Annotated in this window: 52 protein-coding genes and 1 tRNA gene (1 of these 53 only partly in view); 21 read left to right on the forward strand and 32 right to left on the reverse strand. The window is 64.9% G+C overall.

The genetic code is table 11. The features are described from left to right. Together AB4118_RS12545 and AB4118_RS12550 are read right to left on the reverse strand one after the other, a co-directional pair. The coding region (locus tag AB4118_RS12545) for an aldehyde dehydrogenase family protein (RefSeq protein ID WP_441490043.1) at nt 1-368 on the reverse strand (368 nt) is incomplete at its 3' end. Between the two features lie 208 nt (nt 369-576). Continuing rightward, nucleotides 577-729: a hypothetical protein gene (locus AB4118_RS12550; protein WP_441490044.1), complete on the reverse strand. Its 153-nt coding sequence runs from the start codon at nt 727-729 to the stop codon at nt 577-579. Nucleotides 730-942: 213 nt separating this feature from the next. On the opposite strand from AB4118_RS12550, the gene AB4118_RS12555 reads away from it, so the two are divergent. Then, complete coding sequence (locus tag AB4118_RS12555; RefSeq protein WP_441490045.1) at nt 943-1,431, forward strand: pyridoxamine 5'-phosphate oxidase family protein; 489 nt, start codon at nt 943-945, stop codon at nt 1,429-1,431. A 9-nt stretch (nt 1,432-1,440) separates the two neighbouring features. On the opposite strand, the gene AB4118_RS12560 is transcribed toward AB4118_RS12555, so the two are convergent. The 4 genes from AB4118_RS12560 to AB4118_RS12575 all read right to left on the reverse strand — a co-directional run bounded on the left by AB4118_RS12560 (nt 1,441) and on the right by AB4118_RS12575 (nt 4,609). Next, the gene (locus AB4118_RS12560; protein WP_441490046.1) at nt 1,441-2,109 is read right to left on the reverse strand and encodes a phosphatase PAP2 family protein; all 669 of its coding nucleotides are present in this window, start codon (nt 2,107-2,109) and stop codon (nt 1,441-1,443) included. A 41-nt stretch (nt 2,110-2,150) separates the two neighbouring features. Further along, nucleotides 2,151-3,062 (reverse strand): diacylglycerol/lipid kinase family protein, encoded by a 912-nt coding sequence (locus tag AB4118_RS12565; protein ID WP_441490047.1) that lies wholly within the window; start codon nt 3,060-3,062, stop codon nt 2,151-2,153. Nucleotides 3,063-3,110: 48 nt separating this feature from the next. After that, the gene (locus AB4118_RS12570; protein WP_441490048.1) at nt 3,111-4,004 is read right to left on the reverse strand and encodes a transglutaminase-like domain-containing protein; all 894 of its coding nucleotides are present in this window, start codon (nt 4,002-4,004) and stop codon (nt 3,111-3,113) included. Between the two features lie 233 nt (nt 4,005-4,237). Next, entirely contained in the window at nt 4,238-4,609 is a 372-nt protein-coding gene (locus AB4118_RS12575) for a PRC-barrel domain-containing protein (RefSeq protein ID WP_441479701.1), read from the reverse strand. Between the two features lie 313 nt (nt 4,610-4,922). On the opposite strand from AB4118_RS12575, the gene AB4118_RS12580 reads away from it, so the two are divergent. Continuing rightward, nucleotides 4,923-5,186: a glycine zipper domain-containing protein gene (locus AB4118_RS12580; RefSeq protein ID WP_069877583.1), complete on the forward strand. Its 264-nt coding sequence runs from the start codon at nt 4,923-4,925 to the stop codon at nt 5,184-5,186. 59 nt (nt 5,187-5,245) lie between these two features. On the opposite strand, the gene AB4118_RS12585 is transcribed toward AB4118_RS12580, so the two are convergent. Both AB4118_RS12585 and AB4118_RS12590 read right to left on the reverse strand, forming a co-directional pair. Further along, on the reverse strand, nt 5,246-5,995 hold the full coding sequence (locus AB4118_RS12585; protein ID WP_441490049.1) for a UTRA domain-containing protein: 750 nt from the start codon (nt 5,993-5,995) through the stop codon (nt 5,246-5,248). A gap of 17 nt (nt 5,996-6,012) precedes the next feature. After that, complete coding sequence (locus AB4118_RS12590; RefSeq protein WP_441490050.1) at nt 6,013-7,380, reverse strand: formimidoylglutamate deiminase; 1,368 nt, start codon at nt 7,378-7,380, stop codon at nt 6,013-6,015. A 100-nt stretch (nt 7,381-7,480) separates the two neighbouring features. On the opposite strand from AB4118_RS12590, the gene hutI reads away from it, so the two are divergent. The 5 genes from hutI to AB4118_RS12615 all read left to right on the forward strand — a co-directional run bounded on the left by hutI (nt 7,481) and on the right by AB4118_RS12615 (nt 13,365). Beyond that, complete coding sequence (gene hutI, locus AB4118_RS12595) at nt 7,481-8,704, forward strand: imidazolonepropionase (protein WP_441490051.1); 1,224 nt, start codon at nt 7,481-7,483, stop codon at nt 8,702-8,704. Then, nucleotides 8,701-10,236, forward strand: coding sequence for a histidine ammonia-lyase (hutH, locus tag AB4118_RS12600; RefSeq protein WP_441490052.1), 1,536 nt, complete (start codon nt 8,701-8,703; stop codon nt 10,234-10,236). The genes hutI and hutH overlap by 4 nt, the downstream gene beginning before the upstream one ends. Then, nucleotides 10,236-11,045 (forward strand): N-formylglutamate deformylase, encoded by an 810-nt coding sequence (gene hutG / locus AB4118_RS12605; RefSeq protein ID WP_441490053.1) that lies wholly within the window; start codon nt 10,236-10,238, stop codon nt 11,043-11,045. The genes hutH and hutG overlap by 1 nt, the downstream gene beginning before the upstream one ends. Nucleotides 11,046-11,107: 62 nt before the next feature. Beyond that, nucleotides 11,108-12,775, forward strand: coding sequence for a urocanate hydratase (gene hutU, locus AB4118_RS12610; protein ID WP_441490054.1), 1,668 nt, complete (start codon nt 11,108-11,110; stop codon nt 12,773-12,775). Between the two features lie 2 nt (nt 12,776-12,777). Next, nucleotides 12,778-13,365: a HutD/Ves family protein gene (locus tag AB4118_RS12615; RefSeq protein ID WP_441490055.1), complete on the forward strand. Its 588-nt coding sequence runs from the start codon at nt 12,778-12,780 to the stop codon at nt 13,363-13,365. 19 nt (nt 13,366-13,384) lie between these two features. Here AB4118_RS12615 and AB4118_RS12620 read toward each other — a convergent pair whose 3' ends face one another. The 5 genes from AB4118_RS12620 to AB4118_RS12640 all read right to left on the reverse strand — a co-directional run bounded on the left by AB4118_RS12620 (nt 13,385) and on the right by AB4118_RS12640 (nt 18,546). Further along, nucleotides 13,385-14,455 carry a class I SAM-dependent methyltransferase gene (locus AB4118_RS12620; protein WP_441490056.1) on the reverse strand — a complete coding sequence of 357 codons (1,071 nt, stop codon included), beginning with the start codon at nt 14,453-14,455 and terminating at the stop codon, nt 13,385-13,387. Nucleotides 14,456-14,712: 257 nt separating this feature from the next. Next, nucleotides 14,713-16,119, reverse strand: coding sequence for a TRAP transporter large permease (locus AB4118_RS12625; protein WP_441490057.1), 1,407 nt, complete (start codon nt 16,117-16,119; stop codon nt 14,713-14,715). Nucleotides 16,120-16,122: 3 nt separating this feature from the next. Continuing rightward, nucleotides 16,123-16,707, reverse strand: a complete 585-nt coding sequence (locus AB4118_RS12630) for a TRAP transporter small permease (RefSeq protein WP_441490058.1) — start codon at nt 16,705-16,707, stop codon at nt 16,123-16,125. A gap of 69 nt (nt 16,708-16,776) precedes the next feature. Continuing rightward, nucleotides 16,777-17,751, reverse strand: coding sequence for a sialic acid TRAP transporter substrate-binding protein SiaP (locus AB4118_RS12635; RefSeq protein ID WP_441490059.1), 975 nt, complete (start codon nt 17,749-17,751; stop codon nt 16,777-16,779). Nucleotides 17,752-17,790: 39 nt separating this feature from the next. Further along, the gene (locus tag AB4118_RS12640) at nt 17,791-18,546 is read right to left on the reverse strand and encodes a FadR/GntR family transcriptional regulator (protein ID WP_441490060.1); all 756 of its coding nucleotides are present in this window, start codon (nt 18,544-18,546) and stop codon (nt 17,791-17,793) included. A 344-nt stretch (nt 18,547-18,890) separates the two neighbouring features. On the opposite strand from AB4118_RS12640, the gene AB4118_RS12645 reads away from it, so the two are divergent. Continuing rightward, nucleotides 18,891-21,293, forward strand: a complete 2,403-nt coding sequence (locus tag AB4118_RS12645) for a multicopper oxidase family protein (protein WP_441490061.1) — start codon at nt 18,891-18,893, stop codon at nt 21,291-21,293. 49 nt (nt 21,294-21,342) lie between these two features. Here the strand turns inward: AB4118_RS12645 and AB4118_RS12650 are convergent, their stop codons facing one another. The 4 genes from AB4118_RS12650 to AB4118_RS12665 are packed head-to-tail and all read right to left on the reverse strand — an operon-like array spanning nt 21,343 to nt 24,366. Further along, entirely contained in the window at nt 21,343-22,122 is a 780-nt protein-coding gene (locus tag AB4118_RS12650) for an ABC transporter ATP-binding protein (RefSeq protein ID WP_441490062.1), read from the reverse strand. Next, nucleotides 22,119-22,892 (reverse strand): ABC transporter permease, encoded by a 774-nt coding sequence (locus tag AB4118_RS12655; RefSeq protein ID WP_069877596.1) that lies wholly within the window; start codon nt 22,890-22,892, stop codon nt 22,119-22,121. The genes AB4118_RS12650 and AB4118_RS12655 overlap by 4 nt, the downstream gene beginning before the upstream one ends. Before the next feature lie 2 nt (nt 22,893-22,894). Beyond that, nucleotides 22,895-23,401, reverse strand: coding sequence for a mismatch-specific DNA-glycosylase (locus AB4118_RS12660; protein WP_441490063.1), 507 nt, complete (start codon nt 23,399-23,401; stop codon nt 22,895-22,897). Then, the gene (locus AB4118_RS12665; RefSeq protein WP_441490064.1) at nt 23,398-24,366 is read right to left on the reverse strand and encodes an ABC transporter substrate-binding protein; all 969 of its coding nucleotides are present in this window, start codon (nt 24,364-24,366) and stop codon (nt 23,398-23,400) included. The genes AB4118_RS12660 and AB4118_RS12665 overlap by 4 nt, the downstream gene beginning before the upstream one ends. Before the next feature lie 240 nt (nt 24,367-24,606). On the opposite strand from AB4118_RS12665, the gene AB4118_RS12670 reads away from it, so the two are divergent. Continuing rightward, nucleotides 24,607-26,163: an acetolactate synthase large subunit gene (locus AB4118_RS12670; protein WP_441490065.1), complete on the forward strand. Its 1,557-nt coding sequence runs from the start codon at nt 24,607-24,609 to the stop codon at nt 26,161-26,163. Between the two features lie 126 nt (nt 26,164-26,289). Here AB4118_RS12670 and AB4118_RS12675 read toward each other — a convergent pair whose 3' ends face one another. The 5 genes from AB4118_RS12675 to AB4118_RS12695 all read right to left on the reverse strand — a co-directional run bounded on the left by AB4118_RS12675 (nt 26,290) and on the right by AB4118_RS12695 (nt 32,034). Then, complete coding sequence (locus AB4118_RS12675; protein ID WP_441490066.1) at nt 26,290-26,700, reverse strand: VOC family protein; 411 nt, start codon at nt 26,698-26,700, stop codon at nt 26,290-26,292. Continuing rightward, complete coding sequence (locus AB4118_RS12680; RefSeq protein ID WP_441490067.1) at nt 26,693-27,736, reverse strand: histone deacetylase family protein; 1,044 nt, start codon at nt 27,734-27,736, stop codon at nt 26,693-26,695. Before AB4118_RS12680 ends, AB4118_RS12675 begins: the two co-directional genes overlap by 8 nt. A 91-nt stretch (nt 27,737-27,827) precedes the next feature. Further along, complete coding sequence (locus AB4118_RS12685; protein WP_441490068.1) at nt 27,828-30,164, reverse strand: putative bifunctional diguanylate cyclase/phosphodiesterase; 2,337 nt, start codon at nt 30,162-30,164, stop codon at nt 27,828-27,830. A 68-nt stretch (nt 30,165-30,232) separates the two neighbouring features. Then, complete coding sequence (locus AB4118_RS12690; protein WP_441490069.1) at nt 30,233-30,850, reverse strand: TetR/AcrR family transcriptional regulator; 618 nt, start codon at nt 30,848-30,850, stop codon at nt 30,233-30,235. Continuing rightward, a complete protein-coding gene (locus AB4118_RS12695; protein ID WP_441490070.1) occupies nt 30,847-32,034 on the reverse strand; it encodes an acyl-CoA dehydrogenase family protein in 1,188 nt (395 codons plus the stop codon). Before AB4118_RS12695 ends, AB4118_RS12690 begins: the two co-directional genes overlap by 4 nt. A 106-nt stretch (nt 32,035-32,140) precedes the next feature. Here AB4118_RS12695 and AB4118_RS12700 point away from each other — a divergent pair, with 106 nt between their 5' ends. Both AB4118_RS12700 and AB4118_RS12705 read left to right on the forward strand, forming a co-directional pair. Next, nucleotides 32,141-33,724, forward strand: coding sequence for an acyl-CoA carboxylase subunit beta (locus AB4118_RS12700; RefSeq protein ID WP_441490071.1), 1,584 nt, complete (start codon nt 32,141-32,143; stop codon nt 33,722-33,724). Nucleotides 33,725-33,732: 8 nt separating this feature from the next. Beyond that, nucleotides 33,733-35,724 (forward strand): acetyl/propionyl/methylcrotonyl-CoA carboxylase subunit alpha, encoded by a 1,992-nt coding sequence (locus AB4118_RS12705; protein ID WP_441490072.1) that lies wholly within the window; start codon nt 33,733-33,735, stop codon nt 35,722-35,724. Between the two features lie 183 nt (nt 35,725-35,907). Here AB4118_RS12705 and AB4118_RS12710 read toward each other — a convergent pair whose 3' ends face one another. Continuing rightward, entirely contained in the window at nt 35,908-36,417 is a 510-nt protein-coding gene (locus tag AB4118_RS12710; protein WP_441490073.1) for a hypothetical protein, read from the reverse strand. Nucleotides 36,418-36,753: 336 nt separating this feature from the next. Here AB4118_RS12710 and AB4118_RS12715 point away from each other — a divergent pair, with 336 nt between their 5' ends. From AB4118_RS12715 to fabI, 7 genes are all read left to right on the forward strand, one after another. After that, on the forward strand, nt 36,754-39,054 hold the full coding sequence (locus tag AB4118_RS12715) for a DUF3141 domain-containing protein (RefSeq protein ID WP_441490074.1): 2,301 nt from the start codon (nt 36,754-36,756) through the stop codon (nt 39,052-39,054). Between the two features lie 8 nt (nt 39,055-39,062). Next, nucleotides 39,063-40,037 carry a phosphate acetyltransferase gene (locus AB4118_RS12720; protein ID WP_441490075.1) on the forward strand — a complete coding sequence of 325 codons (975 nt, stop codon included), beginning with the start codon at nt 39,063-39,065 and terminating at the stop codon, nt 40,035-40,037. Nucleotides 40,038-40,040: 3 nt separating this feature from the next. Beyond that, entirely contained in the window at nt 40,041-41,255 is a 1,215-nt protein-coding gene (locus tag AB4118_RS12725) for an acetate/propionate family kinase (protein ID WP_441490076.1), read from the forward strand. 62 nt (nt 41,256-41,317) lie between these two features. After that, a complete protein-coding gene (locus tag AB4118_RS12730) occupies nt 41,318-42,364 on the forward strand; it encodes an HlyD family secretion protein (RefSeq protein WP_441490077.1) in 1,047 nt (348 codons plus the stop codon). Further along, nucleotides 42,364-45,102, forward strand: coding sequence for a ribosome-associated ATPase/putative transporter RbbA (gene rbbA / locus AB4118_RS12735; protein WP_441490078.1), 2,739 nt, complete (start codon nt 42,364-42,366; stop codon nt 45,100-45,102). Before AB4118_RS12730 ends, rbbA begins: the two co-directional genes overlap by 1 nt. 1 nt (nt 45,103) lies before the next feature. Further along, a complete protein-coding gene (locus AB4118_RS12740; RefSeq protein WP_441490079.1) occupies nt 45,104-46,288 on the forward strand; it encodes an ABC transporter permease in 1,185 nt (394 codons plus the stop codon). Between the two features lie 4 nt (nt 46,289-46,292). Next, on the forward strand, nt 46,293-47,069 hold the full coding sequence (gene fabI, locus AB4118_RS12745) for an enoyl-ACP reductase FabI (protein WP_441490080.1): 777 nt from the start codon (nt 46,293-46,295) through the stop codon (nt 47,067-47,069). A 227-nt stretch (nt 47,070-47,296) separates the two neighbouring features. On the opposite strand, the gene AB4118_RS12750 is transcribed toward fabI, so the two are convergent. Together AB4118_RS12750 and AB4118_RS12755 are read right to left on the reverse strand one after the other, a co-directional pair. Further along, entirely contained in the window at nt 47,297-48,535 is a 1,239-nt protein-coding gene (locus AB4118_RS12750) for an MFS transporter (RefSeq protein ID WP_441490081.1), read from the reverse strand. 197 nt (nt 48,536-48,732) lie between these two features. Beyond that, complete coding sequence (locus AB4118_RS12755; RefSeq protein WP_441490082.1) at nt 48,733-48,891, reverse strand: hypothetical protein; 159 nt, start codon at nt 48,889-48,891, stop codon at nt 48,733-48,735. 193 nt (nt 48,892-49,084) lie between these two features. Between AB4118_RS12755 and AB4118_RS12760 the strand changes: the two genes are divergently transcribed. Then, complete coding sequence (locus AB4118_RS12760) at nt 49,085-50,335, forward strand: MgtC/SapB family protein (protein WP_441490083.1); 1,251 nt, start codon at nt 49,085-49,087, stop codon at nt 50,333-50,335. 76 nt (nt 50,336-50,411) lie between these two features. Here the strand turns inward: AB4118_RS12760 and AB4118_RS12765 are convergent, their stop codons facing one another. Continuing rightward, nucleotides 50,412-50,825: a hypothetical protein gene (locus AB4118_RS12765; RefSeq protein ID WP_441490084.1), complete on the reverse strand. Its 414-nt coding sequence runs from the start codon at nt 50,823-50,825 to the stop codon at nt 50,412-50,414. Between the two features lie 295 nt (nt 50,826-51,120). Continuing rightward, nucleotides 51,121-51,318: a hypothetical protein gene (locus AB4118_RS12770; RefSeq protein WP_441490085.1), complete on the reverse strand. Its 198-nt coding sequence runs from the start codon at nt 51,316-51,318 to the stop codon at nt 51,121-51,123. 282 nt (nt 51,319-51,600) lie between these two features. Between AB4118_RS12770 and AB4118_RS12775 the strand changes: the two genes are divergently transcribed. Then, the gene (locus tag AB4118_RS12775) at nt 51,601-51,813 is read left to right on the forward strand and encodes a hypothetical protein (RefSeq protein ID WP_441490086.1); all 213 of its coding nucleotides are present in this window, start codon (nt 51,601-51,603) and stop codon (nt 51,811-51,813) included. Nucleotides 51,814-51,903: 90 nt separating this feature from the next. On the opposite strand, the gene AB4118_RS12780 is transcribed toward AB4118_RS12775, so the two are convergent. Beyond that, nucleotides 51,904-52,188, reverse strand: coding sequence for a hypothetical protein (locus tag AB4118_RS12780; RefSeq protein WP_441490087.1), 285 nt, complete (start codon nt 52,186-52,188; stop codon nt 51,904-51,906). 582 nt (nt 52,189-52,770) lie between these two features. Between AB4118_RS12780 and AB4118_RS12785 the strand changes: the two genes are divergently transcribed. Further along, entirely contained in the window at nt 52,771-53,160 is a 390-nt protein-coding gene (locus AB4118_RS12785; RefSeq protein WP_441490088.1) for a hypothetical protein, read from the forward strand. 254 nt (nt 53,161-53,414) lie between these two features. On the opposite strand, the gene AB4118_RS12790 is transcribed toward AB4118_RS12785, so the two are convergent. The 4 genes from AB4118_RS12790 to AB4118_RS12805 form a co-directional block, all read right to left on the reverse strand. Further along, nucleotides 53,415-53,490: transfer RNA gene (locus tag AB4118_RS12790), tRNA-Thr, on the reverse strand. 69 nt (nt 53,491-53,559) lie between these two features. Further along, a complete protein-coding gene (locus AB4118_RS12795) occupies nt 53,560-54,507 on the reverse strand; it encodes a prephenate/arogenate dehydrogenase family protein (RefSeq protein ID WP_441490089.1) in 948 nt (315 codons plus the stop codon). Continuing rightward, nucleotides 54,507-55,613, reverse strand: a complete 1,107-nt coding sequence (locus AB4118_RS12800; protein WP_441490090.1) for a pyridoxal phosphate-dependent aminotransferase — start codon at nt 55,611-55,613, stop codon at nt 54,507-54,509. Before AB4118_RS12800 ends, AB4118_RS12795 begins: the two co-directional genes overlap by 1 nt. 35 nt (nt 55,614-55,648) lie before the next feature. Further along, on the reverse strand, nt 55,649-56,298 hold the 3' portion of the coding sequence (locus tag AB4118_RS12805) for a chorismate mutase (RefSeq protein ID WP_441490091.1). The gene runs 184 nt beyond the window's last position; the window shows 650 of its 834 coding nt (coding positions 185-834); its start codon lies beyond the right edge, outside the window; it ends in the stop codon at nt 55,649-55,651.

Genomic DNA, 56,298 nt, shown 5'->3' on the forward strand with positions numbered 1-56,298 from the left:
GCCTCACCGGCAAGGCGCAGGCACTCGCCGGCGAAGAAGGCGAAGATCTGGCCGGCGCGGGTCGCCTCGCCAATGCCTTCCGGCAGCGTCTTGCCCTCTTCACGGGACAGCAGGCGGCCGAGTTCCTCCTTGCGGGCGAGGATCTCGTCGGACGCCTTCTTCAGGATCTCGTAGCGCTCCTGCGGGGTCGTGCGGCTCCAGGCCGGAAACGCAGCCTTGGCAGCCGCGACGGCGTTGTTCAGGTCCTCGACCGAACCCTGGGCATATTCGCCGACAACGTCATTGGTGTTGGAGGGGTTGATGTTGCGCGAGGCGTTCGATCCGCCCACCCGTTCACCGGCGATCAGGTTCTTGAAAATCTCAGTCATCGCAGCCTCTCGACCAGTCGGAAGAATTCTCGGAGCCGGTGTTAACGCCTTTGTCAGGCGAACGCCATTCGTCCCGGTCATGGCTCACCGGCGCGTCAATCCGCATACAGTATGCAGAGAGTTTCTGTCGAGACGATCGACGCGCCGAGGCCGGTGCGAGGGGGCCGGGGCGAGAGGGCCGGGCAGCCCGATCGCGGCGGGGGAGGGCTCACTTCTCCTTGATCGACAGCCCGTTCTTTCCGACCGAGATCTGGACACCATCCGGCTGCTTCTTCTCCTCGTAGAGGGCATAGCCGGTCACGGCGAGGCCAGCGACCAGAATGGCGACGAGCAGCAGAAGCGTATTGCGGGAGGTGAACATCAGCGATCCTGTGGTCCAGACACCGCGACGGGGCGGCAGCCGGTCAACGTTTCGCGAGCGCCTGCGGTTCCACCTCATCATTCCGTGATCGGCATTGCCTCGCGGCTGAAAGGCGTGAAGAGTTCCCGGAGCCCCGGCACTGAGGAACGGACGCCTCAAAGGCGCGTTCCCCCAATGACGAGGACGGCGGCGTGCATGGAAGGAAAGGCGACAATGGTCGAGACACCGCTCCAGCAACGAATTTGGACCGCCCTCACCGATCACACGATCTGCATGGTGTCGACCATCGTCCGCGGTCGGATCAGGACCCGGCCCATGTCGGGGCATGTCGATCGTGAAGAACACCGCATCCTGTTCGTCACGCACAGCCATACCGGGCCGGTCGAAGAGCTCGATGCCTCGCAAACCGCCTCGATCGCCCTGAGCGACGAGAACCACAATTTCTATGCGACGATCGAATGCCGAGCCGAACGGCTTGATGACAACCACCTGCTCAGGAGAATCTGGAGCCCGTTGGTTGGAGCCTGGTTCCCGAACGGCCCCGACGATCCGGATGTGACCTTGCTGGCCCTGACGCCGGTCTCGGCCGAGATCTGGGACGGTCCATCGAGTGCCGTCGTGATCGCCTTCAAGCTTGCCACGGCCAAGATCCTCGGGCGGGCGCCGGATCTCGGCGTCAACACCACGATCGATATGCGCTGAACCGGCGGATTAAGGGGTGCGAGCACTGGCGGGCTCCGCCCTTGCCATGCCCTGTCCGGCAAGGGCGAGCGAAAGACTCGACCACGCGATGCCGAGGCACCAGCCGGCCAGCACGTCGCTTGGCCAATGGACGCCCAGATAGATCCGGCTCACGCCAATCAGCAGCATCAGGACCCAGGCCAGCCCGATGCTGAGCCGTGTGATATCCCGATGCCGGGACGCCAGTCCGATGAAACCGGCGATGCCGAGCAGAACAACCGCCGATAGAAAGGCATGACCGCTCGGAAAGCTCGCAGTCAAGACGATTGCACTCGGCTCGACGACATCGGGGCGCGCCCGGCCGATCCCGATCTTCAGAAGCGTGCTGACCAGCGTTGCCAGCACGACATTGACGACGAGTGCGACGGCAAGGCGCCGATAGCCGGCAAGCCAGAGAGCGAGCGCCGCGGCGAGGGTCATGAAACCAAGCCCGACGAAACTGCCGAGCCCGCTGATGTCCCGCATCATCTCGGGCAACCATTGCGGCCCGATCGGCGTGGCCGGATCCCCAGCTTGCCGGAACAGCAGGATGAGGCCGGTATCGAAGGCGAAGGTGCGGCCGGACATGATGAACAGCGCCAGGCCGAGAAAGGCGAAGGCGGCCGCCAGAGGGACAAGAATGCGGGGAGGAAGCGGCATCGAAATCCTGAATGATGGCAATCGACCGGAGGAACGTGTCTCTAGCCGTGCGCCCGGCCCGGGGGCACCCGGCAAGCGATGAGGCGCACCGCCTTTGGCAGAAGGCGATAGCGGAGCTCGCCGGCCTTGCGCTCGACCTCGCCGTCGAAGGTGATGTGACCGCGCTTCTTGTCGCGACGCGTCAGCGTGACTTCGTCACCGGTATAGGAGGTCAGGTTCTGGGACGAGCGCCAGTGCCCGGATGCGACCGACAGCGCTGCCTTGGTGCGCGAGAGAAGGCCGCCCGCATTGAGGATATGAACCTCGAAGACGCCGCCATCGAGCTTGCTGCGGCGCCATTCGGGCCCATCGAAACTATTGATGGTGACAAGAACGGCATCGGCCTCGACCTGGCGGCGCTCCTGGCCGATCCGGATGTCCACGCTGATCGCCCGGGTGAACAGGATGGAGCGCGTCGCAGCGACCGCAAAGGCGACCGCGCGGCTGAAGGGGAAGCGCCTGCGCGCATATTCACGTTCGCGGGCCATCAGGCTGAAGAAGCCCATTCCCGAGATCGAGTGGAACAGCCGGTCATTGACGCGGCCGATGTCCATCGTCACCGGCGCCCCCGTGCAGAGCGCCTCGATCTGGCCCTCCAGCGTCCCGACGAGGCCGAGATCCCGCCCAAGGATATTCACCGTCCCGAGCGGGAGAACCCCTACCGGCCGTCCGGCCTGCAGCAGGACCGGCAGCACGCCGTTGATCGTGCCGTCGCCACCGGCAATGACGGGGGTTGCCGCAGCATCGGCGATCGCCGTCGAAAGCGCATGATGCAACTCGCGCGGCGGCACGAGCCGGACCTCCGCCTTGCAATCATGAGCATGGAACGCGGCCTCGATCCTGGCCGCGAAGGCCTCGGGCCCTGCGGCCAGCACGGTTCCCGCCCGCGCATTGACGATCACGATATGGCGCATGACGCCCTGATATCATCCCATCCATGCCGGAGCCCAGGCCAAGGCATTTCACAATGCAGCGGCCCGCTCCGCGCGCCACTCAACACGGTCTTTCGTCACAATCATGGCAGTTGCCGCGTCTTCGACCTCTTCGGTCGTGACCTCGAAATGCTGAAGCGAATGGGCTCCGAAGGAATTGAGCATCGCGACGTCGGTCGCGTCACGCCCCCGGGCGATCACGATCCGGCCGATGCGGCGGGCATTGTGACGCGCATCGAAGGTGTACCAGCGACCACTGAGGAAGACCTCGAACCAGGCGTTGAAATCCATTGGGGCCGGGTCCTTCGGCACGCCGATATCGCCGAGATAGCCGTTGCAATAGCGGGCCGGGATATTGAGGCAGCGACAGAGGGTCACGGCAAGGTGGGCGAAGTCGCGGCAGACGCCGATCCGTTCCTCGAAGGCCTCCGCCGCAGTGCGCGTGTTGCGCGCATAGGCATAGCCGAAGGTCAGGTGATTATGGACGAAATCGACGACGGCTTGGACACGCTGCCAGCCCGGAGGGATCTGGCCGAAGAGCTGCCAGGCGCGATCCCCGAGCTTGTCGGTTTCGCAGTACCGGCTGCCGAGCAGATAGATCAGCACCTCGTCGGGCAGCTCGGACGGTTGCGCTTGCCGCGCCGCCGGATTGAAAGGATCGGGCTCGCCGGAATCATGGAGAAGTCCCGCTGAACTCAGCCGGATCCCGCCCGCTGGGGCGACAAGCCGGCGGCAGATATTGCCGAACGGGTCGCGATAGCGCTCGACTGGAACATGGCGACGTGGATCGACCAGGGAGACCGCGGTCATATCGTCTTGGCGGATGACATCGTGCTGACGGGAAGGATGCACATCGAGCATCGTCAACAGCGGCAATTCCTGCTGAGAGACGAGTTCGATGCGATAGCCGTAACGGATCTGCATGAGGGGCTCCTGGCAGGAACTGGGCCGTCTCAACAGGCCGGCGGGCAGTCCCACACGTGCCGGCGATGACGGAAAGGCGCTGTCAGGATGACGCGCGATCAGCGGATTGGTTCCCGAAAAAGGGAAGGAGTCGGGCCTCCAAACGGAAGATGCGGGCCTTTCGGCCCGCATCCCGCCGTCACGACGGTTCGGCTGGGGGGATAGCAACCGCCGCGACCTGCAGCCGGCGGTGCCTACATCATCCAGTAGGGCATCGTGCCGTAGTAATCATGCACGCGCTTGCCGTAATTCCTGTCGTCCCAGTCGGGCTCGCCTTCGCTGTCATACATCGGCGCCGCCTCGAGCTTCTCCTTGGTAAGAGGCACGACATAGCCACCGCGATTGGTGTCGTAGTCGAGCACACTCCAGGGAATGGGATGGTATTTCTCACCCAAGCCGAGAAAGCCGCCGAAGGACATGATGGCGTAGGCGACCTTGCCAGTCTGCTTGTCGAGCATCACGTCATAGATCTCGCCGAGATGATCGCCCGACGCATTGTAGACGCTGGTTCCGGCGACACGTGCACCGGCAATGAGCGGGTTCCCCGTGGTGGCAGTTGCGGTCATTGGAGCCTCCATTGAACGGCTACGCGGTGGCTCGCACCGCAGTCTGCCGGATCAACGCCGGGGAATTCGGAAGGTTCCGGGCAAAAGCCGAACCACTCCACTCCCTGTGGAAGACAACCCTGGGTATCTCCGCTCCACATGGCGAAGCCATAAATGGAACATTAATCCTTTGTCATGGTTGCTATGTCGCGCGATGTTGGTTGCGTCGCCCGTTACGGATCGTGTCTCGATCCTTTCGGGTGCGTTTCCATATCGAATGGAGCGGTTCGGACTGTGCATTAGGCCTGTCGATTGCATCCTGGGAGTCAAGACAATGAAGAAGCTTCTCATCCTCGTCGCGGTCGCGGCCTCGCTCGGTGCCTGCACGCAGCGCGAGCAGAATACCGGAACGGGCGCCCTGATCGGCGCTGGCACGGGTGCACTGATTGGTGGCCTCGCCACCGGCCGCGCTGGTGGCGCGCTCGCGGGCGCTGCAATCGGCGGTGCTGGCGGCGCCATCATCGGCTCGGCCACGACACCTGACCGTGTCTGCTACGGTCGCGACGAATGGGGTCGCCGCGTTCGCTATGCCTGCTGAACCGTTCAGCAGCTGAAGATGGGAAAGGCCCGCATTCGCGGGCCTTTTTCATGCGCGGCTCAGACCGCACCGTATGGGCCGAAGCGACCAATGAAGCGGTGGCGCCCGCCAGGATAGAGCAGGCGAACGGCCGTCACCGGCTGGTTCTGATTCCAGGTGCGGCGCTCGACGAGCAGGCATGGCTCGCCCTGCTCGATCTCCAGCAACCCCGACTCCCGTTCGCCCGCCGCCACCGCGCTGATCGCGTGCTCGGCCTGCGACCAGAGACTGTGCTGCAGCAACCAGTCGCCGGGAGGCGTCGTCTCGAATCGTTCGGCCGCGGCTGCGGGCACGGTCGCGAGATGAATCACCCGCTCCTCCAGCACATGAGGCTGCCCGCCACTGCGATGCAGGGTCACGAGATGGGCCACCTGTTCCGAGCGCTTCAGTTCGAAGCGTGCAGCGACTTCAGGCGAAGGCCGTGCGTCCCGCCGCGACAGAATCTCGAAGGAATAGTCCTGCCCGAGCTGCCTTACCTCGTCGGGTATCGACAGGATGTCGAGCATGGCATGGCTTGCCGGCGGGTTCGCCACGATGGTGCCGGACCGCCGGCGCCGCGTGATCAACCCTTCGCGCGCCAGCTGCACCAAGGCGCGATGCACCGTCATGCGCGAAGCGCCGAGCCGCTCCATCAGAGCGTGCTCCGGCGGCACCGCCGTTCCCGGAGGCCAGGCCCCATTCAGGACGAGATCCCGGATGGCACGGCGGATCTGATCATAGACCGGGCCCGTGCCATCCAGCTTTACAGCCTCGATCCCGTTATCCGACATGACGATCCTTCAAGGACTCAGGCAAGCAGCCGACGCATCGTCGCGGCGAATCGGCTCGCGACAGCGGCGCGTGCGACATGGCGACCTTCGCTGACAACCTGCCGCCCGCCAACCAGGACATCGCGCAAGGGTAAGGCGTTGGCAGCGAAAATCGCGCTGTCGAGCGCCGCTTCCCCACGCTTTCCAACCAAGGCTGGATGATCGGGATCGAGCGAGACGAGATCGGCGCGCTGGCCGACCGCAAGGCTTCCAATGGCACGACCACAGGCTTGGGCGCCGCCGACACAGGCCTTTGCCCAGAGTGCATGTCCCGTGGAGGCGTCGGCATCCGCCAGCAAGGCACGCCCGCGATCGCGCAGGCGCTGGGAGTATTCGAGTTGGCGCAGTTCGGCGCCGGCATCGATCTGGATGTTGGAATCGCTGCCGACACCGAAGGCCCCGCCAGCGGCCGCGTAGCGCACGCCATCGAAGATGCCGTCGCCCAGGCTCGACTCGGTGATCGGGCACAGTCCCGCGACAGCGCCGCTGCGCGCGATGGTGTCGCGCTCCGCATCCGTCAGATGGGTGGCGTGGATCAGGCACCAGCGCCTGTCCAACGCAATGCTGTCCGTCAGGAACTCGACCGGGCGACGCCCAGTGATCTTCAGGCTGTCCTCGATCTCGCGCATCTGTTCGGCGACATGGATGTGGATCGGTCCATCAGGCGCCAGGCCAAGCAGCCACTGCAGATCCTCAGGCGAGACGGCGCGCAGCGAATGCGGCGCGACGCCGAGCCGCGAATCCGGCAGAGCGCCGATCGCGACAGCGCTCGCCTCCATGAGCCGGGCAAAACTGTCGCGATTATTGATGAAGCGACGCTGGCCATGGCTCGGGGCCGCGCCGCCGAAATTGCCGAAACGATAGAGCACCGGCAGCAGGGTCAGGCCGATGCCGGTTTCCTCGGCTGCTGCCGCAACCGCCAGCGCCATCGCCGCGATATCGGCATGCGGCTGGCCGTCCTTGTCATGGTGCAGATAGTGGAACTCGGCGAGCGCGGTGAAGCCGCCCTCCAGCATTTCGACCATTGCCTGCGCCGCGATCGCCTGGACGTCGTCGGGATCAAGCCGGTCGAGGAAGCGATACATCACCTCGCGCCAGGTCCAGAACGAATCCGCCGTGGCGCCCCGCCGCTCAGACAGGCCCGCCATGCCGCGCTGGAACAGATGGCTGTGGAGGTTCGGCATGCCAGGCAGCGTCAGCCCGGCCAGGTGCAGGGCACCGGCCGGAGCAACCTCTCCCACGCTCATGGAGGTGATTGTCCCCTCCGCGATCGTGAGCGTCACGTTGTCGGCAAAGCCCTCCGGCAAGAGTGCCTGGGCGAGATGCAGGGTCGGGTATTGTGTCACGCTGGCTCCTCGCTCGATTTGCATATGCAAATGACACTTGCTAATTGCATATGCAATTGTCTAGCATAGTCGGATCGCAAACGAAGTCGAGAGGATGCGGATGGCCGCGGAACCTTCCCACTGCGACAGGATCTGGGTGAATGCCCGCCTCGCGACCATGGCGCCCGGCGCCGGCCAGCCCTATGGCGCAGTCGAAGACGGGGTCGTAGCGGCCCGCGACGGCCGCATCGTCTTTGCCGGCCCGCGCAGCGAGGCACCAACCCTGGACGCGCGCGAAACCGTCGACTGCGGCGGACGCTGGATCACACCGGGCCTGATCGATTGCCATACCCATCTCGTCTATGGCGGAGATCGGGCACATGAGTTCGAGCTCAGGCTGCAGGGCGCGAGCTATGAGGAAATCGCACGCGCCGGCGGCGGCATCCTCTCCACCGTCAAGGCCACGCGCGCTGCCAGCGAGGCCGAGCTCTTCGCCAGCGCCGACCGGCGCCTGGGCGCCTTGATCGCTGAAGGCGTCACGACCGTCGAAATCAAGTCGGGCTACGGGCTCGAACAGCAGGCCGAGCTGAAGCAGCTTGCGGTCGCACGGCAGCTCGGTCGCGAACGGCCTGTCACCGTCCGCACCACTTTCCTTGCCGCCCATGCCGTTCCGCCGGAGTTCACCGGCCGCTCCGGCGACTATGTCGACCAGATCACCGGGCCGATGCTCGACGCCGTGACCGCGCAGGATCTTGCCGACGCAGTCGACGTGTTCTGCGAGGGCATTGCCTTCTCGCCCGAGGAAACGGCCAGGGTATTTACCGCAGCCAGGGCCAAGGGGCTGCCGGTCAAGATCCATGCCGAACAGCTTTCCAATCTCGGCGGCGCCGCACTCGCGGCCGAACATGGCGCACTCTCGGCCGACCATCTCGAATATCTCGACGAGGCGGGCGTGATCGCCATGGCCCGGTCCGGAACGGTCGCCGTCATCCTGCCGGGCGCCTTCTACTTCCTGCGCGAGACGCAGAAGCCGCCGATCGACCTGCTCCGCAAGCATGGCGTTGCAATTGCGCTCGCGACCGACGCCAATCCCGGATCCTCGCCGCTGACCTCGCCGCTGCTGGTCCTCAACATGGCCTGCACGCTCTTCCGGCTGACACCCGAAGAGGCGCTGGCCGGGCTGACGCGCCATGCCGCCAAGGCGCTCGGCCTGCAGGACGAGATCGGCACGCTCGAGGCCGGCAAGCGCTGCGACCTCGCCATCTGGGAGATCGAGCGCCCCGCCGAACTCGCCTACCGCATCGGCTTCAACCCGCTTCACTCCCGCATCTGGAACGGCCAATGACCGCAACATTCTCCCTGAAGCCGGGCGAGGCCGCCCTGAAGCAATGGCGCGCCGTGATTGACGGCACCGCAGCCAAGCTGGATGGCGCAAGCGCCGCAGCGATCGCCTCCGCCCAAGCGATCGTCGACGATATCGTCGCCGCCGGAACCGTGACCTATGGCGTCAATACCGGCTTCGGCAAGCTCGCCAGCGTGCGCATCGCCGATGCCGACCTGGCAACCCTGCAGCGCAACCTGATCCTCTCCCATGCCGTCGGCACTGGCCCTGCCCTGCCGGACCGGATCGTGCGCCTGATCCTCGCCATGAAGGCCGCGAGCCTGGCGCGCGGGGCCTCCGGCGTACGCCCCGTCGTGGTCGAGGCGCTGGTCGGCGCGCTCGCCTCCGAGGCGCTTCCGGTCGTTCCCGCCAAGGGCTCGGTCGGCGCGTCCGGCGATCTTGCGCCGCTTGCCCATCTCACCGCGGCGCTGATGGGCGTCGGCGAGATCAGGCTGAAGGGCGAGACGCTTCCCGCAGGGGATGCCCTGGCCCGGATCGGCCAGAAGCCGCTCGAACTTGGGGCCAAGGAGGGTCTTGCGCTGATCAACGGCACGCAGGTCTCGACCGCGATCGCGCTGACGGCGCTCAGCGACATCGCCCGCGTCTTCGATGCGGCGCTGGTCACTGGCGCACTCTCCGTGGATGCGCTGAAGGGCTCCGACACGCCGTTCGACCCTCGCATCCAGGCGCTGCGCGGCCAGCCCGGCCAGATCCGGGTCGCGCAAACATTGCTCGCGCTGATCGCGAAGAGCGAAATCCGCGACAGCCATCGCTTCGGCGATACCAAGGTCCAGGATCCTTACTCCCTGCGCTGCCAGCCGCAGGTGATGGGGGCCGTGCGCGACCTCCTCGCCAATGCCGCCGCAACGCTTGCGATCGAGGCCAACGCGGTCACCGACAACCCGCTGGTGCTGGGGCCGGGCGAAATCGTCTCGGGCGGCAACTTCCACGCGGAGCCCGTCGCCTTTGCCGCCGACATCCTCGCCATGGGGCTGTGCGAGATCGGCAACCTGTCCGAGCGGCGCATGGCGCTGCTGGTTGACCCCGTGATGAGCGGCCTGCCTCCCTTCCTGGCCCGCGATGCCGGGCTGAACTCCGGCTTCATGATTGCGCAGGTCACGGCAGCCGCGCTGGCATCGGAGAACAAGCAGAAGGCCTATCCCGCCTCGGTCGACACGATCCCGACCTCTGCCAATCAGGAAGACCATGTCTCGATGGCGACGCATGGCGCCTATCGCCTGCTCGACATGGCCCGGAACGCGGCCAGCATCATCGGCGTCGAGCTGATGGCCGCGGCGGAAGCGATCGAGCATCATCGCCCGATGAAGACGAGCCCGCGGCTGGAGCCGGTTCTGGCCCTGGTCCGGCAGCGTATCGCGCCGCTCGACGCGGACCGCTACCTTGCCCCCGACCTTGCGGCGGCGACAGAGCTGGTGCTCAGCGGCGCGATCAGCGATGCCGCCGGGCTCGACAGCTTCGCGGAGTTCTCGGCGTGATGAGCATGAACCCTTCCGAGATCGTCAACGTCACGCAAGGCGCCGGTCCGCTGGTCCTGTCGATGCCGCATCCCGGCACTGGCTTGCCGGAGGAGGTGAAGGTGGCGCTGAACGAGACGGGTCGTTCCGTGCCCGACACCGACTGGCATATGCGCCAGCTCTATGCGTTTGCCGAGCGCTTCGCACCGACGATCGTCGAGGCCGGGCTGTCGCGCTATGTCATCGACCTCAACCGCGATCCGTCCGGCGTATCGCTCTACCCCGGACAGGCGACGACGGAACTCGTGCCGACCACGACCTTCGACGGCGAGCCGATCTGGGCAAAGGCGCCCGACGAGGCCGAGATCGCGCGCCGTCGCGCCGCCTATTTCCAGCCCTATCACGACGCACTCGCAGCCGAGATCGAACGGGCCAAGGCCGCGCATGGTTTCTGTCTGCTCTGGGACTGCCACTCCATCAAGTCGGTCATTCCACGCCTGTTCCCGGGCACGCTGCCGCTGCTCAATCTCGGCACCAATTCCGGTGCGAGCTGCGCACCTTCGGTCCAGCACGCGGCCGATGCAGCGCTTGCCGGCTCGGGCTTCAGCCATGTCAGCAATGGCCGCTTCAAGGGCGGCTGGATCACCCGGCATTACGGCCAGCCGGCGCGGGATGTGCACGCGATCCAGATGGAAATCTCGCTGAGCGGCTATCTCACCGAGGAGACGCCGCCCTGGCGCTTCGACACGCCTAGGGCCGCCCAACTGCAAACCGCCCTCTCCGCCATCATCGAAGCCGCGCTCGAAGCGGCCAGAAAGCTGAAACCCTGACCCTGATCGGGCGGAAACAACGCATTCCGCATGTCCCGATCACGGTTTGAACGGAGCCATTCATGACCCGCATCGACAATAGCCGCGTCATCCGCAGCCCCAGGGGCAGCGAGCTCTCCGCCAAGAGCTGGCTGACCGAAGCGCCGCTGCGCATGCTGATGAACAATCTCGACCCCGACGTCGCCGAGAAGCCGGGCGAGCTCGTGGTCTATGGCGGCATCGGCCGCGCTGCCCGGACCTGGGAAGATTTCGACCGGATCGTCGGCGCGCTGCGCTCGCTCGAGGCCGACGAAACGCTGCTGGTGCAGTCCGGCAAGCCCGTCGGCGTGTTCCGCACCCATGCGGATGCACCGCGCGTGCTGATCGCCAATTCGAACCTCGTGCCGGCCTACGCGAACTGGGAGCATTTTCACGAGCTCGATAAGGCGGGGCTGATGATGTACGGCCAGATGACCGCGGGGTCCTGGATCTATATCGGCACGCAGGGCATCGTTCAGGGCACTTACGAAACCTTCGTCGAGGTCGGCCGCCAGCATTATGGCGGCAGCCTCAAGGGCAAGTGGATCCTGACCGGCGGTCTCGGCGGCATGGGTGGGGCCCAGCCGCTCGCCGCGACGATGGCCGGGGCCTCGATGATCGCCATCGAGTGCAAGCCCTCCAGCATCGAGTTCCGGCTGCGCACCGGCTATCTCGACGAGAAGGCCGACAGTGTCGACGAGGCGCTGGAGATCATCAAGCGCGCCCATGCGGCCGGCAAGGCCGTCTCGGTCGGTGTGCTCGGCAATGCGGCGGAAGTCTTCCCCGACATGGTCAGGCGCGGCATCCGCCCGGATGTCGTCACCGACCAGACCTCGGCCCATGACCCTCTGAACGGCTATCTGCCGGCCGGCTGGACGCTCGAGCAGTGGGAAGAGCGCAAGGAGCGCGATCCTGCCGGTACGATCGAGGCCGCCAAGAAATCGATGGCCGTGCATGTCCGCGCCATGCTGGATTTCCAGCAGATGGGCGTGCCGACGCTCGATTACGGCAATAATATCCGCCAGATGGCGAAGGATATGGGTGTCGACAACGCCTTCGATTTCCCCGGCTTCGTTCCGGCCTATATTCGCCCGCTGTTCTGCCGCGGCGTGGGCCCGTTCCGCTGGGCTGCGCTCTCAGGCGATCCGGAGGACATCTATCGCACGGACCAGCGCGTGAAGGAGCTGATGCCGGACGATCACCATCTGCATAACTGGCTCGACATGGCGCGCGAGCGCATCAAGTTCCAGGGCCTGCCGGCACGGATCTGCTGGGTCGGCCTCGGCGACCGGCACCGGCTCGGCCTGGCCTTCAACGAGATGGTGGCCAAGGGCGAGCTCAAGGCGCCGGTGGTGATCGGCCGCGACCACCTCGATTCGGGTTCGGTCGCTTCGCCGAACCGCGAGACGGAAGCGATGAAGGACGGTTCGGACGCCGTCTCCGATTGGCCACTGCTGAACGCGCTGCTCAACACTGCCGGCGGCGCGACCTGGGTCTCGCTTCACCATGGTGGCGGCGTCGGCATGGGCTATTCGCAGCATTCGGGCGTCGTCATCGTCGCCGACGGCACCCCGGAGGCGGCAAAGCGGCTGGAGCGCGTCCTTTGGAATGACCCGGCGACCGGCGTGATGCGTCATGCCGATGCCGGCTACGAGATCGCGATCGACTGCGCCAAGGCAAAGGGCCTGAAGCTGCCGGGCATTCTCGGCTGATCATGCGCATCATCCGCGCCAGCGCGTGCCGCACCATGCCGTGGAAGAACGGCGGCGGCACCACGACGGAGATCGCAGCGCATCCGCCCGGCGCCTCGTTGGACGGCTTCGACTGGCGGATCTCCATGGCCCATGTCGGGTCGGACGGCCCCTTCTCCGTTTTTCCCGGCATCGACAGGACCTTGTCGGTGCTGACGGGCCGGGGAATCGTCCTCGCCTTCGGCGAGGGCGAAAGCAAACGCCTCGAGCGGTCCACCGAGCCCTATCCGTTCGCGGCCGACAGGCCGGTCGAGGGGCAATTGGTGGACGGGCCGATCGACGACCTCAACGTGATGACCCGCCGCGGTCGCTGGCTGCACAAGGTGACGCGCTTCAGTGGCACTGGCCCGTTCCAGCTCGACCAGACGGGAGAACTCGTGGTCCTGGTCGCTCGCTCCGATGGCTGGACGATAGCGCGGCCCCCGCACCGGGAAATCCTAGCCACCGGGGACAGTGCCCTGCTGGAATCGGTCGAAGGCGTCGTCCTGACGAATCCTCACGACTCCGGCGAGATCTTCGCGATCGTGCTGTCGGCCGCTCCGCAGATCTGACGCGCGGCCGACGCTCCGATCATGCCTCCATGTAACTGCGCGTCATCGGCAAGGTGTCGAGCCGCTTAGCGAGCTGGAGCTGGAAGACGACAAGGCCATCGTGGCGGAAACTCGCTTCCGAAGCCGCCAGATAGAACTCCCACATCCGCGCGAAGCGCTCGTCATACATGTCCACCGCCTCCTTGCGCCGAGCGAGGAATCGCTCGCGCCAGGCCTTCAGCGTCTCGGCATAGTGAAGGCGCAGCACCTCGACATCAGTGATGATCAGGCCCTCGCGTTCGATTGCCGCCGTGATTTCCGACATGGCGGGAATGTAGCCGCCGGGGAAGATGTATTTGGCGATGAAAGGGTTCGTCGCACCTGGGGGCGTGGTGCGACCGATCGTGTGAATGAGCGCAGCACCGTTATCCGTGAGCAGCTCCGCAATCTTGCGAAAATAGGCACGGTAATAGCCCACGCCGACATGCTCGAACATACCGACCGAGACGATGCGGTCGAAGGGTTCCGCTAGCATGCGGTAATCCTGGAACTGGAAATCGACCGGCAGCCCCTCGGCGGCAGCCCGCTCCTGCGCGACGGAAAGCTGCTCCCGCGAGAGGGTGATGCCCTTCACCGAGGCACCGGTCTCGCGCGCGATGCTCAAGCCCAGACCGCCCCAGCCCGACCCGATATCGAGGACGCGCTGGCCCGGCTCGATCGCCAGCTTGGCGATGATGTGGTGCTTCTTGGCCGCCTGTGCGTCCACGAGCGAAATGTCCGGGCTCGGAAAGTAGGCGCAGGAATACTGCAGGTCTTCGTCGAGGAAGAGCCGGAAGAACTCGGTCCTGAGGTCATAGTGATGGGCGACGTTGCGTCTCGCCCAAGCCAGATTGTTGTTCTGGGTGATGCGCCTGATCGCCGTGCGGAATTGCGTGAGAGGTCGCGTCCACGCGGTCAGTTCCTGTCGCGATGCGCCGGCGATCAGAATGTCGAGAAGGTCGTAGAGACTGCCACGCTCGACGACGACACGCCCGTCCATCACCGCCTCGCCAAGAGCAAGCTCTGGATTCAGCGCCAGTTTCAACTCGGTCGGCCGGTCGAGAATACGCATCGTCGGCCCAGGACTTCTCCCGGCGCCGACGGAGCGCTGGGATCCGTCGGCGAAGACAACATCGAGCCGGGATTTCCCCACCAGCCGAGACAACATCGATTCAATGAGCGCGCGCAAGGACGTCACTCCGTCAGCGAACTCCCCTTCGCCAAAAAAATGGCAATGGAGCCCCTTCAGTGCAACACCTTCAACCTGGGAGTGCAACAGGGGCCTGACTTCAGTGCATGGCGGCGGAGGCTCGGCTCCGCCGCCGAATATTACCGCAACATCCCCATCGTTCGCGGCAGCCACAGCGTCAACTCGGGAATGAAGGTGATGGCGAAGAGCGCCAGGAAGAGCGGCACCAGCCAGGGCAGGATCGCCATGGTGGTCTGCTCGACCGAGAGTTTCGCCACCCGCGAAAGCACGAAGAGCACCATGCCGAGCGGCGGATGCAGCAGGCCGATCATCAGGTTCAGCGTCATGATCAACCCGAAATGGATCGGGTCGACGCCGAGCTTGAGGGCGATCGGCAGCAGGATCGGCACCACGATGGTGATCGCCGCAATGGTGTCGAGGAAGCAGCCGATGAAGAGCAGCAGCAGATTGACCAGGATCAGGAAGACCCATTTGTTCTGGGTCAGCCCGAGGATCAGGTCGGACAGGATCTGCGCCGTGCTCGAGACCGTCAGCAGCCAGGCGAAGATCGAGGCGGCTGTGACGATGAAGAGGACGGAAGCGGTCGTCTCGATCGTGTCGAAGGTCGCCTTGGTCAGTGTGCGCAGCGTCATCGAGCGATAGCGGACAAGGCCGAGGAAGAGCGACCAGATCACCGCCGCAGCGGCGGCCTCCGTCGGCGTGAACCAGCCCAGCGTCATGCCGCCGATCAGGATGACCGGCGTCATCAGTGCCATCACCGCCGAGAAGTCGAAATAGTAGTCGAGCGCCAGCAGGGCGACGAGCGCGAGCCCGATCGCGACATTCTCCGACAGGCCTGCCCAGACGAGCAGATAAGCCAGGACCGGGAAGCCAAGCACGACCAGAACCTCGATCCCGGCCGAGCCGATCTGGCGCAGCGAGAATTTGGCGTCGGAGCCCCAGCCGCGCATGCGGGCGAAGACGGCGACCGTGCCCATCATGAACAGCGTCATCACCACGCCGGGAATGACACCGCCAAGGAAAAGTGCACCGATCGAGGTGTTCGACATCATGCCGTAGATGACGAAGGGCAGTGAAGGCGGAATGATCGGCCCGAGCGTCGCCGAGGCCGCCGTCACGCCGACGGCAACATCCATGGGATAGCCATGGTCCTTCATGGCCTTGATCTCGATCGTGCCGATGCCCGCGGCATCCGCGATCGCCGTGCCCGACATGCCCGAGAAGATCACCGAGCCGATGATGTTGACCTGGGCGAGGCCGCCGCGCATCCAACCGACAAGCGCGACCGCGAAGGCATAGATGCGACCGGTGACGCCGGCGATGTTCATCAGATTGCCGGCAAGGATGAAGAACGGCACCGCCAGCAGCGGGAAACTCTCGACGCCGGCGATCATCCGCTGCGCCATGATGACATCGGGCACAGTGCCGGAAATGACGATGAAGGCGAGAGAGGCGACGGCCATGGAGATGGCCACCGGCACGCCGAGGATCATCAGGCCGAGGAAGGTTCCGAGCAGGATGAGCATGCCTCAGGCCTCCGAGCCGTCGAAGGCCGAAGGCCGTTCCAGCACGGAATAGCCGCGTCGTGCATTCTGCCAGGCGACCTGGATCGAGCGCAGCGTCATCAGAGCGAAGGCAATGACGACGGCATTGAAGACGATCGACTTCGGAAACTGGATCGTCGTCATCATCTCATCGGGGATGAGCGACGCATATTTGTACATGAGCCAGGTGGCGTAGCCGAAGAAGACGATCCGCAAGAGATCGACGCCCGTCGACAGGATCCGCCCCATGCCGGGCGACAGGTAGCGGTAGATGAAATCGACCTGGATGTGGCGCGAGGCCCGCACGCACATCGAGGCGCCGAGGAAGACGACGACGATCAGCGCGTAGATCGCGATCTCTTCCGTCCAGGCGTAGGAATCGTTCAGGACATAGCGCGTGAAGAACTGCAGCACGACGCAACCGACCATCAGCCAGAAGGCGGCGAGCGTCACCCAGTCCTCGACGCCATAGCCGCTCAGATCGGCAGGCGGTGGCGCCTCGTCGAAGACATGCGCGATTTCCTCGCTGGTGACGGGGATGTGGATCTCCTGCGGGGTCTCGCTCGACATCGACGGCCTCGGCTCGGCGTGAGGACAAAAAAGGGCCGGTCAAAGACCGGCCCGATGCGACGGATCAGATCACTTGATCGCCTGGATGCGTTCCCAGTCGGCCTTGCGGTAGCCGAACTGCTCGAAGCTGACATTCTTCTGTACGGCAGCGAGGAAGTCGGCCTTGTCGATCTCGGTGACCGACAGGCCCTTGTCCTTGAAGACCTGCACGAGCTTGACCTCGTCGGACTGGATCTTCTTGGTCGCACGCTCGGCAGCCTCCTGCGCGACGTCGGTGAAGATCTTGCGGTCTTCTGGCGAGAGCTTGTCCCAGAGCTGCTTGGAGACGACCGTGTTGAGGTGGTCGACGATATGTCCGGTCAGGACGATGTGCTTCTGCACCTCGTAGAACTTCTTCGCCTCGATCGTGTTGAGCGGATTCTCCTGCGCCTCGACCGTACCGTTCTGGAGCGCGAGATAGACCTCGGCGAAGGCGATCGGCGTCGTATTGGCGCCGCAGGCGCGTGGCATGGCGAGATAGGCCGGCACGTCCGGCACGCGGATCTTCAGCCCCTTCATGTCCGCGCAGGTCTTGATCGGCTTGTTCGCGGTGGTGTGGCGCGTGCCGTAATAGGTGACGGCCAGGATCTGGTGCCCGCTCTTCTCCTGATAGCCCTTCGCCATCTCCTTGAAGACGTCGCTCTTCACATAGGCGAGGAGGTGGTCCGGGCCGCGGAAGATGAAGGGATAATAGGTCACGCCGATCGGCGGATAGGCGCGGGCCGCGAAGCTCGAGCCCGAGATGATCATGTCGACGGTGCCCAGCGTCAGGCCCTGGTTGATGTCGGTTTCCTTGCCGAGTTGCGAGGCCGGGTAGACCGTGATCTCGTATTTGCCGTTGGTGCGCTTCTTGATCTCGTCCGCAGCCCAGACCGACTCGGTGTGGAACGGCTCGGAAGTCTCGTAGACATGCGCCCATTTCAGCTTGGTCTGGGCCTGGGCCGGCGCCCCGGCAAGAACGAGGCCGGCGGCAAAGGCTGCAGCCAGTGTCAGATAGCTCTTCATCAGGTGTCCTCCCATGGACTCGAAGATCGTTGCTTGGCGTCAATTCTTGCTGGCCGGGCAGGAGTTGACGCTCTCCTGCCCGCTTGAAACTCCTTCACCGAAACTCTGCGAAAAACGCTCCTGCGAGCAGCGCAGGTGCCGGCGCATCGCCGTGCTTGCGGCCTCTCCCGATCCAGCGGCCAGCGCATCACGGATAACCCGGTGCTCGGCGACGGCGGCGCGCCAGGATGTCTCGTTCTCGAAGTAGCTCGCGAGTTGCTGGAAATACGGATTGATGCGCTGATCGAACAAGGTGCCAACAAAGCGGGCCAGAACGGAGTTCCCCAGGATTCCGGCGATCGCGACATGGAAGGCGCGGTCGAGCGCGACGAGTTCGTCGCTCGGCAATCCGGGAGCCTCCATTCCGCACAGGATTTCATCGAGGCGCGCGAGATCCTCGCCCGTTGCCTGCCCTCCCGCCTCGGCGCAGATCGCGCTCTCCACCAGCTCGCGGGCCTTCAGGACCTCGAAAGGCCCCTCGGGCGCATCATCGGAGACAAGGATGGCGCTGAGAACCGGACGTGGCGGATCGATCACGTAGACGCCGGAGCCCATGCGGATACGCACCCGCCCCTCGACCTCGAGCGCGATCAAGGCCTCGCGCACTGAAGGACGAGAGACGCCGAGCTTTTCCGCGAGTTCTCGCTCAGGTGGCAGGCGTGCGCCGACGGGAAACTCCTGCCGATCAATGAGATGACGCAGCTGATCGGCGATCTGACGATAAAGGCGCGGCGACTCGACGGCTTCGAGCGGCACGTGTCACTCCCCGGTCCATCCCCTGCCTCGGCAACACCGAGGTCAATTTGGCCATGTGGTCAGGCCAATTTTGGAGAGGAAACCATCGTAGCGACCGGCATGTCAATGAGCCTTCGCAGACAGGCGCCTTCCGTTCCAGCGATGGCCCTGCCCCTGCCGTTACGCCCCGTACCAGCAGCTCGGTCTTTCAGAACGCCAGCGGCCGATAGTACGGCTGAGTGCGACCAAGGTCGCGGACTTTGGTTTGTCGATTTGTCCGACCATGGTCTCTCCCCGCAGTCCGACCTCATGGGTATAATTGTTGTGGCGGCTCCCACCCATTGGCCAGATGCGGGGAGGCGGACATGTATCTTCCGCGCGAGACCACCGGCGTCCTGTTGAAGGAAGCTGAGCGCGCTCTGGAAAACCGGCTCGAGATCGTCAGAGCCCTCGCCTTGGGGCAGATCACCAAACGCGATCTGCTGCGCTGGGGATATTTCGCGACCGGCGGGCTTCTGATCGCGAGGAACGGGCTCGGCCGGTTCGTCGGTAGCGCCTATGCCGACAGCGTGCCGCGCAGCCCGACTTTCGGCGCAGTCAAGTTCCAGACGCCGATGCCGCGGGCCGAGCTTCAGAGGCCGGTCCCGCTGCTGCGCCTGCCGAATGGCGATGCGGCCTGGCAGACGGGTGGGGGCGGTACGGAACTGGCCGCCAGGAACTTTTCCTATCACACCGACTTCACCAATTCCGGCGGTGCGGTCTTCCGCAATCCGGTGACCGGTGTCGGGCCGTTCGAGGGGCGGCCGCCCGGCGAGTTCTTCGCGCATCAGCGCTGGGAGGAGCTTTACCCGAAGGTGGGCTATCTGCTGTCGGTCGGACAGGTCCGACCGGGCAGCAAATTCGGCCAAGGGCTGCCGGACCAGAACGCAAACTCCGTCTGGTCCTTCGGCCCCCGGCAGCCTGGGCAGACGGGGAATGCCGCCGGCCTGCGCACGGGGTTGGCGAGGCCCGTTCTGATCAAGGCCCGCTACGGCGAACCGATCCTCACGCGAATCTACAACGACCTGCCAGTCGACCGGGCCATCAATGGCGGATTCGGGCGCAACGAAAGCTCGGTTCACCTTCACAATTCGCATAACGGCGCCGAGAGCGACGGTGCCTGCAACGCGTTCAATTTCCCCGGGACTTTCTATGACTATCACTGGGCCATAGCCATGGCGCGGCGCGATTTGCCGAGCGTCTGGCCGACCAGCGACCGCGACTTTGCGCGCAAGGCTTCGGGACCCGACGATGGCAACGGCCTGGTTCAGGTCCCGGGCGATTTCCGGGAGATCCAGGGCAGCCTGTGGTTCCACGATCATCGCTTCTTCTTCACGGCGCAGAACGTCTACAAGGGCATGTTCGCTGTCTTCAACATCTACAGCGGGCCTGATCGAGGCCGCGAAGATCTAGATGACGGCTTCAACCTGCGGCTGCCGAGCGGCTCGCAGCTCAAATGGGGCAATGTCGATTTCGACATCAACCTCGCGATCTCGAACCCGGCCTTCGACGCTAATGGGCAGCTCCGGTTCGACATCTTCGACACCGATGGCTTCCTGGGTGACATCCTGTTGGTGAACGGCACCTATTATCCGTATTTCGAGGTGCTGCCGCGACGTTACCGCTTCCGCCTACTGAACGTCTCCGTCGCGCGCTTCATCAAACTGGCACTCGGGGTCAACAAGAGTGCTCGCTTCTCGCAAGCCACCAAAGTTCCGTTCTACTTCATCGCCAATGACGGAAATCTGGTTGTCAGTCCGATCGCCCTGACCGAACTGGACGAGCAGGGCGTTGCGGAGCGCTACGACATCGTTGTCGATTTTTCCGCCTTTGCGCCAGGCGACAGCATCTATCTGGTGAACCTGTTGCAGCAGACCGACGGGCGCCGGCCAGACGGCGCCGTCTCGATCGACAGGGCACTCAAGGCTGGCGGTGACGATCCTTGTGTCGGCCCCTTCCTTGAGTTCCGGGTCGTGAATTCGCTGCAAAGCGTCGACAATCCCGGCAAGATCTACAATGCCAGCAATCCGCTCGACAAGGATCGCAGCGTCAATTTCACCGATCCCGAGTGGCGGTCCGGCGCCAAGACCCTGACCAGTCAAATCCCGATCGTCGCGCCAGTGCGCGAGCGGACCCTTGAATTCGGCAGGTCAGGGGGTGGAGATTCTCGCAATACTGCTGACGGGCAATGCATCCCCGATTGCGGCAATGCCGATTCCTTTCCCTGGACCATCAAAGTCAACGGCCAAGCAGCGCACTCGCTCAACGCCAACCGCATCTCCCTCCTGGTCCCCAAGCCGGGCGAGGTGGAGCACTGGACCCTCGTCAATGGCGGGGGCGGCTGGGACCACCCGATTCACCTTCATTTCGAGGAAGGCGTCACCATCGACCGCGGCGGAGCTGCCATTCCCGCAACGGAGCGCCTTGTACGCAAGGATGTCTGGCGCCTGCGGCCCTCGGGCAAGGTGAAATTCCAGGTGCGGTTCGGGGAGTTCGGCGGGGCCTATGTGACCCATTGCCATAACGCCACCCATGAGGACGCTGCGATGCTGCTGCGGCTCCAACTCCTGACGCCTCCCCCCGGAGATCCGAACTTCAAGGGCCAGCCGCAATATGTGGTGACACAGACGCCGATCCCGACGCCGAACGGCGTGACCTTCAAGCAGCCCGAAATTCTACCTGAGGGAGATCCCCGGAATCTCAGAGTTGCAGGCTCTGCACGCTCCTGACCAAGACAGGGCGACCGATCGCCGGAACTCCGCTGCACAAGATCGCGGGCTAAGCCGCGCTCGCCATCACCTCTGCCCGGATCTCCTCGACCAGCCGCTCCTTGAGCGCGACGAATTCCGGGCTCGTCTTGATCGTGTAAGGACGCGGATGCGGGAGGTCGACCGGGATGTCCGCCTTGACGCGTCCCGGCCGGGCGCTGATCACCACGACGCGCGAGGCCATGAAGATCGCCTCCTCGACGTCATGGGTGACGAAGAGCACGGTCTTCTGCTCGCGCTCCCAGATGCCGAGCAGCATTTCCTGCATCAGGGCGCGTGTCTGGTTGTCGAGCGCGCCGAAGGGCTCGTCCAGCAACAGGATCTTTGGATCATTGGCGAGGGCGCGCGCGATCGCGGTGCGCTGCTGCATGCCGCCCGACAGCTGCTTGGGGAAATGGTTCTCGAAGCCCTTGAGACCGATGCGTCCGGCCCAGTCGACGGCGATCCGCAGCCGCTCCGCCTCCGGCACGCCCTTCTCGCGCAGGCCGAAGGCGATGTTCTGCGCCACGGTCAGCCAGGGAAAGAGGGTATAGCTCTGAAAGACGAAACCGCGATCCGCACCGGGCCCTGCCACCGTCTCGCCATCGAGCAGGATGCGCCCTTCCGTCGGCGTCTCCAGCCCGCCGATCATGCGCAGCAGGGTCGACTTGCCGCAGCCGGAGGGGCCGAGAATGGTGATGAAGTCGTTGTCGGAGACGCTGAGGGACGTCGGCATCAGCGCCCGTGTCGCCTGCCCGCCATGACGCGCGGGGAAGGATTTTCCGACATTGTCGATGATGAGCTTGCTCATTTCGCGGCCCAGGGGAACAGGCGCTGATTGACCGCCTTGAACAGGAAATCCGAGATCAGCCCGATCAGGCCGATGACGATGATGCCGAAGATGATCTGCCCGGTGTTCAGCAGCGCCTGGCTGTCGGTGATCATGTGGCCGATGCCGGAGGAGGAGCCGATCAGCTCGGCGACGATGACATAGGTCCAGGCCCAGCCCAGCACCATGCGCAGGATCTCGGCGATCTCGGGCGCAGCATTGGGCAGCAGCACGCGCATCACCACAGAACGGTCGCTGGCGCCCAGCGTGTAGGCGGCATCGACGAGATCGCGCCGGATCGAGCCCACCGCGACGGCGATCATCAGGATGATCTGGAAGACCGAGCCGATGAAGATGACGAGCAGCTTCTGCGTCTCGCCGATGCCGGCCCAGAGGATCAGCAGCGGGATGAAGGCCGAGGCCGGCAGGTAGCGCGCGAAGGAGACGAAGGGCTCGAAGAAGGCCTCGATCGGCTTGTAGGCGCCCATCAGGATGCCGAGCGGCAGCGCGACGATGACCGCGAGGATGAAGCCGCCGAGGACACGCCAGATCGTCATGCCGATGTCGAACGCGAAGCCGTATTCGACGAGCAGCTTGTAGCCCTCGCCGACCATGGTCAGCGGATCGGCCAGGAAGAGGCGCTGGACATAGCCGCCGAAGGTCGCGACCGACCAGAGCGCAACGAAGAGTACGAAGAAACCGAGCCCCAGCGCGACGCGGGACGGGACGGAAACGGGCTGAAGCGGCTTCATCGTCAAATCGCCCGCGAACGCCAGGCCGTGGCCAGTTCCTGCCAGGGTTCGACCGACCAGAAGCCCGAGGCCGCGCCGGAGGTCGATGGCAGCACGAAAGTCGCGCAACCCGCGACATCAACCGGCTGGCGACCATAGCCGATGGCAGCACTGGATTGACCCAGCACGGCCTCGGCCGCCCGCTTGCCGTTGAAGGCGATGAAGGCCGGAGCCGTCGCACGCATCTTCATCAAGAATCCTTCAACATCGAAATGAGCACGAACGAGCGCGGCATCCGGCCCGGAGGTCGCTTTCGCGACGTCGGTGAGACCAAACCCATAGTCGAGCAAGCGAGGAAAATCCTCAGGCCTGAATTGCCGGGAAAGAAGGCCGATGGTGTGAAGCACCCGCCAGAACTTGTTCCCCGGTCCGGCGTAATAGGCGCGCCGCAAGGCTGAGGCGCGCCCGGCCTGAGTGCCGCAGAAGACGATTCCCAGACGTGGCGCAAGCACGTCCGGCAGGATCGTCACATCGCACCGCCCGAGACGAAGCGGGTATCGACCAGCGTGGTGATATCGGGCTTCGACTTGATCAGGCCGATCTCCAGCAGCAGGTCGGCCGCCTTGGTGGTGAAGGCCTGCCATTCCCCGGAGAAGAACTTCTTGTTGCCCTCGGCATCCGACCAGCGCAGGAAGCCGGCGGACTTGCCAAACTGCTCGCCGGACTGCTTCACGTCGGCGCCCATGATGCCATAGGCCTTGGCCTGGTCGGCCTTGATCAGTTCGAGCGCCTCGAAATAGCTCTTGGTCAGCCCCTTCACGGCAGCCTCGTTGCCCGCAATGAAGGCCGGCGTGCAGCCGAAGGTGTCCATCACCATCGGATAATCGAGCGTGGTCGCGATGATCTTGCCGGCATCCGGCTTGTCGCGCACGGCAGAGAGATAGGGCTCATAGGTCATGGCCGCATCATTCTGGCCGGCGATGAAGGCCTGGGCCGCCGGGCCGGGCTCCATGTTGACCACGGTCACGTCCTTGACCGACATGCCGTTCTCCTTGAGGAACCAGGCGAGCGCGAAATAAGGCGACGTGCCGGGCGCAGAGGCCGCAACCGTCTTGCCCTTCAGATCCTTGATCGAGCCGGTCGCGCTACGCACCGCCATGCCGTCGGCGCCATAGCTCTTGTCGAGCTGGAAGAGCTGCTTGGTCTTGATCCCGGCGGCGTCCCAGACGATCCAGGTCTCGACGGTCGTGGCGGCGCACTGGATATCGCCGGAGGCGATAGCAAGGTGACGGTCCTTCTGCGGGATTTTCTTGATCGACACGTCGAGGCCATTCTTGGCGAAGATGCCGGCCTCCTTGGCCAGCACCAGGGGCGCGAAACCGGTCCAGCCGGAAATGCCGATCGAAACCTTGGTCTGCGCCTGTGCGCCCGTGGCAGCCAGCAGCGCCGCGAAGCCTAGTCCGGCCGCGGCTCCGATACGCTTCAAACCTGTCATGTCGAAACCCTTCCCCTGGTTGATGTCGTTCGCGCCCGTGAGACTTAAAGCCCATCGCCTCATCCGAAGCGGGATGCAACCTTCATTCCAAGGCAGGTTAAATGCATATGCAAAACCGTCAAGGCGGCGATCAGTTTCCTGAACGAAGGTGATAAATTTCTCTTGTTTGACACCGGACGAGGGTTCCGTTCCCTTCGCAGGGTCCTGCGCGCCGCGCATCTCCCAAGAGGTCCTTCCAGAATGAACGGCGCCGACCGCCTTTGCGATACCCTCCTCGTCAATGACGTGGATGTCTGCTTTGCCAATCCCGGCACCTCCGAAATGCATTTCGTCGCGGCGCTCGACCGCAAGCCGGAGATGCGCTGCGTACTCGGCTTGTTCGAGGGTGTGGTGACCGGTGCGGCCGACGGCTACGCCCGCATGGCCGACAAGCCGGCGGCGACGCTGCTTCATTGCGGCCCCGGCATGGCGAACGCCCTTGCCAACATGCACAATGCAAGGCGGGCTTGGACTCCGATGATCAATGTGGTCGGCGATCACGCGACCTATCATCTCGTCCATGACGCGCCACTGACCAGCGATATCGAAAGCCTGGCCCAGCCGATGTCCCATTTCGTCCGTCGGATCACGACGCCCGAGGATGTCGGCCCGGCGATCGGCGAATCCTATGCCGCCGCCATGTCGCTGCCGGGCGTAACCACCGTGATCCTTCCGGCGGATTGCGCCTGGGGCAGCGTCGAGCCGGCCAAGCTTGCGCCGGTCGCCGTGCCGAAGCTGAAATCGGTCGATATGACCGCCGTGAAGGAGGCCGCAGCCGCCCTTCGCAAGCACGGCAAGCGTGCCGCCCTGATGATGACCAATATGGCTTTGCGCGAAGGCCCGATGGCGATGGCGGCGCGGATCTGCGCCGTCACCGGCGCGCGCGTTTTCGGCCAGATGTCGAATGGCCGCATCGAGCGCGGCGTCGGCCGTGTCGCCCTGCCGAAAGTGCCCTACCCGGTCGATATCGCGCTCGAGGCGCTCAAGGATATCGACCTTTTGGTTCTGGTCGGCGCCAAGGTGCCGGTAGGCTTCTTTGCCTATCCGGGCAAGCCCGGCCGCCTGATCCAGGACAGCTGCAAGGTGGTGACGCTGGCCGAGATCGGCGACGACCTGCCGCTCGCGATCGAGGCGCTGGCCGATGAGCTTGGCGCGCGCCAGAGCCAACCGCTCTATGTCGCGGAGCCTCGCAAGGAGGTTGCTGCCCTGCCGACCGGCGCGCTCGACGCCGACAAGGTCTGCACGATCGTGGCGACGCTGCTGCCCGAGAACAGCATCATCTGCGACGAGTCGGTCTCATCGGGCCGCGTCTTCTACCAGCAATGCCACAACGCCCCGCCGCACGACTATATCCAGCTCACCGGCGGCGCGATTGGCGAGGGCATTCCACTCGCGATCGGCGCAGCGGTGGCCTGCCCGGACCGCAAGGTCATCGGCATGCAGGCCGATGGCTCCGGCATGTATACGGTTCAGGGGCTGTGGACGCAGGCGCGCGAGAATCTCGACGTCGTCACGGTGGTCTTCGCCAACCGGACCTACCAGATCCTGCATGGCGAAATGCGCGCCGTCGGCGTCAATGATTTCGGCCGCAACGCCAAACTGATGCTCAATCTCGACGAGCCGACGCTCGACTGGGTCTCGATGGCGCGCGGCATGGGCGTCGAAGCGGGCCGCGCGACCACCGCCGAGGAATTTACCAAGCTGTTCCAGGGCGCGTTGTCCCGGAAGGGGCCGTTCCTGATCGAGGCGGTAATCTGAGATTTCGCCTGGCGCGGAGGCCGGGCTTGCCCCGGCCGCCCGCGCCCTCGTTGTTCGATTGTGACTTCAATGCGTGATGCCCGGCACAGGACCGAGCATCACGAGAGACGCGGCAAGACGAAGCCGTCAGCCCGCCGGCTCGATGAGATCCCAGCGATTGCCGCAGAGATCCTCGAACACTGCGACCGTCCCATAAACTTCCCGGCGCGGCCCTTCGCGAAACACGACGCCGCGCGCCAGCATCGCGGCATAGTCGCGAGCGAAATCGTCCGTCTGCAGGAACAGAAAGACCCGTCCACCACTCTGGTTGCCGATCTGCGCCTGCTGCTCGCGCGTAGTAGCACGTGCGAGCAGCAACGCGGTGCCAGTGGAAGTCGCGGGTGCGACGAGCACCCAGCGCTTCCCCGGCTCAAGTGGCGTATCCTCGACCAGGCGAAAGCCGAGTTTCTGCACGAAGAAGGCAATCGCTTCATCATAGTCGCGCACCAGCAGCGAGATATGGGCGATCGTCTGCACCGTGACGCCGTCTTCAGGCACCAAAGCCGGTCAGGAAGCCGTCGAGGCAGCCGCCGATCGCCTCGATCGCATAGCCCCCCTCCTGCACCACCAGGGTCGGCAATCCCATGGCCTTCACCTGCCGGCCGATCGTTCCGAAATCAGCCGCCTCGAGCTTGAGCACACCGATCGGGTCGTCCTTGTGCGCGTCATAGCCGAGCGCAATGACCAGCGCCTCGGCGCCAAAGTCACGGATGGCCTTGCCGGCACGATCGACGGCGGCCTCCATTTCGGCGCCGCCCGCGCCATGGGCGAGCGGCAGGTTGATATTGAAGCCCTCGCCCGCACCGTTTCCGCGCTCGTCCGCATAGCCGGTGAAGAAGGGATAGTAGTTCACCGGGTCGGCATGGACCGAAATCGTCAGCACATCCGAGCGGCGGTAGAAGATCTGCTGCGTGCCGTCGCCATGATGCGCATCGACATCAAGGATCGCGACCTTGCCAAATTTCGAGCGCAGGCGCTGGGCCGCGACCGCCGTATTGTTGATGTAGCAGAAGCCGGTGGCACGGTCGGCGCGGGCATGGTGCCCAGAGGGGCGGCAAAGCGCATAGACCGCGCGCTCGCCGGCCAGGATGGCCTCGGCGCCTGACACCGCAGTCTCGGCCGAACGCAGCGTCGAGGTCCAGCAATGCTCGCCGACCGGCACGGAGAGATCGCCGAGGAACCAGCCGAGCTGGCCCATCAGGCCGGTTGGCCGACAAGGCGGACGCATGTCCTCATCGACCCTGCCGCTCCAATAGGGGAAAGTGTTGGGCCACGCTTCGGGGCCACGCTCGGGCAGTTGGACCCAGCGCTCCCACAGGGTCTCGAGGAAGTGGACGAATTCCTCGCTGTGCACGGCCAGTATCGGGTCGACGCCGTGAGCACCGGGGCGCTCCGGCGTGATGCCATGGCGGGCGAGCGCGCCCAGCAATTGCTCCGTGCGTTCCGGCAGATCCTTCGGCGCGACGACGCGGCCGAAGCGCATGTATTGCTGCGGATCGTGGAGCGACTGGTCCGGGTGGTAGAAGGCGCGCATGCGGAAACGGTCCTCGGCTTGTTGATCTGCACCATCCCCTCGACGGTGCGCGAGCTTGCAATGACATGCTTAGCAAGCGCCGGGCGCGTGGTCAGGCCGCAGCCACGCCGCCCCGGTCTGCATCCATGGCGGGTTCGGCCGGCTGCAAGCCTGACTGCTGGCTCAGCCACGGCACCCGGTTCGCCGGGACCGGGCGGGAATAGCGATAGCCTTGCGCGAAGTTGCAGCCGCACTGGCGCAGGAAGGCCTCCTGCTTCCGCGTCTCGACACCTTCCGCAATGAGATCCAGCTTCAGGTCGGCCGCGAGGTTGATGATCGCGCGCACGATCGCAGCATCCTCCCCGCCCTCATCGAGATGGCGGACAAAACCGCGGTCGATCTTGATCACATCGACGGGGAAGCGCCTGAGATGGGTCAGCGACGCGTAGCCGGTGCCGAAATCGTCCAGAGCGACGCAGACACCGTTTTCGCGAAGCGTCTTCAGTGCGCGCTCGGCATCCCCGGCCGCGCGGGCAAGAAGCACCGTCTCGGTGACTTCGACGCCAAAGCAGGATGTCGGCACGCCCGCCGCGGCGAGTTGGGCCAGCAGCTTCTGCGAAAACTGCGGATCGCGGAACACCGCTGGCGCGAGATTGACCCAGACTCGAGGGACCCTGGTCCCTGTTGCGAGCCAGCTGCTCAGATCGGCAATCGCCTTGCGCAGGATGATATCGCCAATCGCAGAAGCGGTCTCCGGATCTTCCAGCCCATGGACGAACGCGGCTGCCGGTACGATCCCGCGTTCCGGATGGCGCCAACGTGCCAGCGCCTCAAGGCCGTCGATGGCGCCAGAGACCAGTGAAACCTGCGGCTGATAGAAGGGCAGGATGCGGTCCTGCGCCAACGCCTCGGCCAATTCGCGGCAAATAGCGACGCGCGCGTTCATCGCCTCGCGCATGCCGCTGTCATAGACCACCGCCATGTTCCGGCCCAAGGCCTTGGCGCGATAGAGCGCGAGATCGGCATCCTTCATCAGCTCGATCGGAGCGCGATCATGCTGTGGCGCAAGCGCGATGCCGAGACTGGCGCGAGAGGAAATCGCGTGTCCGAGATGGCTGAGCGGGCCACGCAGCGCCGTCAGCAGCCGTTCCGCCTTGGCCTCGGCCCCGGGCACGTCCATCGTCTCGGTCGAGAGCACCACGAATTCGTCGCCGCCCAGTCGCGCGACGAGATCTCCGAGGGCCGTATGGCGCAGGAGGCGCGCGGCTGCTTCGTTCAGCAGGGCATCTCCGGCATCGTGCCCAAGCGTGTCGTTGACCGACTTGAAATCGTCGAGATCGACCAGGAACAGGCTCACGGTCGCGCCATCGCCGAGAGCCGCCAGGGCTTCCTGCAGACGCTCCTGGAAGAGCAGGCGGTTCGGCAGGCCGGTCAGAGCGTCATGCGTCGCCTGCCAGCGAACATGCGCTTCGGCGGCCTTGCGCTCGGTAATGTCGACAATGCCGGCGACGATCGTCGAGGACTGGCCCATCGACAAGGAAGTCGCAGTGATCAATGCGTCGCGGCTCGCGCCGGATCCGTCACGGATCGCGGCCTCGAACTCGCCGACATGTGCGCCGCGAAGCAATTGCCGCGTCAGGCTGCGCCGGCTTTCCGCATCGACGAAGACATCCGGCACAGCCACCTCGCGCAGATCGCCTCCCGTCCCCTTGCCGAAGAAGCGCAGCGCCGCGTCATTGGCCCGCGCGAAGCGCCCATCCGCCACCGATGCGACGACGAGCGGGATCGGCACGGCCATGAAGAGGCGCTCGATCATGGCACGGCTCTCGTCGAGCTCCTCCTTTGCAGCCCGCTCTGATTGGGTCGCAGTCCATTCCAGCCGCCTCAGGCGGTTGGCGTGGATCACGACCAGGCCGAGCGCGAAGTTCAGCATCGCCAGCACGAGCACCAGCCCGACGAAGGTGCTGGGATAGGGGCCCCAACCGAGATAGCCGACCAGCATGAGCAGGCTGGTGCAGAAGCCGAGGATGAAGGTCCAGCGGAAGGATATCGGCGCCACCAGATAGAAGATGGAGGGCAGCAGCAGCACGACGAAAAGCGCCAGATCGCTGCGCGAGCTGACCAGGAAGGCGACCGCCACGGCGCAGCCGACCTCCCACAGGACGGTCACGGCCTCGGCCTGCTTGAAGCGGGTAGCCCTGCGGATCAGGATCGCACAGAGAACCGACACCGCCACGACGGAGAGGCGTGCTGACACCGCGACGAGGAAATGCGGCGTCCCGAAGAAGCGCCAGTCGCTGACGAGGAAGAACGTGTTCAGCAGCGCCGAGATCAGGAAGATCAGTCGGCACTGCCGGAGGGTCTCCGGCAACCGGGCCGCCTGGAAGATCTCCTCCCGGTCGGAATCGCGGAATTCTCCACCAAATCGGAACAAACTGTCGCGTTGCATGCCGCATCGTTACGATGCGAAGGTCAAAACCGCGTTAAGGCAGCCGGAACTTGTTGCAGCGCAATGCGTCAATCGGGCGTGGCAAGCCGCGGCGCAATCAGAGCGGCGAATTCGCGTGCCAGTTCCGGGATGTCGAAGCGCCCGGGGCGGTACCAGTCGGTGGAGCCGTTGAGGGCGCCGAGCAGGAAGAGGCGCAGCGCCTCCGGCGAACGCTCTGCGGCGATCACATCGGCGGCCTGAAGCTCGGCGATCAGGAGACGCCAGACGTCCTCATAAGCGCGGCGAACCCTGCGCACGCTGTCCGGCACCGACATCGCGCCGAAGGCAAAGGCCTTGATGCTCGCCGAGGTGTAATCGCCATGGCCATGCAGCGCCGTCAGATGTGCGTGAATCGCGCATTCCAGCCGGGCACGTGGCTCGGCCCCCTCGGATCCCTGCAAAGCGGCAACCACCGCCTCCTGAACGAAGCGAACGCCGTCATTGACGACGGCCTCGACGATCTCCTCCTTCGACGCGAAGTGATAGTAGAGGCTGGCCTTGCGGATACCGACCGCCTCGGCGATCTCGCGCAGGGTGGTCTGGTGATAGCCACCCTGGCGCAGCAGGCGTGCAGCCGTGTCGAGGATCAGCCGGCGCGCGCCCCCTTCTACGGCACCGCGCTCCGCTTTCGTCGTCTGAATGCTCACAACCGCTTCGCCACCTCTTCCAGCATGACTTCGGTGGCCCCGCCGCCAATCGACTGGACCCGCGCATCCCGCGTCAGGCGTTCAATGGCGCTTTCGCGCATGAACCCCATGCCGCCATGGAACTGCAGGCAGGCATACATCACCTCGTTGACCAGTTCGCCGCAATACGCCTTGACCATAGAGACCTCGCGCGTTGCCTCAGCGCCACGGGCGTCGAGCCAGGCGGCGTGATAGACGAGCTGGCGCCCCGCCTCGACCTTGGCGGAGAGCATGGCGAGCTTCTGGCGGATGGCCTGCTTTTCCCAGAGTGGAGCCCCGAAGGCTTTGCGGGTGCGGACATAGTCCAGCGTGAGATCGAGCGCAGCCTGCGCCTCGCCCATCGCCATCGCGCCGATGACCGTGCGCTCATTCTGGAAGTTGCGCATGATCGCGTAGAAGCCGCGCCCCTCCTGGCCGAGCAGGTTCGCGGCCGGGATGCGGCAGTCCTCGAAGACGAGCTCGGCGGTGTCGGAAGAGCGCCAGCCGTGTTTGTCGAGTGCGCGTGAGACCCGGAAACCGGGCGTTCCCTTCTCGACCAGGAAGATCGAGACCGATTGCGAGGGCCTGGCCGAGAGATCGGTCTTGGCGGCGACGCAGTAGAGATCGGCATGGACACCGTTGGTGATGAACATCTTGGCGCCGTTCAGGACATAGGTTTCGCCCTCGCGCCGTGCCGTGGTGCGGATGCCCTTCACATCCGAACCCGCGTCAGGCTCGGTCACCGCCACCGCGCAGATCGTCTTGCCGGCGATGATGTCCGGCATGTAGCGGTCATGCTGCGCCTTGCTGCCGGCATTGAAGACATGGACAGAGGCCATGTCGGTATGGACCAACGCGGTGATAGCAACGCCGGAGAAAGTCGAGCGACCAAGCTCCTCGGCGAGGATCACGGTCGCCAGCGTATCCATCTCCGAGCCGCCGAATTCGGCGGGGTAGCGGATGCCGAAGAAACCGAGCTCGCCCATCCGACGCAGCACCTCCCGCGGCACGAAACCGGCCTCCTCCCAGGCGAGCGCATGCGGCTTGATCTCGGTCTCGACGAAGCGGCGCAATTGATCGCGCAGCGCCTCGTGCTCCTCGGTGAAGTAAGGCGAGCGGCGCAGCTCTTCGTCGGTCCTGGGCCCCAGTCTGTCCACCGCCGTCATCGCACTCTCCCCGGTGATTGACCTCTCGGCGCAAAGTCGCCTACCTAACGGACGGTAGGTGACTTGATCAACGAGATCAAGGGCGAGCGCCGAGGCGGGAGGAACCATGTCTGCAGGCTCCACGAGCGAAGCGCGCGCAAACGTGCCCCCGCCTCTCACCGAGATGCTCGCCACCCTGCGCGAGCGCCATGCCCTCGTCGCCAATGGCGGCGGCCCCAGAATGCGCGAGCGGCACGAAACGCGCGGCAAGATCATGGTGCGCGAGCGCATCGACCTGCTGCTCGACGCCCAATCCCCCTTCCTCGAACTCTCGCCGCTGGCAGCCTGGGGGCTCTACGGCAACGAGGTGCCCGGCGCCGGCATCGTCACCGGCATCGGCACCGTCTCCGGCCGTGCCTGCATGCTGATCGCCAATGACGCGACGGTGAAGGGCGGCTCGTTCTTCGCCGAGACAGTGCGCAAGCATCTCAGGGCGCAGGAGATTGCCGAGGAACATCGCCTGCCCTGCCTCTACCTGGTCGATTGCGGCGGGGCCTTCCTGCCGGAACAGGACCGGGTCTTTCCGGACCGCGACCATTTCGGCGGTTCCTTCTACAACCAATGCCGGATGTCGGCGGCCGGCATTCCCCAGATCTCGCTCGTCTTCGGCGGCTGCACCGCCGGCGGCGCTTATATTCCAGCGCTGTCCGACGAAGTGATCATGGTCAGGGGCACCGGGCGCATCCATCTCGGCGGCCCTCCGATCGTGAAGGCTGCGATCCACGAGATCGTCGATGGCGAGACCCTGGGCGGGGCCGAGATGCACACCCAGGTCTCGGGCGTCAGCGACCATCTGGTCGAAACGGAAATGGAGGGCCTCGCCAAGCTCCGCGAGATCGTCGGCTCGCTCGGCGAAATCGGCAGGCTGGGCGCAGCGCCCTACCCGTCCGTGCCACCGCGGCTCGATGCGGCCGAACTCGAGCACATCGTCCCGACCGACCTACGCAGACCCTATGACGTGCGCGAGGTGATCGCCCGCGTCGTCGACGACAGCAGCTTCAATGTCTTCAAGCCCGATTATGGCGCAACGCTCGTCACCGGCTTCGCCTGCATCCACGGTTACCCCGTCGGGATCATCGCCAATAATGGCGTGCTCTTCTCGGAATCGGCGCTGAAGGGCGCCCATTTCATCGAGCTCTGCGACCAGCGCCAGATCCCCCTGATCTTCCTGCAGAACATCACCGGCTTCATGGTCGGCACCGCAGCCGAACGCGGGGGCATCGCCAAGCATTCCGCCAAGCTGGTCTATGCCGTCTCGAATGCGCGCGTTCCCAAATACACCGTGCTGATCGGCGGCTCCTATGGCGCCGGGAATTACGGCATGTGCGGGCGCGGCTTCCGGCCACGTTTCCTGTTCTCCTGGCCGAATGCCCGTATCGCCACGATGAGCCCCGAGGTTGCAGCCACGGTCGTCACGGAACTGCGCCGCCAGAGCCTGAAGGGCGCGGCCGACGAGGCAACGATCGCCGAGCTCGATCGCAGGACGCGGGCCCAGTTCGAGGAGCAGAGCGACCCGTATTATGCGACTGCACGGCTCTGGGATGACGGGATCATCGAGCCGGCGCAGACGCGCGACGTGCTCGGCCTGTGTCTCTCGCTTGCCGCAGGCGAAGCGCGCGACACCTCCCCTCGCCCCGTCTACCGGATGTGACCGCCGCCATGTTCGAGAGCATCCTGATTGCCAATCGCGGCGAGATCGCCTGCCGCATCATCAAGACCTGCCGCCGTCTCGGCATCCGCGCCATTGCAGTCCATTCCGATGCGGACCGTGACGCGCTGCATGTGCGCCTCGCGGACGAGGCCATTTCCATCGGCCCGGCCCCCGCGCGCGACAGCTATCTGCGAGCCGACCGGATCATCGAGGCTGCACTGGCGACAGGCGCGCAGGCGATCCATCCCGGCTATGGCTTTCTCTCGGAACGGCTCGACCTGATCGCAGCCTGCGAAAAGGCAGGAATCACCTTCATCGGCCCTTCGGCCACCGCCATCGATGCCATGGGCGACAAGATCCGCTCCAAGCAGATCGCGCGCGAGGCCGGCGTGCCGGGCGTGCCCGGATATGACGGGGCCGACCAGTCCCGCGACGTGCTGAAGCGGGAGGCGTTGCGCGTCGGTCTGCCTGTCATGATCAAGGCCTCTGCCGGTGGCGGCGGCAAGGGCATCCGCAAGGTCGAACGGGAGGAGGATCTCGATGCCGCCATCTCCGCGGCGGGCAGCGAGGCACAAGCCGCATTCGGAGACGGGCGCCTGCTGATCGAGAAATTCGTGACGCGCCCGCGCCATGTCGAGGTCCAGGTCGCGGGCGACAGGCACGGCGCCATCGTCCATCTCTTCGAGCGCGATTGCTCGGTGCAGCGCTCCAACCAGAAACTGATCGAGGAAGCGCCAGCCCCGAACCTGCGGGATGAGACACGCGCGGCCCTGCATGACTACGCCTTGAGGTTGTCGCGCGCGATTTCCTACGACAATCTCGGGACCGTCGAATTCCTTGTCGATGCCGTGACGCAAGAGGTGTTCTTCCTCGAGATGAACACCCGACTGCAGGTCGAGCACCCGGTCACCGAAGCGATCACCGGGCTCGATCTGGTGGAATGGCAGATCCGCATCGCGGCAGGCGAGCCCCTGCCGCTCGCCCAGGGAGAGATCCGCTGCTCGGGCCACGCCATCGAAGCCAGGCTGACGGCAGAGCGGGCGGAGCACGGCTTCCGGCCCGATACCGGTGTGATCAGGCTGTGGCGGGAACCGCAGGCGGCGCGCGTCGACAGCGGCATCGCAGCCGGCAGCGAGGTCACGCCGCATTACGATTCCCTGCTCGCCAAGGTCATCGCCCATGCGCCCGATCGCACGAGCGCGGCCCAGCGGCTCGCCAGAGGGCTGGATGGGATGGTGGTGCTCGGGCCGGCGACCACCCGTGCGTTCCTGGCGGATGCCCTGAGAACTCCGAGCTTCACGAGGGGCGAGGCCACAACCCTGTTCCTGAGCGAGAATTTCCCGGGAGGCTGGAAGCCGCAAGCCGTGCCGCAGGACCTGCTCAATGCGGTGGCGGCGGCCCTCTGGCTCACGGCGCGCGGGACCGAGCCCGACGGCACGCCATGGCATGCGCTCAAGGGTTTTCGCCTTCTCGCGCCTGCCGGAAGGCCGGCGACGACGCATCTGGCCATCGGAGCCGGCGCAGATGCGACGCGGCTCACTATCGAAACCCATGGTGGCTTCCTGCGCGTCGCGTCAGCAGGCGGCCAACATGACATCGCGCTCCGTCGGGGGGCCTCGGACGCCGAGTGGGTGGTGACCATGAGCGGGGCGAGCCAGATGGCATACGCCGTCTGCGATACCCAGGGTCTGCTCCTGCGCCTCGGCGGCTTCGAAGGCCGGATCGAAATCGCGCTTGCGATCGAGGCCGCAGCAGCGCGCCGCGATGCGGGCGGCGATTCCGGCAGCACCGTGCGGGCACCGATGCCAGGAACACTTGCGGCGTTGCATGTCGGCGCCGGCGACACCGTCGAGGCCGGGCAGATCGTGGCCGTGTTGGAATCGATGAAGCTCTTCATGGAGTTGAAGAGCCCCGCCGGCGGAACGGTTCAACGGATCGGTCCGAGGGCCGGATCGACGGTGGCAGCCGGCGACATTCTGGTCGTGATCGAGCCGGTCTGAGCGCGAGCGCGGTGCCGATCGCCTCGCGTATCGGCCCGAACAGTGGATTGCGGCCCTCGGGAAAGCCGATGCAAACACCGAAAGTTAGATCTTCGGACCGGACAGGAGATCCGGTGCGATCGACACTCATAATTTAGAGCATGCTCAATGCGAAAAACCGTTGCCACTTTTTCGCAGCATGCTCTAGGTGCCCACCGCCTTCGTCGGCGCGGGCGTCTTCCTCACCGTGACCCGTGCCGAGGCGAGGCGCCGATAGAGCGTCCGCCGGCGAAGCATGGGCAACCAGTCGTAGAGGAACATCTCGGCCGGCCTCCAGATCACGACCCAGCCGACGATCACGAAGCTCTCCTGAAGCACGCGCGCGAACGGCCCTTCGATACGCTCCGACAGCCACCAGCCAATGAAGAGACAAGCGCTCAGGACGATGAGGCCGATCAGGAAGGCCAAGCGACCGTCCCGAAACAGCTGCCGCATCGCCTTTGTCTCAGATCGCGCGCGCCCGTCGAACCAATTGCCGATGGCCGCGACGAGATCGGGCGCCGCGCCGCCGGCTTCGCCGTCCGCCGCGATGTCGATGAGGATTTCAATGGCGCGATCCTTGGGCAGCTCCTCGGCCCATTCGACGATGTACTGCTCGGCATCCGCCGACAGGTCGCGCTGGCGGAAGGGAAACGGATCGAGCGTGTTGAACAACTGCGCGCCATCGGTCAGGCTCAGTTCGATCGTGCTCGCGTTGCGCAAGCCCGGAACTGCATTGTCAGCCATCAGTCACCGCCATTTCCCATGATCGCGCCAACACCTCTGCCGAACCGCATGTCGAAATACCGGCCGAAGTTATCGCATCCTGCCCTGAATATCCTGCCGACGAGCCGGCTTGATTGAAGTCAATTCCCCGCACCGGCGAATACCGCATATGACAACCACCTCTTGCATAGGTTGCGTGGGCGTCTCAGTCTGGTGATATTGCAGTGCAAAAGATCATCGTGAAGTTTCTGACGTATCGGCCCCCGGCCATATGAGGACAACGATATGGTGAGCGCATATTCCACGACATCGCCCGGCGCTGCCGCTGCGACGGCCCATTCCGGCTCAGATCTCGCCGCGTATCTGGTCGACGCCGCCCAGCGCAACGTGCTGATGCTCGATGTGTTGCGCCGGCGCGGCGACAATTATCTCGACCATCTGGCGATGGCGGCTCCCAATGTCCTCGGATTTGGCTTCGAGATCGTCATGAGCGGCCGTAGCCTGCCCCGCCCGGTCAATTACGGCCTGGTCCGGATCATTGCGCCCGAAGGCGTCGTCACGGACGAGTCCTCGCGCCCCTTCATCGTCGTCGATCCGCGTGCCGGCCATGGTCCGGGCATTGGCGGCATGAAACCCGACAGCGAGATCGGCGCAGCGCTCGCTGCCGGACATCCCTGCTATTTCATCGGCTTCCTGCCGGATCCGGTCAAAGGCCAGACGATCGAGGATGTCGGCTGCGCCGAGGCTGCCTTCATCGAGGCCGTCACCAGACGCCATCCCGGCTATTCCGGCAAGCCTTGCGTCATCGGCAACTGCCAGGCCGGCTGGGCCGTGCTCGGGCTCGCCGCCGCCCGGCCCGAGCTGATGGGGCCGATCATGGCCGCGGGCGCGCCGCTGGCTTATTGGAATGGCAAGGACGGGCTCAACCCGATGCGCTATTCCGGCGGCATGCTGGGGGGCTCCTGGCTCACCTCGCTGACCGGAGATCTCGGCGCCGGCATCTTCGACGGCGCCTATCTCGTTCAGAATTTCGAGAAGCTGAACCCGGCCAACACCTGGTGGAGCAAGCTCTACGATGTCTGGTCGAAGGTCGACACCGAGGCCGAACGCTTTCTCTCCTTCGAGAAATGGTGGGGCGGGCATGTGCTGCTCAACCGCGAAGAGATCGAATTCATCGTCGAGCAACTCTTCGTCGGCAACAAGCTGACAAGGGGGGAAGTGACGCTCTCTTCCGGCAAGCGGATCGATTTGCGCGAAGTCACCTCGCCGATCGTCGTGTTCTGCTCCTGGGGCGACAACATCACGCCGCCGCAGCAGGCGCTCGGCTGGATCACCGATCTCTATGGAAGCGACCTCGCGCTGATCGCAGCCGAGCAGACGATCGTCTACTCCATCCACCCGCAGGCCGGACATCTCGGCGTCTTCGTTTCAAGCTCCGTGGCGAAGAAGGAGCATACCGAACTCACGGAGAACATGGATCTGATCGACATCCTGCCGCCAGGACTCTGGGAAGCCGTCATAACGCCGCGCGAGCCCGGCCAGGACTACGCCGATCTTGTGACCGGCAACAATATCCTGCGCTTCGAGGCGCGCAGCCTCGACGACATTCGCGCCCTGGGGCTGAACACGGCGGAGGATGACCGCCGGTTCGCGACAGTCGCCAGGGTCTCCGAGATCAATGCCAGTTTCTACAAGACCTGGCTGCGCCCATTCGTGCAGGCTACTGCCACGGCGCCCGCTGCAGAGCTGGAACGCCGGCTCAATCCGCTGCGCTCACAGTTCGAGATCTTTTCGCACAACAACCCGTTCATGCGCGGCGTCAGCGGCTGGGCGGAACTCGTGCGGGAACACCGCCGCCCCGCAGCCCCGGACAATCCATTCCTGGCCTGGCAGGAGATCATCTCGCAGAACATCGTCGCCTCGCTCGACCTGTTCCGCGACATCCGGGATTCCACGACCGAACTCGTCTTCAAACAGATCTACGGCGCGCCTGCCTTGCAGGCGGCGCTCGGCGTCACCGACGAGACGGCGCGCCCGTGGCCAGCCGATCGCGAGCGCGGCGTCGCGGCGCTCGAAGCAGGTCGTTCCGACCTGACTCAACGGGTCGGCCGCATCAGCGCCAAGATCGCGATCCTGCGGGCGGTGATGTACGTCCTGGCGGCGCGCGGCGGAATCGACGAACGGATCTTTGCCGTCCTGCGTCGCCTGCACGGCAAGCATCAAAGTCTCGACGGCATGACGCTGCAGCAGTTCAAGCTCAACGTCCGCGAACAGTTCTTCATGCTGCGCTTCGACGGCGAAGCGGCGGTCGCAGCGATCGCCACGGTGTTGCAAGCCGAGGCGCCCCATATTTCGCTCGAGGAATTTCACGACATTCTGACCGCTGCAGGGCCCCTCGAAGGCGAAGCGCTTGCCCGTTTCGAGCGGATCAGCAGGATGTTTCCTGCCTCTTCGCCGGCGCGTGAGCAGCACGAGACCGCAAGCAATCTGCACCGCCTGCCGAGCCAGACGGCTGTGCAAGAACGAACAGTCCTCGACACCCCGTCGAAGGCAGCGCCCCGCCGCAGATCATCGCCGAGGAAGTGAGGCGCAGAATGGTTCAGCCTTCCCAATCCGCCGCAGCCCCCAAGTCAGGCGATGCGCGCGGCAAATACGAGCGCCTGATCGCCACGGCGCGCGCGCTTCCGCCGGTCGCGACGGCCGTCGCCCATCCCTGTGACGAGTCTTCCCTGAGAGGGGCCCTCGATGCCTCGGCGCTGGGCCTGATCAAACCCATCCTGGTCGGTCCTACCGCGCGGATCATCGCGACCGCAAAGGAGAATGGGCTCGACATCGCGGGTTTCGAGATCGTCGATACACCGCATAGCCATGCGTCCGCCGCCAAGGCGGTCGAGCTCGTGCATGCAGGCAAGGCGGCCTTGCTGATGAAGGGCAGCCTGCATAGCGACGAATTGCTCGCCGAGGTCACGAACAAGGAGACCGGCCTGCGTACAGGCCGGCGCGTCAGCCATGTCTTCATCATGGATGTGCCGTCCTATGCCGAGCCGCTCTTCATCACCGACGCGGCCGTGAACATCTTTCCCGATCTCGACGCCAAGCGCGACATCATCCAGAACGCCATCGATCTGCATGTCGGGCTCGGCCTGGGGGCCCCGAGGGTCGCGATCCTCTCGGCCGTGGAGACCGTGACCACCAAGATCCCCAGCACGATCGAGGCGGCAGCGCTCTGCAAGATGGCCGATCGCGGCCAGATCACCGGAGGCCTGCTCGATGGGCCACTGGCGCTCGACAATGCGATCAGCCCGGAGGCGGCCAGCATCAAGGGCATCGTCTCGCCGGTCGCGGGCCGCGCGCAGATCCTGGTGGTGCCCGACCTCGAAGCCGGCAACATGCTGGCGAAGAACCTGACCTTCCTGTCCGGGGCCGATGCCGCCGGCATCGTGCTCGGCGCGCGCGTGCCGATCATTCTGACCAGCCGCGCCGACAATGTCCGGACCCGCCTCGCCTCCTGCGCCGTTGCCGGGCTCTATGCCCATGCGTTGCTGCAGGCCAAGCCAATCGGAGCCTAGCCGGTGACCGAGGTCCTGTTCGTCGTCAATGCCGGCAGCTCGAGCATCAAGTTCAAGCTCTACTGCGTTGCAGGCGATGATATCGAGCTGATGTTCGGCGGCGCCGTGGACGGGATCGGAACCCGTCCGCGGCTCAAGGCAAAGAGCCATGACGGAACGTCGCTGATCGAGCGCAGCTTCACCGTCGCGGAGGTTGCGAACTCGGCGCAGGCGCAACAGGTCGTTGCCGACTGGGTCGTCGGCGAGATCCGGGACATGGCCATCATCGGGATCGGCCATCGCGTCGTCCATGGCGGCCCGGTCTATTCGGCACCGGTGCTGGTCGACGACGCGGTAATGAAGACGCTCGAAACCTTCATCCCGCTCGCGCCACTGCATCAGCTCAGCAATCTCGACCCGATCCGCGTGCTGCGCCAACGCCGGCCCGACCTGCCGCAGGTCGCCTGCTTCGACACGGCCTTCCATCGCGGCCATCCCGAACTCTCAGACCGTTTCGCCCTGCCGCGTGCGCTCTATGACGAGGGCGTCCGGCGCTACGGCTTCCATGGCCTGTCCTATGAATATGTTTCGAAGGCGCTGTACGGCATCGCACCGGAGATTGCAGACAAGCGGGTGATCATCGCCCATCTCGGCTCCGGGGCTTCCGTCTGCGCCTTGCAGGGCGGCCGCAGCATCGAGACGACGATGGGCTTCACCGCGCTGGACGGACTGCCGATGGGAACGCGCTCGGGTTCGCTCGATCCCGGTGTCGTCCTGCATCTGATCGAGCAGAAGGGCATGAGCCCGGCCGCAGTCGGCCAGATGCTCTATCACGAAAGCGGCCTGCTCGGGCTGTCCGGCATCAGCAACGATGTGCGCGAACTGCAGGAGAGCGAGAGGCCCGAGGCCGCAATGGCGATCGACTTCTTCAGCCTCCGCGTCGCGCAAGCCATCGCCAGCCTGTCGGTCACGCTCGGTGGGCTCGACGGCATCGTCTTCACGGCCGGCGTCGGCGAGAACGCCTGGCAGGTCAGACAGAACGTGGTTGATCGCCTGCACTGGGCAGGACTGTCGCTCAAGGCCGAGGCCAACCTGCGCAATGACAGGCGCATCGATGCCGAAGGCAGCCGGACGCAGATTTTCGTCGTCGCGACGGACGAGGAACGCATGATCGCGCAGCATACGCTGCGGCTGCTTCGGAGCACCGGAGTGGCTGCGCGAGAGCCCGCGCGGTCATAACGCAGGATCAGGAAGCAGCCGGTTCTCGCCGCAAGCGCAACCGCCGAGCTCGGAGAGTGATGATGATAGTGGTCCGTCTACCCGCAGCGACAGCCCTGGCGGTGGCGCTCCTGACCGTCGGCAGCGTGCTCGCCCCGGTCTCGCGCGACCTCTCGATCACGGCGCCAGCCCAGGCCCAGTCGAAGATCCAGGCGTTCCTCCAGCGCTTGCGCAGCGGCTCGATGCCCAGCGGGATTGCCAAGTCGAACGGCCGTATCGAGGCGACGCAGATCGATATCTCCGCCAAATATGCCGGCCGCCTGTCGCAGGTGCTCGTCAATGAGGGCGACGACGTCACCGCCGGGCAAGTGGTCGCGCGCATTTCGTCGCCGGAATACGAAGCCCAGCTTCGCGGCGCCCAATCCCAGGTTCTCAAGGCCAAGCATGGGCTGGCGGAAGCCAATGCGCTGATCGTCCAGCGCAAGAGCGAGATCACCCTCAGCCAGGCTGAGCTGGAGCGTGGCCAGCAGCTCGTCGACAAGGGCTATCTGACCAGGCAGACCTTCGACCAGCGCGTCGCCAAGGCAGATACCGCCAAGGCCGCGCTCGTCGCAGCCGAGGCCCAGCGCGACCAGGCGCAGTTCGCGATCAAGAGCGCCGAAGCCGAGGTCGACCGCATCGAGGCGGTTCTCGTCGACATGACGCTCGTCGCGCCCCGCAGCGGCCGGGTTCAGTACCAGCTCGCACGCGCGGGCGAGGTCGTCGGCGCAGGCGCGCGCATCCTGACGCTGCTCGATCTCAGCGATGTCTACATGACGATCTATCTCCCGGCCGCACAGGCCGGGCTGCTCGCCCTTGGCGACGAGGCCCGGATCACCGTCGATCCGCTGCCCCAATATGTCATCCCGGCCAATGTCGGCTTCGTCGCGGCGGACGCCCAGTTCACGCCGAAGAGCGTCGAGACGGCCGACGAGCGGGAGAAGCTGATGTTCCGCGTCAAGCTGCAGATCGATCCGCGCGTCCTGAAGAAATATCACCGCCAGGCCAAGACAGGGGTGCGCGGCATGGGCTTCGTCCGGACCAGCCCGTCGATCCAGTGGCCCGAAGATCTCACCGTGAAGCTCCCCTGATGAACGACGGCGTCATTGCCAAGGTCGAGCATGTCTCGCACCGGTACGGCAAAACGGTTGCGCTCGACGATGTCTCGATCGACTTCCCCTCCCGCCGCATGGTGGGGGTGATCGGTCCCGACGGCGTCGGCAAATCTGCGTTGCTCGCCCTGATTGCCGGCGTCAGGGAAATCCAGACCGGACATGTCACGGTCTTCGGTGGCGACATGGCCGACAAGGCCCATCGCGAGAAGCAGGGCGCCCGCATCGCCTATATGCCGCAGGGCCTAGGCCGCAATCTCTATCCGACGCTGAGCGTCTTCGAGAATATCGACTTCCATGGCCGGCTCTTCGGCCAGGGCGCAGCTGAGCGCAGGCGGCGGATCGACGAATTGCTGAAGGCGACGGGTCTCGACCCGTTCGAAGGCCGCCCGGCCGGCAAGCTGTCGGGTGGCATGAAGCAGAAGCTCAGCCTGTGCTGCGCCCTGATCCACGACCCGGACCTCCTCATCCTCGACGAGCCGACCACCGGTGTCGACCCGCTTTCGCGCGGCCAGTTCTGGGACCTGATCAACACCATCCGTGGCCGGCGGCCGCAAATGAGCGTGATCGTCGCCACCGCCTATATGGACGAGGCCGAACGCTTCGACTGGCTGGCCGCCATGGATGACGGCAAGGTGATCGCCTCCGGGCCGATCTCCGAGATCCTTGAAAAGACGGGACAGAAATCCCTGGAAGCCGCCTTCATCGCGCTGCTGCCAGAGGCAAAGCGGGCGCAGCACCAGGAGGTCATCGTACGCCCGCGCCCGGCCAGCGACAGCGCCGTGCCGGCGATCGAGGCCGAGGGATTGACCCGACGCTTCGGCGATTTCACGGCCGTCGACCATGTCAGCTTCCGGATCGAGCGCGGCGAGATCTTCGGCTTCCTCGGCTCGAACGGCTGCGGCAAATCGACGACGATGAAGATGCTCACCGGCCTGCTGCCGGCGACCGAGGGCTGGGCCAAGCTGTTCGGCAAGCCGATGGGCTCCAACGACATGGAGACGCGCCGGAATGTCGGCTACATGTCGCAGGCATTCTCGCTCTATACCGAACTCACGGTCCGGCAGAATCTCGAACTCCACGCAAAGCTCTATCACCTGCCGAACGATGAGATCGAAGGTCGCATCGCGGAGCTGCTCGCGCGCTTCGACCTCAGGGATGTGGTGGACTCGCGGCCCGACAGCCTGCCCCTCGGCATCAAGCAGCGCCTGCAGCTTGCGGTCGCCGTGCTCCATCGGCCGGCCATGCTCATTCTCGATGAGCCGACCTCCGGCGTCGACCCGATCGCGCGCGACGCCTTCTGGCGCACGCTGATCGATCTCTCGCGCGATGACGGCGTGACGATTTTCCTCTCGACGCATTTCATGAACGAGGCCGAGCGCTGCGACCGCATCTCCCTGATGCATGCCGGCAAGGTGCTCGCAGTCGGCACACCGGAGGAACTGGTCAGGGAACGTGGAAGCTCCTCGCTGGAGGACACCTTCGTCGACTATCTCGCCGAGGCCGCAGGGATCGATCGCGAAGCGAAACCGGAGGCGCCTGACCCGAACGCGGTACTCCCGCCGCCGGAACCCATCCGGCCCCCGCGCCGCTTCGACCCGAAGCGGCTCTGGGCCTATTCGCGGCGCGAGACGATGGAGCTGCTGCGCGATCCGATCCGGCTTGCCTTCGCCTTCCTGGGCCCGCTCGTCCTGATGATCGCCTTCGGCTTCGGCATTTCCTTTGATGTCGAGAACCTGCGCTTCTCGGCGCTCGACCAGGACAATACCCCCGAAAGCCGCCAGCTGATCGAGGCCTTTTCCGGCTCGCGCTATTTCGACGAGCGTGCGCCGATCAGGACGGCCGAAGAGCTCGACCAGCGGCTGAGGAACGGCGAGTTGCAGCTCGCGATCGAGATCCCGCCCGGCTTCGGGCGCGACCTGCAATCCGGCAGGAAGCCGGAGGTCGCGGTCTGGCTCGACGGCGCCATGCCGTTCCGCGCCGAGACGACGAAGGGCTACGTCACCGGGCTTGCCGCGCAATACGCCAAGGAATGGCTTGCCCAGAACAGTGCCGGCACGAGCGCGGCCAGTCTCGTCAATGTCGAGACCCGTTTCCGCTACAATCAGGCCTTCAAGAGCGTCAATGCGATGGTGCCGAGCGTGATCATGCTGATGCTGATCCTGATCCCGGCCATCATGTCCGCCATTGCGGTGGTGAGGGAGAAGGAGACCGGCTCGATCGCCAATTTCCAGTCGACGCCGATCACCAAGTTCGAGTTCCTGTTCGGCAAGCAGCTGCCCTATATCGCGATCGCGATGATCAGCTTCGTGCTGCTGGTGCTGCTTGCGATCATCCTCTTCGGGGTGCCGATCAAGGGCTCGATTGCGATGCTGGTGCTCGGCACCCTGCTCTACGTGATCGCGACGACGGGCTTCGGCCAGTTGATCTCGACCTTCACTAGGACACAGGTCTCTGCCGTCTTCGCCACCGCGATCCTGTCGATCATACCGGCGGTGAACTTCTCGGGCCTGCTCGTTCCGGTCGCCTCGCTGTCCGGCGGAGCACGGATGATCGGGCTCGGCTTCCCGACGGCCTGGTATCAGCCGGTCAGCGTCGGCGCCTTCACAAAGGGCCTGGGTTTCGACGACCTGTCGTTCAACCTCATCATGCTCGCTGGCTTCGCAGTCCTTTTCCTCGTCGTCTCGCAGCTTCTCCTGCGCAAACAGGAGCTCTGAGATGTCGCCGGAGAGAACCAGCGCCACGACGGAACCAGCGCAGCAAGGGCCAACGGGCCTTCGGCTGCATCTGGCCAATATCTACCAGCTCGTCATCAAGGAACTGCGCAGCATCCGGGCTGACCCGGTCATGCTCATCCTCGTGGTCTATGCTTTCAGCATCGCCGTCTACACGGTGGCGACCGGTGCCTCGACCGAGGCGAAGAACCTGACCGTCGGCATTGTCGACGAGGACCGCTCCGATCTCTCGCGCCAGATCCAGAACGCACTGAACCCACCGCTGTTCAAGAGCGCGGTGACGATCAGCGCACGCGACATCGACGAGGAGATGGATCACGGCCGGCTGGTCTTCGTGCTGGAGATCCCGCCCTCCTTCCAGGCCGATCTTCTCTCCGGCCGGCGGGCATCCGTGCAGCTCAATGTCGATGCCACCGCGATGACCCAGGCCGGAAACGGCTCGGTCTATATCCAGTCGATCATCGCGCAGGAGGTGACGAATTTCCTGGCCGGCCGGGAAACCGTGACCAGCGCCCCCATCAATGTCGTCATCCGCTCCAAGTTCAATCCGAACCTGAATTCGGCCTGGTTCACCTCGGTGATGCAGGTGATCAACAATGTCACGTTGCTGACAGTGATCCTGACCGGCGCGGCGCTGATCCGCGAACGCGAACAGGGCACGGTCGAGCATCTGCTGGTGATGCCGGTCGTGCCGGCCGAGATCATGCTGGCGAAGATCATCGCCAACGGGCTCGTCATCCTGGTCGCTGCCGGACTGTCGCTCGCGGTCGTCGTGCAATGGTGGCTGCAGGTGCCGATCGCCGGCTCGCTGACGCTCTTCCTGGCGGGTGCGGCGCTCTACGCCTTCACGGTCGCGGCGCTCGGCATCATGCTCGGCACGCTCGCCACCTCGATGGGCCAGTTCGGGCTGCTCGCCATTCCGATTCTGGTGATCATGCAGCTCCTGTCGGGTTCCAGCACGCCGATGGAGAGCATGCCCGTCTGGCTGCAATATGTGATGCAGATCATCAGTCCGACACCGCATTTCGTGGCGTTCTCGCAGGCCGTGCTCTATCGCGGCGCGGGCCTCTCCGTGGTCTGGCTGCAGCTCGTCGCGCTCGTCGTCATCGGCAGTGTATATTTCACCTATGCGCTCAGCCGTTTCCGCCGCGTGATCTTCGGAGACTAGTCAGATGGGCACGATCGACGACATCGTCCGCGGCAAGAAGGGCCTGATCGTCGGCATCGCCAACGAGGACAGCATCGCCTTCGGCTGCGGCAGGGTCCTGCACCGGCTCGGCGCGGAGCTGGCCATAACCTATCTCAACGCCAAGGCCGAGAAATGGGTGCGCCCGCTCGCAGAGGAACTCAGCAGCCCGATCATCATGCCGCTCGATGTCGAGATGCCCGGGCAGCTCGACGCCGTGTTCGAGGAAATCACCAGGCGCTGGGGCAAGCTCGACTTCGTCATCCACTCGATCGCGTTTGCGCCGCGCGACGACCTGCATGGCCGGGTCGTCGATGTGACGCGGGACGGCTTCGAGCAGGCGATGCGCGTCTCCTGCTATTCGCTGATCGAAATGGCCCGCAAGGCCGAGCCGCTGATGAGCGCGGGCGGCGCGATCCTGACCATGAGCTATTACGGCGCCGAGAAGGTGCTCGACAATTACAACATCATGGGACCGGTGAAGGCCGCGCTCGAGAGCACGACCCGCTATCTCGCCCATGAACTCGGCCAGAAGGGCATCCGCCTGCACGCGCTCTCGCCCGGCCCGTTGAAGACACGCGCCGCCGGCGGCATTGCCGGTTTCGACGAGCTTCTGTCCCAAGCCGCGGCGCGGGCTCCGCAAGGGCGCGTCGTCACCATCGACGAGGTCGGGCAGGTCGCCGCTTTCCTGATCAGCGATGCCGCCACCGGCATGACCGGAAACACGATCTATGTCGATGCCGGCTATCACATCATGGGTTAGGTCATCGGACCGGACATCGTATCCCGGCGGGTGATCTTCTGGGTTTGCATCGGCCCTCCCGAAAACCGTAATCCACTTTTCGGGCCGATGATTCTCTGTGCTTGCATCGGCTTTCCCGAAAACCGTAATCCACTTTTCAGGCCGATGATTCTCTGTGCTTGCATCGGCTTTCCCGAAAACCGTAATCCACTTTTCGGGCCGATGCCTGAGGCTGCCCGCCGCACGCTTCAGGCGGGGACAGCGCGCGGCGTTCCGTCCGGATCCGTCGCTTCCGGCTCCTGCGAGATCGGTGCCGTCAATGGGTCGATGATCTCGAAGGGACGCTCGACCCGGACAGGCGGCGCCTTGACGAGCACGCGCAGGCCGGAGACCGCGGCGAGCAGGATGGTCGCGGCCGCCATGAAATAGAGCAGCCCGCCAATATCGAAGCGCGACATGACGGCGGCGCCGAGCATCGGCCCCAGCGCCGAGCCGAAGCCGCTGACCAGGATCAACCTGCCGCTGACGGCAACGACGCGATCTGAGGGCATGCGATCGAGCGCATGGGCGACGCAGACCGGATAGAGCGTCGACATGAAGCCGCCGAGCACCGCCGCCACGGGCAGCACCGCTGCAAGCTTGGGGGGCAGCATGACCAGCAGCAGCGCCGCCGCCGCAAAGCCGAGCGCGAGGCCGGCCAGAACCAGCCGGCGGTCGCCACGATCAGACAGGCGCCCAACCGGAACCTGAAGCGCCAGACCGCCCAGCACCGCGACCAGCATGAAGAGCGCGATCGTCTGCTGCGGCACGCCATTGCTCAGCATCCAGGCCGGTACGAGCGCGTAGAAGGCGCTGCTGATCATGCCACTGATGACGCAGCCGACCACGGCCACCGGCGCCTGCCGGGTCAACTCGCCATAGCGCAGCGTCGCCTCCGGTGCGATCCCCGGCGCCTCGGCGCGCGTCGTGCTGACCATCACCAGGGCAAGTGCAAAGAGCACGGCGATGATGTTGAAGGGCGTCATGGAGTGAATGGCGAGTTTGCCGATCAGCAACTGGCCGAGCGCCAGCGCCAGGAACGTGCCGACCATGTAGATCGAGAACACCCGCCCGCGCTGATCCGCCTGCGCCTTGGCGTTCAGCCAGCTCTCCGTGGTGATGAACAGGCCGACGCAGCCCATGCCGATGGCGCCGCGGCAGGCGATCCAGGCCCATGGCGAGACAAGGAGCGGCATCGCGGCCGTCGCAACCACCACCATGCCCGCGAATGCGGCATAGGCGCGGATATGGCCGATGCGCTGGATCACCTGCCCGGACCCGACTGCCCCGATGGTGAAGCCGATGAAATAGGCGCTGAGCACGACGCCGTTCAGCGTGGAACCGAAATCCTCGATCGTCAGTCGCAGGGACAGGAAGGTGTTGAAGAAGCCGTTCGCGAGCTGAATGAGGCTCGTCGCGGCGATGAGAGTTCCGATCTGCACGAGCATCGGCCAGACTCCTTTCGCTAGCGGCCGAGAGATGCCGGCCAGAGTGTCGCGCGCCCGCAGGAATGCGACGTCCGCCCCGGAGATTCTTCGGGCGGTCCAGGGTGGCTAGCGTGAGAATGTGGGCTGAGTGCGTCGCAACATGGACTCGGGTGCCTGCCAGTTCGCGACGGGCGAGCAGCAGAACCGTCCGCTGGATGTCAGTCGTCCTGCCTCAGCTCCCAGGCGAGCATGGCATCATGGATCGCGTCGAGTTCCTCGTCCTTCGCCCGGCAATCCGGCCTGGTGCGCAGTTCCTCGAGGCGCTCGCAAGCGCAGGCGTAGTCCTCTTCCGAGTAGATAATGACCAGCCGATTCATGACCAACTCACCAACCATAAGACGGGCCAGGCCGCCCGCGATGACGACATGGGCTGGTCTAAAGACCGCCTGAATGACCTGCAGATGACAGCCGCGGGTGCCACATGGGATGCGCCCTGGGCGCTATCCGAACCGGCCGCTTCCGATATGCTCGTCGAACGATCGCCACGCCCGAGCCAAGCCGCAGACCGATATGGATGAACACGCCCTCCTGAGCCGCCTCGCCGTTTCCCTCGCCATCGGGCTCGTGGTCGGTCTCGAACGTGGCTGGCGCACGCGTGACGAGGATGACCACCAGCGCGCCGCGGGCCTGCGCACCTTCGCGCTGTCCGGGCTGCTCGGCGGCGTGACCGGAGCCATCGGCCAGCAGCTCGGGGGCATCGCGATCGGCCTGGTCTTTCTCGGATACAGTGCGGCTTTCGGCGCCTTCCACTGGCTGGAGGCGCGCGCCGAGCAGAATGTCAGTGCGACCTCAGTCATCGCCGGGATGCTGACCTTCATGCTGGGCGCGCTCGCCGTGGTGGGCGATCTCACTGCGGCGATTGCAGGCGCAGTCGCGATGACCTTGCTGCTGGCGTTGCGCGAACAGCTGCACCGGTGGGTGGCCTCGCTGAGCTGGCAGGAAATCCGCTCGGTCCTGACCCTGCTCGCGATGTCGTTCCTGTTGCTTCCGATTTTGCCGAACCGGCCGATCGACCCATGGGGATCGATCAATCCCTATTCGATCTGGCTGCTCGCCATCCTGATCGCGGCCGTGTCCTTCGGAGGCTATGTCGCGGTCCGGATCTTTGGCGACCGCCTTGGCGTGATCATGGCGGCGATCGCCGGCGGCCTCGCCTCCTCCACCGCGACAACGCTGACCCTGGCCGGGCTCGCGCGCCAGCATTCTGATTCCGGCCGTCTGCTCAGCGCCGGCATCCTCATCGCCGGGGTGGTGATGGTCCTGCGCGTCGCCGTGGTTGCCATGGCACTGAACCCGGTCCTGATCCCGCTCCTTGCACTGCCCCTTGCCTGCGCCGGCGGCGTCCTGGCGGCAGGCGCCGGCATCATGCTGATCAACACTGGCGGCTCCTCCGAGCGCCCGGAGCTGAAGATCTCGAATCCACTGGAACTCGGCTCCGCTCTGAAGATGGCCGCGTTCATCGCGGTGGTGATGCTTGCCGCACGCCTGCTGCAGCAGCATTTCGGCGATGCGGGCGTGCTCGCCACAGCCGCCCTGTCCGGCATTGCGGATGTCGATGCGGTCGTGATCTCGATGTCGCGCATGGCGCTCGGCGTCATTGACCCGACGCTCGCGGGCCATGCGATCCTGCTCGCGACAGGCGTCAACACGTTGGTCAAGGCCGGGCTCGCCGCCTCCACGGGCGGCATGGCGCTTGGCCTGCGGGTCGGCTGCGTAAGCGGCCTCGCCGTCGCGGCAGGGCTTCTGGCGGCGTTTCGATAGGCCGCGCCTTCCAACAGGGCGCGGCGCGCAGTTGGTTCGGGCTCCCGTCGGGCCCAACGGCCTCCGTTCGGCAGCCTCACGGCACGACATGGCCCCGCGCGCGTTTGCCATTGGACAATCGGCATGAGCACCCGGACCTGACAGGCGCCGCGCCCTTCAGCACGCAGATCCGGCTCGATGTCTGGCAGTGCCGGCCGGTCGTTCTGACCGCTCGGCGATCGACCATGCCATATCCGGCCCCGATGCCGGCGTTGCCCAGCGGCTGCGTGCCTCCATAGCCGATCGGCGGGCCTGCGCCCGGGATCCCGCCGCCACTCGAATGCAATCGGATATCCGGCACACTGTCGCTGAGCGAGGGGGGCCCAAGACCTTGCCTGGGGCCACCGGGTGTGAGCGGCGCGTTCCCTGGCGTGCCGATCTGCGCCCCGGCCGGCGCTGCCAGAACCAGGGAGAGCATGAAGGACAAAGCTGCGGTGAACCTGCGCGTCATGGTGAGGCCTCCCGGAACAACCAGCACTTGCACGGCTTGGAAGGCCTGCGTCGTCGCAGCCCTCGGCGCTCTTGTCGAGATCACACCTGTTGCAGGCCCGTGTCGAGTCGCGAGTCGGCGCCTCCGGTGGCTGCCGCTCGTCATTGACCGAGGCTGCGATCGACCTGTGAACGCGGCGGGCGAGCGGGCTGACGCGGCATGACACCGTCAAGCGGCCCAGGCGATATCCGCCAACGTCGGGGCTCGGGGACTGCCCCGGGGCAAGCAGTACGACTGCCCGAGGTCGGGCCGTGAGCTATCGGGAGCGAGCCCCGGGGGCCTGTGCGTGTTGGCTACCGAGTTGAACGACAATCAGATCCAGCCTGCCGTCGGGAGCGATGCGGATCACGCTGCCGTCTTCGTTCAGGATATAGGCTGACAGGCCTGCCTTCTGCGCGCGTTCGACCTCCCTGCGCCGGAACTGCTCAAGCTTCTCGTCACAGGTGGGGCTCATGGTGCGCTCCGACATTCGTCAGTGCGTGAAAGACTACGCATTCCGGCCGGTCGAATATGTGAGGCACCTCACTTAGCGTGACGCAGGGATGCCCGAGTGGGAATGCTGGGTCCGGGACGGCATGCCCAAGCGACGTTCCGCCGTCGTCGGACACGGCTCTCGCCATGCCAAATTGTGACGCCGATCTTCATCAGCTGGCTGGCACCAACGCCCGGCGTTTTCGTCGAGCGGCCGCATTGCCGTATAGCTCTGCTCATCGAATCGCCATTGACGGAAGAGATCATGCCTAAGCTCTGCAAGTTCACTTCGCCCTCCGATGGGAAGCCCGTCTACGTCAATCCCGCGCAGGTCAGCGTGGTCTACACGTTCAAGGGCAACCCGCCGGACACCATCATCGGCTTCCGCAAGGACTTCATGCTCGGCGTGAAGGAGAGCCTGGAAGAGGTGGTCGAGATTCTCGACAAGGCGACGGCCGAGGAGACGGCTGGCAGCTAGACCTGCGAAGTATGGGGCTGCCGGGTCGCTCGGGCCGTTCCGGCTCGCGCGGGAGCGTCCCGGCCTTGCTCCCGATTGACCTTATCCTGGTCAGGACAGCCGCCTGTCGCGGATGTCGAAAATGCGCTCGCATATCCCGAGATGTTCGGCGAGCAGCGTCTGCAGAGGCGTCAGCGGCCGGAAAGCGCGCATGTCCTGCTCGAAATCGACCTCCTCGGCCCAAGCCGCGATCGCCTCATCGGCAACGAGCAATTGCTCCTCGGTCGGGGCCCCGCCGTGGGGTTGGCCCCTCTCTTCCGCGAGGCTCAGCGCGATCGTCTGCCGCAGCTCCTGCTCCAACCGAATGAGCGGCTCGAGTTCATCGACATAGGACATGAAATCTCCTCCTGCAGGCGCAGCGAGCACTCGCTGCTGATCGGATCGTGTGTGAGCCATTCAGGCAGCTCGCGAGTAGGTACCTTCCGCCTGCCACACACCCATATCGTTCAGCGCCTAGAGCCTGACAGCATGGCATTTGCGAGCGGGAAGCCGACTTGCCCGCATTGCTACCGGACATATGCAGAGCAGGCCGCCACTCGGAAGTGATGCTTCGCGATTCGTGATCAGCAGCATAAGACCGAGGAAACGCTCGGCTCTTTGCCCCAGATTGGCCCTACGGCTGATCCGGAATGCTTGTGAAACCAAGCTAAACAATGGTGCGCAGGAGGGAACCGTAAGAAACCTATTTGGTATTAAAATTTAAAATATTTTTCTAATTCAAGTATCCATGAGGCCAACGATAAGGCCAACAATCAAAAACGCTGCGGCGCTCCAAGTGAGCTTTCTACAGGCGGAAGCGTTTTGAAGCAAGTCTGGCGATACGCCCCTCACGGCGCTTGCCCAACGTCTAGCAAAAATGGGCGCGAATGCTATCTTCGCGCCGGGATGACGCAAGAGACTCGACGGCAGGTGGTCACGATGAAACAGGCATTGTTAGCGGCAGTTGCCGTCATTGGCATCAGTGGTACAGCCACCGCCCAAAATTGCCCCTATGATTCCCGGTGCATCAACAATCCGTATGGAGCCGGTAACCCGTACAATCCGGACAGCTTGAACAACCCCTATGGCCGCTACGGCTCGCCTTACAGCAACGAGTCAGCAAAGAACCCTTACGCAACAAACGCGCCGAAGCTCTATGACCAAGACGGTAACTATCGAGGTCGCCTCAGCGCGAATCCATACGATCCAGACAGCACGAGCAATCCTTACGGACGATACGGCAGCCCGTATTCGTCTGACAGCATCAACAACCCCTACGGGGCAGGAAATCCGTATGGCCGACCGCTAACCGTTGTGCCCCAGAACTGACTACTTGGCTTATTGGCCGCAAAAAATTGGTTCGAGCCTAGGAGCCGTGGGCGCTTGGTCTCGAGCGGCGGCCTGCACTGTGAACTGATGGGGTGGATCCCCCCTCCGGCTGGCACCGTAAGGTGCCAGCGAGCGCCATCAAGGCGCGTTCGAAGGAGGAGCCGTGGCGATCGATCTCGCCAAGCGAATCTTCCAAGTCTGCGCGACTTCAGGCCGGAATTATCTAGGAAAATCAGCAACCTCAAGGGGTTGGATGGTGCCGCAAGAGGGATTCGAACCCCCGACCCCCTCATTACGAATGAGGTGCTCTACCAGCTGAGCTATTGCGGCGACGGGTGGGGCTCTACCAGCCCTGCCCAATCTTGGCAAGACGAACGGAGCAGAACATGCCCCGTCTTCTCACGATTTGCGCAGCTTTTCCGTTTCGGGCTTTTCCTGGCCGAGCGCGACGATGCCACGGCGGATGGCGCGGGTGCGGGTGAAATGCTTGTGCAGGGTCTCGCCATCGCCGAAGCGAATGGCGCGGGTCAGCACCGAAAGGTCTTCGCTGAAGCGCCCCAGCATCTCCAGAACCGCTTCCTTGTTGTGCAGGAAGACGTCGCGCCACATCGTCGGGTCGGATGCCGCGATGCGGGTGAAATCGCGAAAGCCGCCGGCCGAGAACTTGATCACCTCGGACTGGGTCACCGCCTCGAGATCCTCGGCCGTGCCGACGATATTGTAGGCGATCAGGTGCGGCAGATGGCTGGTGACGGCAAGCACGAGATCATGATGCTGCGCGCTCATCACCTCGACCAGGGCGCCCATGCCCTCCCAGAAATGCCGGGTGCGCGAAACCGCACCGTCATCGCTGCCGTCCGGCGGAGTGAGGATGCACCAGCGATTCAGGAAGAGGCTGGCAAAGCCCGCATCCGGGCCGGAATTCTCTGTGCCCGCAACCGGATGGGCCGGGACGAAATGCACGCCCGCTGGCAGATGCGGCGCGACAGCCTCGACCACCGCGTTCTTGACCGAGCCGACATCCGAGACGATCGCGCCCTGCTTCAGGGCAGACGCGATCTCGCCTGCGACCGCACCGCAGGCGCCGACGGGCACGCAGAGAATGACCAGATCGGCATCGGCCACGGCGGCCTGCACGGTCTCCGCCACCTCATGGCCGAGATCGAGCTCGCGGGCGCGGGCCCGCACGCCCTCGTCCCGGTCGCTCAGGATGATACGGCCGGCCAGATTGAGATCCTTGGCCGCATGGGCGATCGACGAGCCGATCAGCCCGATGCCGATGATCGCGACGCAGCCGAAGATCGGCTCTTCGCGCCGCGGGGCGAAACTCTCGGTCGGCCCCGACATCACTTGCCGGCCAGGAAGTCGCCAAGCGCCGCAACGACGAGGCGGTTCGCCTCCTCGGAGCCGATCGTCATGCGCAACGCGTCCGGCAGGCCATAGGCCGCGACGCTGCGCAGGATCAGTCCGCGCTGGCTCAGGAAGGCGTCAGCCTCCTTCGCCGTCTTGCCGGAGGTTTTTGGGAAATGGATCAGGATGAAGTTGCCGACCGACGGCGTGACGGTCAGGCCGAGCTTTTCCACCTCGGCCGTCGTCCAGGCGAGCCAAGTCTCGTTGTGCTGGAGCGCGGCCGCGACATGGGCTTCGTCGGCGATCGCAGCGGTGCCGGCCTCGATCGCCGCGCCGTTGACGTTGAACGGGCCGCGGACGCGGTTGAGCGCATCGATGACATGGGCAGGCCCGTAGAGCCAGCCGAGCCGCAGATTGGCGAGGCCGTAGATCTTCGAGAAGGTGCGCGCCATCACGACGTTCTCGTTGGTCGCCACCAGTTCGAGCCCCGACGCATAGTCGTTGCGACGGACATATTCGGCGTAGGCGGCGTCGAGCACCAGCAGCACATCGGAGGGCAGGCCGGCATGCAGGCGCTTGACCTCCTCGAAGGGCAGGTAGGTGCCGGTGGGGTTGTTGGGATTGGCGAGGAAGACGATCTTCGTCCGGGGCGTCACCGCCTTCAGGACCGCGTCGACATCGGCAGTGAGATTGGTCTCGGGCACGACCACGGGCTTGCCGCCGGCCGCCAGGATGGCGATGCGGTAGACGAGGAAGCCGTGCTCGGTGAAGATGCCCTCGTCATCGTCGCCGAGATAGGTCTTGGTGACGAGCTGCAGCAATTCGTCGGACCCCGAGCCGCACACGAGGCGTGCTGGGTCGAGACCGTAGCGCGACGCGATCGCCTCACGCAGCTTGGTGGCCGAGCCGTCCGGATAGAGCTCGAGCTTGCCCTTGAGGCTGTCGAAGGCGGCGATTGCCTTCGGGCTCGGGCCGAGCGGGGTCTCGTTCGAGGAAAGCTTATGCAGCTTCACCCCCGCCGGAGCCGTGGACTTGCCGGGCACATAGGCCTCGATATCGAGGACACCGGGACGCGGAACAGGGCGGGAAGCAGGCGTGGCCATGGCTTGTGGACCTTGTCAGGGGAATGAGATGGAGATCAGCGGACTGGCTTGACGGCAAAACGGGCGGCGTGGCTGCCGATTTCTGCGAACTCGCTGAGGCCGGCAGGTTCGAGCGCGGCACGGATCGCGCTCTGCTCGACTTCTCCCGAAGCAGCGACCAGCAGCGAAAGATGCGAACCGTCGGCGGCGCTCGCCGAGACCTCGGCGAGATGCTGGGCGAGCCCTGCACGCAGCGTCTCCGACCAGCGTTCCACCCTGGCGGCATAGAGCACGATCTCGCGCACGGCCGCATCCGCAAGCGGCTTGGCGATGCAGTAGACCGGCGTGCCCGCGGGATGGTCAGGCCGCTCGATGAAGGGCAGGCGCGCGATGATCTTTGGCCGCTCCGGGCCGATGAGATCGCGCCACCAGACACCGGCGCTGGCGCCGAGATCCATCCGGAAGATGCCGAGATCGCCAGCGGATTCGGCAACGGCAGCGATCACCGCACGCGCATGCTCATGGGTAACGAAGGGCACGGTGAAGCCGAAATGGAACCGCGCGGAATCGCGCATCGCCGCATCGCCACCCGAGACATCGGCATGGACGGCGTAATTCGCCTGAACATAGGTGAAGGTCGCGATGATGATGCGCCAGATGCCCTCGACGGTGTCGAGTGGCAGCAGGCCCTTATGACGCAGCGCCA

It is taken from the genome of Allobosea sp. 2RAB26 (genome assembly GCF_052115465.1).
GTDB lineage: Bacteria > Pseudomonadota > Alphaproteobacteria > Rhizobiales > Beijerinckiaceae > Allobosea.

What these genes read in the sequence shown, in the direction of transcription:
- AB4118_RS12550 (WP_441490044.1), bottom strand. Translation starts at nt 729, where the DNA reads ATGTTCACCTCCCGCAATACGCTTCTGCTGCTCGTCGCCATTCTGGTC.
- AB4118_RS12555 (WP_441490045.1), top strand. Translation starts at nt 943, where the DNA reads ATGGTCGAGACACCGCTCCAGCAACGAATTTGGACCGCCCTCACCGAT.
- AB4118_RS12560 (WP_441490046.1), bottom strand. Translation starts at nt 2,109, where the DNA reads ATGCCGCTTCCTCCCCGCATTCTTGTCCCTCTGGCGGCCGCCTTCGCC.
- AB4118_RS12565 (WP_441490047.1), bottom strand. Translation starts at nt 3,062, where the DNA reads ATGCGCCATATCGTGATCGTCAATGCGCGGGCGGGAACCGTGCTGGCC.
- AB4118_RS12570 (WP_441490048.1), bottom strand. Translation starts at nt 4,004, where the DNA reads ATGCAGATCCGTTACGGCTATCGCATCGAACTCGTCTCTCAGCAGGAA.
- AB4118_RS12575 (WP_441479701.1), bottom strand. Translation starts at nt 4,609, where the DNA reads ATGACCGCAACTGCCACCACGGGGAACCCGCTCATTGCCGGTGCACGT.
- AB4118_RS12580 (WP_069877583.1), top strand. Translation starts at nt 4,923, where the DNA reads ATGAAGAAGCTTCTCATCCTCGTCGCGGTCGCGGCCTCGCTCGGTGCC.
- AB4118_RS12585 (WP_441490049.1), bottom strand. Translation starts at nt 5,995, where the DNA reads ATGTCGGATAACGGGATCGAGGCTGTAAAGCTGGATGGCACGGGCCCG.
- hutI (WP_441490051.1), top strand. Translation starts at nt 7,481, where the DNA reads ATGGCCGCGGAACCTTCCCACTGCGACAGGATCTGGGTGAATGCCCGC.
- hutH (WP_441490052.1), top strand. Translation starts at nt 8,701, where the DNA reads ATGACCGCAACATTCTCCCTGAAGCCGGGCGAGGCCGCCCTGAAGCAA.
- hutG (WP_441490053.1), top strand. Translation starts at nt 10,236, where the DNA reads ATGAGCATGAACCCTTCCGAGATCGTCAACGTCACGCAAGGCGCCGGT.
- hutU (WP_441490054.1), top strand. Translation starts at nt 11,108, where the DNA reads ATGACCCGCATCGACAATAGCCGCGTCATCCGCAGCCCCAGGGGCAGC.
- AB4118_RS12615 (WP_441490055.1), top strand. Translation starts at nt 12,778, where the DNA reads ATGCGCATCATCCGCGCCAGCGCGTGCCGCACCATGCCGTGGAAGAAC.
- AB4118_RS12620 (WP_441490056.1), bottom strand. Translation starts at nt 14,455, where the DNA reads ATGCGTATTCTCGACCGGCCGACCGAGTTGAAACTGGCGCTGAATCCA.
- AB4118_RS12625 (WP_441490057.1), bottom strand. Translation starts at nt 16,119, where the DNA reads ATGCTCATCCTGCTCGGAACCTTCCTCGGCCTGATGATCCTCGGCGTG.
- AB4118_RS12630 (WP_441490058.1), bottom strand. Translation starts at nt 16,707, where the DNA reads ATGTCGAGCGAGACCCCGCAGGAGATCCACATCCCCGTCACCAGCGAG.
- AB4118_RS12635 (WP_441490059.1), bottom strand. Translation starts at nt 17,751, where the DNA reads ATGAAGAGCTATCTGACACTGGCTGCAGCCTTTGCCGCCGGCCTCGTT.
- AB4118_RS12645 (WP_441490061.1), top strand. Translation starts at nt 18,891, where the DNA reads ATGTATCTTCCGCGCGAGACCACCGGCGTCCTGTTGAAGGAAGCTGAG.
- AB4118_RS12650 (WP_441490062.1), bottom strand. Translation starts at nt 22,122, where the DNA reads ATGAGCAAGCTCATCATCGACAATGTCGGAAAATCCTTCCCCGCGCGT.
- AB4118_RS12655 (WP_069877596.1), bottom strand. Translation starts at nt 22,892, where the DNA reads ATGAAGCCGCTTCAGCCCGTTTCCGTCCCGTCCCGCGTCGCGCTGGGG.
- AB4118_RS12665 (WP_441490064.1), bottom strand. Translation starts at nt 24,366, where the DNA reads ATGACAGGTTTGAAGCGTATCGGAGCCGCGGCCGGACTAGGCTTCGCG.
- AB4118_RS12670 (WP_441490065.1), top strand. Translation starts at nt 24,607, where the DNA reads ATGAACGGCGCCGACCGCCTTTGCGATACCCTCCTCGTCAATGACGTG.
- AB4118_RS12680 (WP_441490067.1), bottom strand. Translation starts at nt 27,736, where the DNA reads ATGCGCGCCTTCTACCACCCGGACCAGTCGCTCCACGATCCGCAGCAA.
- AB4118_RS12685 (WP_441490068.1), bottom strand. Translation starts at nt 30,164, where the DNA reads ATGCAACGCGACAGTTTGTTCCGATTTGGTGGAGAATTCCGCGATTCC.
- AB4118_RS12695 (WP_441490070.1), bottom strand. Translation starts at nt 32,034, where the DNA reads ATGACGGCGGTGGACAGACTGGGGCCCAGGACCGACGAAGAGCTGCGC.
- AB4118_RS12700 (WP_441490071.1), top strand. Translation starts at nt 32,141, where the DNA reads ATGTCTGCAGGCTCCACGAGCGAAGCGCGCGCAAACGTGCCCCCGCCT.
- AB4118_RS12705 (WP_441490072.1), top strand. Translation starts at nt 33,733, where the DNA reads ATGTTCGAGAGCATCCTGATTGCCAATCGCGGCGAGATCGCCTGCCGC.
- AB4118_RS12715 (WP_441490074.1), top strand. Translation starts at nt 36,754, where the DNA reads ATGGTGAGCGCATATTCCACGACATCGCCCGGCGCTGCCGCTGCGACG.
- AB4118_RS12720 (WP_441490075.1), top strand. Translation starts at nt 39,063, where the DNA reads ATGGTTCAGCCTTCCCAATCCGCCGCAGCCCCCAAGTCAGGCGATGCG.
- AB4118_RS12730 (WP_441490077.1), top strand. Translation starts at nt 41,318, where the DNA reads ATGATAGTGGTCCGTCTACCCGCAGCGACAGCCCTGGCGGTGGCGCTC.
- rbbA (WP_441490078.1), top strand. Translation starts at nt 42,364, where the DNA reads ATGAACGACGGCGTCATTGCCAAGGTCGAGCATGTCTCGCACCGGTAC.
- AB4118_RS12740 (WP_441490079.1), top strand. Translation starts at nt 45,104, where the DNA reads ATGTCGCCGGAGAGAACCAGCGCCACGACGGAACCAGCGCAGCAAGGG.
- fabI (WP_441490080.1), top strand. Translation starts at nt 46,293, where the DNA reads ATGGGCACGATCGACGACATCGTCCGCGGCAAGAAGGGCCTGATCGTC.
- AB4118_RS12750 (WP_441490081.1), bottom strand. Translation starts at nt 48,535, where the DNA reads ATGCTCGTGCAGATCGGAACTCTCATCGCCGCGACGAGCCTCATTCAG.
- AB4118_RS12755 (WP_441490082.1), bottom strand. Translation starts at nt 48,891, where the DNA reads ATGAATCGGCTGGTCATTATCTACTCGGAAGAGGACTACGCCTGCGCT.
- AB4118_RS12760 (WP_441490083.1), top strand. Translation starts at nt 49,085, where the DNA reads ATGGATGAACACGCCCTCCTGAGCCGCCTCGCCGTTTCCCTCGCCATC.
- AB4118_RS12765 (WP_441490084.1), bottom strand. Translation starts at nt 50,825, where the DNA reads ATGACGCGCAGGTTCACCGCAGCTTTGTCCTTCATGCTCTCCCTGGTT.
- AB4118_RS12770 (WP_441490085.1), bottom strand. Translation starts at nt 51,318, where the DNA reads ATGAGCCCCACCTGTGACGAGAAGCTTGAGCAGTTCCGGCGCAGGGAG.
- AB4118_RS12775 (WP_441490086.1), top strand. Translation starts at nt 51,601, where the DNA reads ATGCCTAAGCTCTGCAAGTTCACTTCGCCCTCCGATGGGAAGCCCGTC.
- AB4118_RS12780 (WP_441490087.1), bottom strand. Translation starts at nt 52,188, where the DNA reads ATGTCCTATGTCGATGAACTCGAGCCGCTCATTCGGTTGGAGCAGGAG.
- AB4118_RS12785 (WP_441490088.1), top strand. Translation starts at nt 52,771, where the DNA reads ATGAAACAGGCATTGTTAGCGGCAGTTGCCGTCATTGGCATCAGTGGT.
- AB4118_RS12795 (WP_441490089.1), bottom strand. Translation starts at nt 54,507, where the DNA reads ATGTCGGGGCCGACCGAGAGTTTCGCCCCGCGGCGCGAAGAGCCGATC.
- AB4118_RS12800 (WP_441490090.1), bottom strand. Translation starts at nt 55,613, where the DNA reads ATGGCCACGCCTGCTTCCCGCCCTGTTCCGCGTCCCGGTGTCCTCGAT.